The sequence below is a fragment of the Novosphingobium sp. CCH12-A3 genome, from assembly GCF_001556015.1.
Classification (GTDB): Bacteria; Pseudomonadota; Alphaproteobacteria; order Sphingomonadales; family Sphingomonadaceae; genus Novosphingobium; species Novosphingobium subterraneum.
Map to the genome: position 1 here is coordinate 1 of NZ_LSIA01000242.1, position 54,167 is coordinate 54,167.

At 64.2% G+C, this 54,167-nt stretch carries 64 protein-coding genes (1 of these 64 running past the window's edge); 47 read left to right on the forward strand and 17 right to left on the reverse strand.

Annotated features, from left to right (window positions below):
* A partial coding sequence (locus AX703_RS19700; protein WP_062346552.1) for an N-acetylmuramoyl-L-alanine amidase occupies positions 1-887 on the forward strand: 887 nt, incomplete at its 5' end.
* Positions 888-968: 81 nt separating this feature from the next.
* Here the strand turns inward: AX703_RS19700 and AX703_RS19705 are convergent.
* Positions 969-2,573 (reverse strand): phosphoenolpyruvate carboxykinase, encoded by a 1,605-nt coding sequence (locus AX703_RS19705; protein WP_062346555.1) that lies wholly within the window; start codon positions 2,571-2,573, stop codon positions 969-971.
* Positions 2,574-2,815: 242 nt separating this feature from the next.
* Between AX703_RS19705 and AX703_RS19710 the strand changes: the two genes are divergently transcribed.
* The 8 genes from AX703_RS19710 (at position 2,816) to AX703_RS19745 (ending at position 8,721) form a co-directional block, all read left to right on the forward strand.
* A complete protein-coding gene (locus AX703_RS19710; RefSeq protein WP_062346557.1) occupies positions 2,816-3,571 on the forward strand; it encodes a response regulator transcription factor in 756 nt (251 codons plus the stop codon).
* Positions 3,558-5,147 carry a stimulus-sensing domain-containing protein gene (locus AX703_RS19715; protein WP_062346560.1) on the forward strand — a complete coding sequence of 530 codons (1,590 nt, stop codon included), beginning with the start codon at positions 3,558-3,560 and terminating at the stop codon, positions 5,145-5,147. The genes AX703_RS19710 and AX703_RS19715 overlap by 14 nt, the downstream gene beginning before the upstream one ends.
* Positions 5,144-5,569, forward strand: coding sequence for an HPr kinase/phosphorylase (locus AX703_RS19720; protein ID WP_062346561.1), 426 nt, complete (start codon positions 5,144-5,146; stop codon positions 5,567-5,569). Before AX703_RS19715 ends, AX703_RS19720 begins: the two co-directional genes overlap by 4 nt.
* A gap of 63 nt (positions 5,570-5,632) precedes the next feature.
* Positions 5,633-6,565 (forward strand): RNase adapter RapZ, encoded by a 933-nt coding sequence (gene rapZ, locus AX703_RS19725; RefSeq protein ID WP_062346564.1) that lies wholly within the window; start codon positions 5,633-5,635, stop codon positions 6,563-6,565.
* Positions 6,566-6,716: 151 nt separating this feature from the next.
* A complete protein-coding gene (locus AX703_RS19730; protein ID WP_062346566.1) occupies positions 6,717-7,121 on the forward strand; it encodes a PTS sugar transporter subunit IIA in 405 nt (134 codons plus the stop codon).
* A 1-nt stretch (position 7,122) separates the two neighbouring features.
* Positions 7,123-7,419, forward strand: a complete 297-nt coding sequence (locus AX703_RS19735) for an HPr family phosphocarrier protein (RefSeq protein ID WP_039331581.1) — start codon at positions 7,123-7,125, stop codon at positions 7,417-7,419.
* A 38-nt stretch (positions 7,420-7,457) separates the two neighbouring features.
* Entirely contained in the window at positions 7,458-8,261 is an 804-nt protein-coding gene (locus tag AX703_RS19740; RefSeq protein ID WP_062346569.1) for an RNA methyltransferase, read from the forward strand.
* A 55-nt stretch (positions 8,262-8,316) separates the two neighbouring features.
* Positions 8,317-8,721: an META domain-containing protein gene (locus tag AX703_RS19745; RefSeq protein ID WP_062346571.1), complete on the forward strand. Its 405-nt coding sequence runs from the start codon at positions 8,317-8,319 to the stop codon at positions 8,719-8,721.
* On the opposite strand, the gene AX703_RS19750 is transcribed toward AX703_RS19745, so the two are convergent.
* Positions 8,722-9,345: a hypothetical protein gene (locus AX703_RS19750; protein WP_197423782.1), complete on the reverse strand. Its 624-nt coding sequence runs from the start codon at positions 9,343-9,345 to the stop codon at positions 8,722-8,724.
* Between the two features lie 146 nt (positions 9,346-9,491).
* Positions 9,492-10,973, reverse strand: a complete 1,482-nt coding sequence (gene rmuC, locus AX703_RS19755; protein ID WP_082734698.1) for a DNA recombination protein RmuC — start codon at positions 10,971-10,973, stop codon at positions 9,492-9,494.
* A 148-nt stretch (positions 10,974-11,121) separates the two neighbouring features.
* Here rmuC and AX703_RS19760 point away from each other — a divergent pair, with 148 nt between their 5' ends.
* Positions 11,122-11,532 carry a four-helix bundle copper-binding protein gene (locus tag AX703_RS19760; protein ID WP_062346577.1) on the forward strand — a complete coding sequence of 137 codons (411 nt, stop codon included), beginning with the start codon at positions 11,122-11,124 and terminating at the stop codon, positions 11,530-11,532.
* 15 nt (positions 11,533-11,547) lie between these two features.
* On the opposite strand, the gene def is transcribed toward AX703_RS19760, so the two are convergent.
* Together def and recR are read right to left on the reverse strand one after the other, a co-directional pair.
* Positions 11,548-12,114, reverse strand: a complete 567-nt coding sequence (gene def / locus AX703_RS19765; protein ID WP_062346579.1) for a peptide deformylase — start codon at positions 12,112-12,114, stop codon at positions 11,548-11,550.
* 65 nt (positions 12,115-12,179) lie between these two features.
* Positions 12,180-12,776 (reverse strand): recombination mediator RecR, encoded by a 597-nt coding sequence (gene recR / locus AX703_RS19770; protein WP_062346581.1) that lies wholly within the window; start codon positions 12,774-12,776, stop codon positions 12,180-12,182.
* Positions 12,777-12,828: 52 nt separating this feature from the next.
* Here recR and fmt point away from each other — a divergent pair, with 52 nt between their 5' ends.
* From fmt to AX703_RS19790, 4 genes are all read left to right on the forward strand, one after another.
* Positions 12,829-13,734 (forward strand): methionyl-tRNA formyltransferase, encoded by a 906-nt coding sequence (gene fmt, locus AX703_RS19775; protein WP_062346584.1) that lies wholly within the window; start codon positions 12,829-12,831, stop codon positions 13,732-13,734.
* Positions 13,731-14,483, forward strand: a complete 753-nt coding sequence (gene truA / locus AX703_RS19780; protein WP_062346585.1) for a tRNA pseudouridine(38-40) synthase TruA — start codon at positions 13,731-13,733, stop codon at positions 14,481-14,483. The genes fmt and truA overlap by 4 nt, the downstream gene beginning before the upstream one ends.
* A gap of 3 nt (positions 14,484-14,486) precedes the next feature.
* On the forward strand, positions 14,487-15,596 hold the full coding sequence (locus AX703_RS19785; RefSeq protein WP_062346587.1) for a zinc-binding dehydrogenase: 1,110 nt from the start codon (positions 14,487-14,489) through the stop codon (positions 15,594-15,596).
* 116 nt (positions 15,597-15,712) lie between these two features.
* Positions 15,713-18,085 carry a bifunctional diguanylate cyclase/phosphodiesterase gene (locus tag AX703_RS19790; protein ID WP_197423783.1) on the forward strand — a complete coding sequence of 791 codons (2,373 nt, stop codon included), beginning with the start codon at positions 15,713-15,715 and terminating at the stop codon, positions 18,083-18,085.
* A 23-nt stretch (positions 18,086-18,108) separates the two neighbouring features.
* On the opposite strand, the gene AX703_RS19795 is transcribed toward AX703_RS19790, so the two are convergent.
* Positions 18,109-19,089, reverse strand: a complete 981-nt coding sequence (locus AX703_RS19795) for an AAA family ATPase (protein ID WP_039331597.1) — start codon at positions 19,087-19,089, stop codon at positions 18,109-18,111.
* A gap of 79 nt (positions 19,090-19,168) precedes the next feature.
* On the opposite strand from AX703_RS19795, the gene AX703_RS19800 reads away from it, so the two are divergent.
* From AX703_RS19800 to AX703_RS19855, 12 genes are all read left to right on the forward strand, one after another.
* A complete protein-coding gene (locus AX703_RS19800) occupies positions 19,169-19,816 on the forward strand; it encodes a glutathione S-transferase family protein (RefSeq protein WP_062346591.1) in 648 nt (215 codons plus the stop codon).
* Between the two features lie 93 nt (positions 19,817-19,909).
* The gene (locus AX703_RS19805; RefSeq protein WP_231735635.1) at positions 19,910-20,548 is read left to right on the forward strand and encodes a TetR/AcrR family transcriptional regulator; all 639 of its coding nucleotides are present in this window, start codon (positions 19,910-19,912) and stop codon (positions 20,546-20,548) included.
* 6 nt (positions 20,549-20,554) lie between these two features.
* Positions 20,555-20,920 (forward strand): DUF1428 domain-containing protein, encoded by a 366-nt coding sequence (locus AX703_RS19810; RefSeq protein WP_062346596.1) that lies wholly within the window; start codon positions 20,555-20,557, stop codon positions 20,918-20,920.
* The gene (locus AX703_RS19815) at positions 20,917-21,705 is read left to right on the forward strand and encodes a VOC family protein (protein ID WP_082734699.1); all 789 of its coding nucleotides are present in this window, start codon (positions 20,917-20,919) and stop codon (positions 21,703-21,705) included. The genes AX703_RS19810 and AX703_RS19815 overlap by 4 nt, the downstream gene beginning before the upstream one ends.
* 2 nt (positions 21,706-21,707) lie before the next feature.
* The gene (locus tag AX703_RS19820) at positions 21,708-22,337 is read left to right on the forward strand and encodes a glutathione S-transferase family protein (protein WP_039331904.1); all 630 of its coding nucleotides are present in this window, start codon (positions 21,708-21,710) and stop codon (positions 22,335-22,337) included.
* On the forward strand, positions 22,334-22,822 hold the full coding sequence (locus AX703_RS19825) for a VOC family protein (RefSeq protein ID WP_062346598.1): 489 nt from the start codon (positions 22,334-22,336) through the stop codon (positions 22,820-22,822). Before AX703_RS19820 ends, AX703_RS19825 begins: the two co-directional genes overlap by 4 nt.
* Complete coding sequence (locus AX703_RS19830; protein WP_369821043.1) at positions 22,822-23,478, forward strand: glutathione S-transferase family protein; 657 nt, start codon at positions 22,822-22,824, stop codon at positions 23,476-23,478. The genes AX703_RS19825 and AX703_RS19830 overlap by 1 nt, the downstream gene beginning before the upstream one ends.
* Before the next feature lie 17 nt (positions 23,479-23,495).
* Positions 23,496-23,936: an SRPBCC family protein gene (locus tag AX703_RS19835; RefSeq protein ID WP_062346603.1), complete on the forward strand. Its 441-nt coding sequence runs from the start codon at positions 23,496-23,498 to the stop codon at positions 23,934-23,936.
* A 31-nt stretch (positions 23,937-23,967) separates the two neighbouring features.
* Positions 23,968-24,930 carry a cyclic nucleotide-binding domain-containing protein gene (locus tag AX703_RS19840; RefSeq protein WP_062346605.1) on the forward strand — a complete coding sequence of 321 codons (963 nt, stop codon included), beginning with the start codon at positions 23,968-23,970 and terminating at the stop codon, positions 24,928-24,930.
* On the forward strand, positions 24,930-25,844 hold the full coding sequence (locus AX703_RS19845; RefSeq protein WP_052241949.1) for a class II glutamine amidotransferase: 915 nt from the start codon (positions 24,930-24,932) through the stop codon (positions 25,842-25,844). Before AX703_RS19840 ends, AX703_RS19845 begins: the two co-directional genes overlap by 1 nt.
* Positions 25,845-25,888: 44 nt before the next feature.
* Positions 25,889-26,248: a hypothetical protein gene (locus AX703_RS19850; RefSeq protein ID WP_039331613.1), complete on the forward strand. Its 360-nt coding sequence runs from the start codon at positions 25,889-25,891 to the stop codon at positions 26,246-26,248.
* A gap of 112 nt (positions 26,249-26,360) precedes the next feature.
* Positions 26,361-26,570: a hypothetical protein gene (locus AX703_RS19855; protein ID WP_039331616.1), complete on the forward strand. Its 210-nt coding sequence runs from the start codon at positions 26,361-26,363 to the stop codon at positions 26,568-26,570.
* A 12-nt stretch (positions 26,571-26,582) separates the two neighbouring features.
* Here the strand turns inward: AX703_RS19855 and AX703_RS19860 are convergent, their stop codons facing one another.
* From AX703_RS19860 to AX703_RS19870, 3 genes are read right to left on the reverse strand one after another with little or no spacing between them, the layout of a single operon-like run.
* Entirely contained in the window at positions 26,583-27,326 is a 744-nt protein-coding gene (locus tag AX703_RS19860) for an SDR family oxidoreductase (protein ID WP_062346607.1), read from the reverse strand.
* 1 nt (position 27,327) lies between these two features.
* Complete coding sequence (locus AX703_RS19865; RefSeq protein ID WP_039331618.1) at positions 27,328-27,780, reverse strand: nuclear transport factor 2 family protein; 453 nt, start codon at positions 27,778-27,780, stop codon at positions 27,328-27,330.
* Between the two features lie 13 nt (positions 27,781-27,793).
* Complete coding sequence (locus tag AX703_RS19870; RefSeq protein ID WP_062346609.1) at positions 27,794-28,183, reverse strand: nuclear transport factor 2 family protein; 390 nt, start codon at positions 28,181-28,183, stop codon at positions 27,794-27,796.
* 89 nt (positions 28,184-28,272) lie between these two features.
* Between AX703_RS19870 and AX703_RS19875 the strand changes: the two genes are divergently transcribed.
* The 16 genes from AX703_RS19875 to AX703_RS19950 all read left to right on the forward strand — a co-directional run bounded on the left by AX703_RS19875 (position 28,273) and on the right by AX703_RS19950 (position 44,908).
* Positions 28,273-29,130: a hypothetical protein gene (locus AX703_RS19875; RefSeq protein WP_039331621.1), complete on the forward strand. Its 858-nt coding sequence runs from the start codon at positions 28,273-28,275 to the stop codon at positions 29,128-29,130.
* Positions 29,130-31,310, forward strand: a complete 2,181-nt coding sequence (locus AX703_RS19880) for a PQQ-dependent dehydrogenase, methanol/ethanol family (RefSeq protein ID WP_062346685.1) — start codon at positions 29,130-29,132, stop codon at positions 31,308-31,310. Before AX703_RS19875 ends, AX703_RS19880 begins: the two co-directional genes overlap by 1 nt.
* 8 nt (positions 31,311-31,318) lie before the next feature.
* Positions 31,319-31,816, forward strand: coding sequence for a DUF3237 domain-containing protein (locus AX703_RS19885; RefSeq protein WP_062346612.1), 498 nt, complete (start codon positions 31,319-31,321; stop codon positions 31,814-31,816).
* Positions 31,817-31,889: 73 nt separating this feature from the next.
* Positions 31,890-33,482 carry an FAD-binding oxidoreductase gene (locus AX703_RS19890; protein ID WP_039331623.1) on the forward strand — a complete coding sequence of 531 codons (1,593 nt, stop codon included), beginning with the start codon at positions 31,890-31,892 and terminating at the stop codon, positions 33,480-33,482.
* Positions 33,479-33,889 (forward strand): cytochrome c, encoded by a 411-nt coding sequence (locus AX703_RS19895; protein WP_062346615.1) that lies wholly within the window; start codon positions 33,479-33,481, stop codon positions 33,887-33,889. The genes AX703_RS19890 and AX703_RS19895 overlap by 4 nt, the downstream gene beginning before the upstream one ends.
* The gene (locus AX703_RS19900; RefSeq protein WP_062346617.1) at positions 33,889-34,257 is read left to right on the forward strand and encodes a twin-arginine translocation signal domain-containing protein; all 369 of its coding nucleotides are present in this window, start codon (positions 33,889-33,891) and stop codon (positions 34,255-34,257) included. The genes AX703_RS19895 and AX703_RS19900 overlap by 1 nt, the downstream gene beginning before the upstream one ends.
* Before the next feature lie 255 nt (positions 34,258-34,512).
* Positions 34,513-35,283, forward strand: a complete 771-nt coding sequence (locus AX703_RS19905) for a glutathione S-transferase family protein (protein ID WP_039331625.1) — start codon at positions 34,513-34,515, stop codon at positions 35,281-35,283.
* Positions 35,280-36,065, forward strand: coding sequence for a glutathione S-transferase family protein (locus AX703_RS19910; protein WP_062346619.1), 786 nt, complete (start codon positions 35,280-35,282; stop codon positions 36,063-36,065). The genes AX703_RS19905 and AX703_RS19910 overlap by 4 nt, the downstream gene beginning before the upstream one ends.
* 3 nt (positions 36,066-36,068) lie before the next feature.
* Positions 36,069-37,634 carry an AMP-binding protein gene (locus AX703_RS19915; RefSeq protein WP_039331627.1) on the forward strand — a complete coding sequence of 522 codons (1,566 nt, stop codon included), beginning with the start codon at positions 36,069-36,071 and terminating at the stop codon, positions 37,632-37,634.
* 57 nt (positions 37,635-37,691) lie between these two features.
* Positions 37,692-39,749 (forward strand): PQQ-dependent dehydrogenase, methanol/ethanol family, encoded by a 2,058-nt coding sequence (locus AX703_RS19920; RefSeq protein ID WP_231735636.1) that lies wholly within the window; start codon positions 37,692-37,694, stop codon positions 39,747-39,749.
* Between the two features lie 45 nt (positions 39,750-39,794).
* Positions 39,795-41,219 carry an aldehyde dehydrogenase family protein gene (locus AX703_RS19925; RefSeq protein ID WP_062346624.1) on the forward strand — a complete coding sequence of 475 codons (1,425 nt, stop codon included), beginning with the start codon at positions 39,795-39,797 and terminating at the stop codon, positions 41,217-41,219.
* 81 nt (positions 41,220-41,300) lie between these two features.
* The gene (locus AX703_RS19930) at positions 41,301-42,173 is read left to right on the forward strand and encodes an amidohydrolase family protein (protein ID WP_082734701.1); all 873 of its coding nucleotides are present in this window, start codon (positions 41,301-41,303) and stop codon (positions 42,171-42,173) included.
* Between the two features lie 9 nt (positions 42,174-42,182).
* The gene (locus tag AX703_RS19935; RefSeq protein WP_039331630.1) at positions 42,183-42,644 is read left to right on the forward strand and encodes a beta-lactamase hydrolase domain-containing protein; all 462 of its coding nucleotides are present in this window, start codon (positions 42,183-42,185) and stop codon (positions 42,642-42,644) included.
* Positions 42,641-43,390, forward strand: coding sequence for an SDR family NAD(P)-dependent oxidoreductase (locus tag AX703_RS19940; RefSeq protein WP_062346626.1), 750 nt, complete (start codon positions 42,641-42,643; stop codon positions 43,388-43,390). Before AX703_RS19935 ends, AX703_RS19940 begins: the two co-directional genes overlap by 4 nt.
* 4 nt (positions 43,391-43,394) lie before the next feature.
* Positions 43,395-44,171 (forward strand): glutathione S-transferase family protein, encoded by a 777-nt coding sequence (locus tag AX703_RS19945; RefSeq protein WP_052241956.1) that lies wholly within the window; start codon positions 43,395-43,397, stop codon positions 44,169-44,171.
* A complete protein-coding gene (locus AX703_RS19950; RefSeq protein WP_197423784.1) occupies positions 44,150-44,908 on the forward strand; it encodes an alpha/beta fold hydrolase in 759 nt (252 codons plus the stop codon). The genes AX703_RS19945 and AX703_RS19950 overlap by 22 nt, the downstream gene beginning before the upstream one ends.
* Here AX703_RS19950 and AX703_RS19955 read toward each other — a convergent pair.
* Together AX703_RS19955 and purU are read right to left on the reverse strand one after the other, a co-directional pair.
* The gene (locus AX703_RS19955; RefSeq protein ID WP_039331632.1) at positions 44,905-45,306 is read right to left on the reverse strand and encodes a glyoxalase/bleomycin resistance/extradiol dioxygenase family protein; all 402 of its coding nucleotides are present in this window, start codon (positions 45,304-45,306) and stop codon (positions 44,905-44,907) included. The two genes, AX703_RS19950 and AX703_RS19955, sit on opposite strands and share 4 nt — an antisense overlap.
* Before the next feature lie 76 nt (positions 45,307-45,382).
* Positions 45,383-46,237: a formyltetrahydrofolate deformylase gene (purU, locus tag AX703_RS19960; RefSeq protein ID WP_062346631.1), complete on the reverse strand. Its 855-nt coding sequence runs from the start codon at positions 46,235-46,237 to the stop codon at positions 45,383-45,385.
* A 138-nt stretch (positions 46,238-46,375) separates the two neighbouring features.
* Here purU and AX703_RS19965 point away from each other — a divergent pair, with 138 nt between their 5' ends.
* The 3 genes from AX703_RS19965 (at position 46,376) to AX703_RS19975 (ending at position 49,411) form a co-directional block, all read left to right on the forward strand.
* Positions 46,376-47,773, forward strand: coding sequence for an aminomethyltransferase family protein (locus AX703_RS19965; protein ID WP_062346633.1), 1,398 nt, complete (start codon positions 46,376-46,378; stop codon positions 47,771-47,773).
* A 74-nt stretch (positions 47,774-47,847) separates the two neighbouring features.
* On the forward strand, positions 47,848-48,738 hold the full coding sequence (locus AX703_RS19970) for a methylenetetrahydrofolate reductase (protein ID WP_062346635.1): 891 nt from the start codon (positions 47,848-47,850) through the stop codon (positions 48,736-48,738).
* Between the two features lie 4 nt (positions 48,739-48,742).
* Positions 48,743-49,411, forward strand: coding sequence for an alpha/beta fold hydrolase (locus AX703_RS19975; RefSeq protein ID WP_062346637.1), 669 nt, complete (start codon positions 48,743-48,745; stop codon positions 49,409-49,411).
* A gap of 7 nt (positions 49,412-49,418) precedes the next feature.
* Here AX703_RS19975 and AX703_RS19980 read toward each other — a convergent pair whose 3' ends face one another.
* From AX703_RS19980 to AX703_RS20005, 6 genes are read right to left on the reverse strand one after another with little or no spacing between them, the layout of a single operon-like run.
* Positions 49,419-50,042 (reverse strand): riboflavin synthase, encoded by a 624-nt coding sequence (locus tag AX703_RS19980; protein WP_039331642.1) that lies wholly within the window; start codon positions 50,040-50,042, stop codon positions 49,419-49,421.
* Positions 50,043-50,054: 12 nt separating this feature from the next.
* Entirely contained in the window at positions 50,055-51,026 is a 972-nt protein-coding gene (ribD, locus tag AX703_RS19985) for a bifunctional diaminohydroxyphosphoribosylaminopyrimidine deaminase/5-amino-6-(5-phosphoribosylamino)uracil reductase RibD (protein WP_062346639.1), read from the reverse strand.
* Complete coding sequence (locus AX703_RS19990) at positions 51,023-51,514, reverse strand: hypothetical protein (RefSeq protein ID WP_062346641.1); 492 nt, start codon at positions 51,512-51,514, stop codon at positions 51,023-51,025. Before AX703_RS19990 ends, ribD begins: the two co-directional genes overlap by 4 nt.
* Before the next feature lie 51 nt (positions 51,515-51,565).
* Positions 51,566-52,351, reverse strand: a complete 786-nt coding sequence (locus AX703_RS19995; protein WP_156452141.1) for a M48 family metallopeptidase — start codon at positions 52,349-52,351, stop codon at positions 51,566-51,568.
* Positions 52,344-52,787, reverse strand: a complete 444-nt coding sequence (locus AX703_RS20000; RefSeq protein ID WP_062346646.1) for a YcgN family cysteine cluster protein — start codon at positions 52,785-52,787, stop codon at positions 52,344-52,346. Before AX703_RS20000 ends, AX703_RS19995 begins: the two co-directional genes overlap by 8 nt.
* A gap of 7 nt (positions 52,788-52,794) precedes the next feature.
* Positions 52,795-53,406, reverse strand: coding sequence for an SCO family protein (locus tag AX703_RS20005; protein WP_039331648.1), 612 nt, complete (start codon positions 53,404-53,406; stop codon positions 52,795-52,797).
* Between the two features lie 79 nt (positions 53,407-53,485).
* Here AX703_RS20005 and AX703_RS20010 point away from each other — a divergent pair, with 79 nt between their 5' ends.
* Complete coding sequence (locus AX703_RS20010; RefSeq protein ID WP_082734703.1) at positions 53,486-54,100, forward strand: ankyrin repeat domain-containing protein; 615 nt, start codon at positions 53,486-53,488, stop codon at positions 54,098-54,100.
* A gap of 11 nt (positions 54,101-54,111) precedes the next feature.
* Positions 54,112-54,167, forward strand: partial view of a COQ9 family protein gene (locus tag AX703_RS20015; RefSeq protein ID WP_062346648.1) — the start only. It continues 595 nt past the right edge of the window; the window shows 56 of its 651 coding nt (coding positions 1-56); the start codon lies at positions 54,112-54,114; its stop codon lies off the right edge, out of view.

The window sequence follows — 54,167 nt, forward strand, 5'->3', positions numbered from 1 at the left end:
AAAGGTGCACGTACGGTTCGGGGAGGGGAAGCGCTTATGCGCTTCCTACTCCACTCATCAAGAACGGAATCCTCAACGACAACTCCAATCCCGTAAGACAGATCAGATCGCGCAACACCGGCGGCGCCTTTCCGGCACCGCCCGGAATCGTGGTAATTCACTTTACCGCAGGCGGATCTGCCGCCTCGTCGGCCAACTGGTTCGCTTCGCGGGAAAACACCAATTCATCGGCACACGTGGTCGTCGACCGGGATGGCTCGATCATCCAATGCGTCAACTTCAACGACGTGGCGTGGCATGCGGGCAAGTCGAGCTGGCGCGGTCTCGCCGGGCTGAACAAGCATTCCATCGGCATCGAGATCGCCAACTGGGGGGCGCTGCGGGGCGGCGCCAATGGCTGGTACAACGCGGCCGGGCAGAAGGTCGACAATGTGGTGATGGCGGTCCACCGCAACGGCAATCCCGATGGATCGCGCACGCCGATCGGCTGGGAGGCCTATCCGGCAGCGCAGTTCGAGGCCGTGGTCGCCCTCGTGCGGGCGCTGCGCGAAGTCTATCCGATTGCGGAGATCGTCGGGCATGACGACATCGCTCCGGTGCGCAAGTCCGATCCCGGCCCGGCGTTCGACATGGTCCGCTTCCGCCAGCGGGCATTGGGCGGGCGCGACCAGAACGGCGCGAACGTGGGCGTGGTCCGCTCGCCCGGCGGGCTCAACCTGCGCAGCGGTCCGGGCACGAACTTCGCCGTGGTCCAGTTGCTGGCTGACGGCAGCAAGGTCATGCCGATGGGCGTGAACGGATCGTGGATCGAGGTCACCACTCTCGATGCGGCGGGCAAGCCCAGCAAGACCGGTTGGGTGCACAGCCACTATCTTGATCTGGACTGAGGCCAGAAAGGAAGCGGGCGCCTGAAACGAAACGGGGCTCCCGAAGGAGCCCCGCAGCGTTTTCAGCAGTGGTACCTGCGATCAGGCGGTTACCGGCGCCGCATCGCGGACCGACTGGTCAACGTGTTCGGCGAACTGCTGGAAGTTGTCGACGAACTTGCGCACGAGTTCCTGCGCGGTCTTGTCGTATTCCTCGGCATCGGCCCATGCCCCGCGCGGATCGAGCAGCTTCGTGTCGACGCCCGGAACCTCGACCGGCACTTCGAAGCCGAAGTTCGGGTCCTTCTTGAAGTTGGCGTTGTTCAGGCTGCCATCGAGCGCGGCGTTGAGCAGGGCGCGGGTGGCCTTGATCGGCATGCGCTTGATGCCTTCCTGCGTGGCCTTGCCGCCCGACCAGCCGGTGTTGACCAGCCAGCACTTCACGCCGCCCTTGGCAATGCGTTCCTTGAGCAGGTTGCCATAGACCGACGGGTGGCGCGGCATGAACGGCGCGCCGAAGCAGGTGCTGAAGGTGGCTTCCGGCTCGGTCACGCCGATCTCGGTGCCGGCGACGCGGGCGGTGTAGCCCGAGAGGAAGTGATACATCGCCTGATCGGGCGTGAGGCGCGCGATCGGAGGCAGGACGCCATAGGCATCGGCGGTGAGGAAGATCAGGTTGGCCGGAACCGGGCCGAGGTTCTTCTCCGAGCAGTTCGGGATGAAGTCGATCGGGTAGGAACCGCGGCTGTTTTCGGCGAGGCGATTGTCGTCGAGGTCGATCGTGCGGGTGACGGGATCGATCACGACGTTTTCGAGCACGGTGCCGAAGCGCTTGGTGGTGGCGAAGATTTCCGGTTCGGCTTCGGCCGAGAGGCGGATCATCTTGGCGTAGCAGCCGCCTTCGAAGTTGAACACGGCGGTGTCGGACCAGCCATGCTCGTCATCGCCGATGAGCGTGCGCGAAGCATCGGCCGACAGCGTGGTCTTGCCGGTGCCGGACAGGCCGAAGAACACGGCAGTCTTGCCATCAGGACCGACGTTGGCCGAGCAGTGCATCGGCATGACGCCCTTGGTCGGCAGCAGGTAATTGAGGATGCCGAACACCGACTTCTTCATTTCACCCGCATAGGCGGTGCCGCCGATCAGGATAAGCTTCTCGGTGAAGTTGACCGCGATCACGGTTTCGCTGCGGCTGCCATGGCGTTCCGGATCAGCACGGAAGCTCGGCAGGTCGATGATGGTGTATTCCGGCACGAACGAGGCCAGCTCGTCAGTGGTCGGGCGCACCAGCAGGGTGCGGATGAAAAGGTTGTGCCAGGCGAATTCGTTGATGACGCGGACGTTGACGCGGTGTTCGGGCTGCGAGCCGCCGAACAGATCGGCCACGTAGAGGCGGTCCTTTTCGCCCAGGGCCTTGATGAAATCGGCCTTGAGCGCGGCGAAGTGCTCCGGCGTCATGGGCACGTTGGTCTTGCCCCACCACACGGTGTTCTCGGTCTCGGCGTCGCGGACGATGAACTTGTCCTTGGCGGATCGGCCGGTGTGCTTGCCGGTCTCGACCACGAGCGGACCATCGACGCAGAGCAGGCCTTCACCGTTGCGGACGGCGTGTTCGACCAGAGGCGCGGTGCCGAGGTTGGCGAACAGCTCTGCCGGTTCGGGATAGCCCTGGCTGGCGAGGGACACGTTCAGGCTGGTATCGGACACTTGGGGCCTCCCGTTGGTGGCGCTTTGGACAGAGATTTGCCCGCTTGCGCACGGATTGCGAATACGAATGCGCTGATTCTCGACCTGCGCATAGTCACCTGCGTTTGCTGCGTCAAATGACACGCGGCAACGAAGTTTTTTTGCGCATCAGGTTGCGTTCCATGCAACTGGAAATGCTGCAGTGCAGCGGCATTTGCGCTTGAAGTTGCAAGCTTTGCGTCGGCCCGGTATCGCTCGAAACCATGGCTACGCCGCAACCGCCTCGCGCCGAAAGTGCAGACCTGCCGCGCACGATCGCGCTTGTGGACGACGACCGCAATATCCTGACGACTGTTTCGATCGCACTGCAGACCGAGGGCTTCGCCACGCGGCTCTACAATGATGGTGACGCGGCCTTGAAGGCGCTGCTCGACAATCCGCCGGATCTGGCTGTGTGCGACATCAAGATGCCACGCATGGACGGGCTGGAGTTGCTGCGCCGCCTTCGCGAGAAGAGCGATCTGCCTGTCATCTTCCTGACGAGCAAGGACGACGAGGCCGACGAAGCGCTCGGCCTGTCGATGGGGGCCGACGATTATATCGCCAAACCGTTCAGCCAGCGATTGCTCGTAGCCCGAATTAAAGCGATTTTGCGGCGCAGCGAAATCGTGCGGCGCGAGGCGGCCGAACAGGAGGCGGACAGCGAACCCTTGCCCGAGCCGATCCGTCGCGGGCGACTGGTCATGGATCCGGCGCGCCATGCGGTGACCTGGGAGGGTGAAGCGGTTTCGCTTACGGTGACCGAGTTCCTGATCCTTGAAGCGCTGGCGATCAGGCCGGGTGTAGTGAAGACGCGCAACCAGCTCATGGATGCGGCCTATCACGATGACGTGTTCGTCGACGACCGCACGATCGACAGCCATATCAAGCGCCTGAGGCGCAAGTTCCGCGCGGTGGACGGCGAGTTCGGGGCGATCGAGACGCTCTACGGCGCCGGTTACAGTTTTGCCGAAGACTGACGGCAATGTTCAGCCGGGTTTGCGTCGGCGGCGCCTGCGGACGCTGTGGCGCATTCGCGGCGTCTCGCTGACCACCCGTATCCTGTTCGTCAACGTCATTGCCCTGGCGCTGCTTGCGGGCGGGTTCTTCTATCTCGACAGCTATCGGACCCAGCTGATCGAGGAGCGGTTCAAGCTGGCCCGGGCCGAGGCGGAGATCGCCGCCGATGCTCTGGACGGGGCGAAGATGGCGCAGCGCAAGGAATTGCTGGCGCGGATCGGCACGGATCAGGTGTTGCGCTTGCGCCTCTACGATCCTGAAAGCCAGTTGCTGGCCGACAGCTTCGCTCTGGCGCCCCCATCCTTCGCGCTGATCAATCCCGAGACCGAGCCCTGGTACCAGAAGGCGGCGCGACTGCTGGACCGGGGCGTGGACTTCATCGTCAACGCGCCGACAGTGGAGCGTTACAGCGATACCTCCGAGCGGCCGGCCGGGAGCTGGCCCGAGATCCAGGCGGCGCGGCAGTCGGAGCGGACGGAAGTGTACCTGCGCTATGCCCCCGACCGCACCCCCGTGATCACGGCGGCGACCCCGGTGGGTGACAAGGGCGAGGTGCTGCTGACCTTGCGCAATGCGCTCGACGTGACGCAATCGGTGCGTGATGCCCGCCAGACGCTGGTGATCATCATCGGCATCGCCCTGCTGCTGTCGGTCCAGCTCTCGCTGTTTCTCGCTCGCACCATCGTCCAGCCACTGCGGGCGCTGGTGCGAGCGGCCGTGCGCGTGCGGCTCGGGCGCGAGCGCGAGGTGGTGGTGCCGCGCCTGCCCGATCGTGGCGACGAGATCGGCCTTCTGGCGCGCGCGGTTTCGGACATGACCACGGCCTTGCGCCAGCGGATCGACGCCGTGGAAAGCTTTGCCGCCGACGTTGCACACGAGCTCAAGAACCCGCTCGCCTCGCTTTCCAGCGCGCTCGAGACGATGGAGCGGGTTGAGGAACCGGCACTGCGCCGCCAGCTTTCGGACATTGCCGCGCATGATGTGCAGCGGATCGACCGCCTGATTACCGAGATTGCGGACGCGAGCCGGATCGATGCGGAGCTGAGCCGCGCGATGTTTGTCGCGGTGGACCTCGCCTTGCTGGCCTCTCAGGTGGTGGGTGCGCGCGATGTGCGGGCCTGCGCCACCGTGCCGATCAGGATGGTGCGGCTGGACGGCGAGACGACCGTGCCGGGCGACGCCGCGCGGCTGGAGCGCGTGCTGGAGAACCTGCTCGACAACGCGGTCTCGTTCTCGCCGACGGGTGGCTGCGTCGACGTCAAGGTCTGGGGGGATGGGGACTGGGCGCATATTGCGGTAAGCGATCAGGGCCCGGGCGTGCCCATGGCGGAACGGGACAAGGTGTTCGAACGGTTCCATTCGGTGCGGCCGGCCGAAGAGGCGTTCGGCGCGCACAGCGGCCTTGGCCTTGCCATCGCACGGACGATTGCCGAGGCGCATGACGGGACGCTGACGATCCATGATCGGCCCGATGGCAAGGCCGGGGCCTACTTCCTGCTGAGCATTCCCCTCGCGGTCGAGGAGGAAGCGGAGTGAGCCGGGCAGTGCAACTGACCTGCGTGGCGATTGGCGGGAGGGGCCTGCTGATCGCTGGAGCGCCGGGGACGGGCAAGTCGAGTCTCGCCCTGGCGCTGATCGATCGCGGGGCAGTGCTGGTCGGCGACGATGGGGTGATGGTGGAGGCCAGGGAGGGGCGCCTGATCGTTGCCGCACATCCCAATACGGTCGGCAAGCTGGAAGTGCGCAACCTTGGCATTCTTGATTTTCCCGTCTCGGCGCCGGTCCCAGCTGCATTGCTCGTGCAACTGGACAGCACCGCACCGCGGTTCATCGAGCAGGCGCAAGCGTATGAAATGGAAGGGATAAGAATTCCTTGCGTGGCACTCTGGCCGGAGTCGCCTGTGTTGCCGCTGCGCGCGGAGCTGGCGCTTGCCCGCTATGGGTTGACGTTTTCCTGATTGGGGACAGGTCCATTTTGCGGACTTTCCAAGCGTGCGGCAAAGGCGCAAAGCGGGCTTCCGATGGCGCAAGACTCAAGCTCTCCAGGCTCCGGCCCTCAGCGCATTCTCCTCGTCACCGGCTTGCTCGGCGCGGGGAAGACGACCGCGCTGCGCACGCTGGAGGATCTGGGCTGGGAGGCGATCGACAACTTCCCGATCCGCCTGCTCGATCGCCTGCTCGAAACCGAACCGGGATCGGCGCGGATGGAATCGGGCGCGCCCATGGCGATCGGCTTCGATACCCGCACGCGGGGGTTCGATCCGGCCAGGACGATCCAGCTGGTCAAGAAGCTCTCGCAGCGCAAGGACATCGAAGTCACCACCCTGTTCCTCGATTGTGGCGGGGCTGAACTCGAGCGGCGCTACAACGAAACCCGCCGCCGCCACCCGATGAGCGAGGACAAGCCGGCCTCGACCGGGATCATGGCCGAGCGCGAACTGCTCGAGCCGCTGCGACGCTGGGCCGATGTGGTGATCTCGACCACCAGCTTCACCTCGAACGACCTGCAGCAGGCGATTCGCGACCAGTTCGGCGATGTGACCGCCTCTGCACCGACGCTGACGATCAGCAGCTTCGGCTTTTCGCGGGGCACGCCGCCGCTCGCTGATCTGGTGTTCGACATGCGGTTTCTTGCCAACCCGCACTGGGTGGACGAACTGCGGCCGCAGACCGGGCAGGACCCGGCGGTGGGGGACTATATCCGGCAGGACCCTGCTTTTGCCGAGGCTTTCCAACGGATTCGCGATCTGCTGCTGCTGCTGCTTCCGCGCTATCGCCAACAGGGCAAGGCATATGTCCACGTGGCATTTGGCTGTACCGGCGGCAAGCATCGCTCGGTGTTCATGGCCGAGCAGATCGCTTCAGCCTTGCGCGCGGAAGGATTTTCACCCACATTGCTGCATCGCAACCTCGCGTCGCGCGCGGCCGATCTGCTTGAAGGTCGGAAAGCTTGAGACAGCGGGGGATAACAAGGATGGGCGGGGCAGCACTGGAAGCCATGCGTTTTGATTCCCAGTCGTCTTGCGCGCCCTGCAATCCTGCCAAGCTCGCGTTCATCGCCAGCAGTGCAGATTGCCCGGCCGCACTTCGGAGCCTGCCCCTTTCATGATCGGTCTTATTCTGGTTACCCACGGCGCTCTCGCCGACGAGTTCATCCATGCGATGGAGCATGTCGTCGGCCGGCAAAGCGACGTGATCGGAGTGTGCATTGGTCCCAACGATGACATGGAGAAGCGCCGCAAGGAAATCGCCGACGCGATTCGGCGCGTCGATAGCGGCGGAGGCGTGATCATCCTGACCGATCTGTTCGGTGGAACGCCCTCGAATCTTGCAATCTCGCTGATGCAGGCGGGGCGCGTCGAAGTGATTGCCGGGATCAACCTGCCCATGCTGATCCGCCTCGCAAAGGCGCGCAATTGCATGGGTGTAAAGGAAGCGACAGCCGCCGCGCGCGATGCGGGGCGGAATTACATAACGATCGCTTCGGAATTCTTAGGGCAGGATGCATGAGATGGCTGAACAGGGTTACGTCACCCGGGAGACAGTAACGATCGTCAACCAGCGCGGTCTCCATGCACGGGCCAGCGCCAAGTTCGTCAACGCGGTGGCCAAGCTGCCCGCCGGGTTCGAGGTGACCGTGGCCAAGGACGGCACCGATGCCGCCGGGGCTTCCATCCTGGGGTTGATGATGCTGGGCGCGGCGAAGGGCGATACGGTGGATGTGAGCGTAGCTGGCCCTGAAGGCGAGGCAGACGCGATCCTGATGAAGCTGACCGGCCTGATCAAGGACGGCTTCGGCGAAGACTAACGGTTGCTGCGACCCGCTCAGTCGCGCATGGGGATGCCATGACGCGCAAGATCATCACCGGCTATTCCAACCCGACGGTAAAGTTCGTCCGCTCCCTGCGCGAGAAGAAGCACCGGCGGCGCGAGCGCAAGTTCCTGGCCGAGGGGCTGCGCCTGCTGACCGATGCGCGTGAGGGGGGGCGACTGCCGGAAATCCTGCTCATGGCGCAAGGGCGCGAAGGGCACCCTCTGCTTGACGAGCTTGAGGCGGATGTCGCCCGCGCCGGGGGCGAGGTGATCGAGCTGCCGCTGGACATCCTGGCCAAGGTGACCGGCAAGGAAAATCCGCAGGCCGTTGCAGGGGTGTTTGCCGAGTGGGACACTTCGATCAGTCTGATCGACCGCAATGCCGCGCCGATCTGGCTGGTTGCGCACGCCATGCGCGATCCCGGCAATCTCGGCACGATGCTACGGACGGCGGACGCGGTGGGGGCAGGCGGGCTGATCCTGATCGACGATTGCGTGGATCCGTTCTCGGTCGAAGCCGTGCGCGCCAGCATGGGCGCGATCTTTACCGAGCGGCTGGCGCAGGCGCGGTGGGACGAATTTCTCGGCTGGTTGCGTCAGGGCGAGGGACAGCTTGTGGCGGCAAGCTTGCGAGAGGCCGTGCCCTATCGCGGCGCGCCCTACGCCAGCCCATGCTTCGTGATGGTCGGCAATGAATCGCGTGGGCTGCCTGAAGATTACGAGATGGCCTGCGACTTGCGCGTGACCATGCCGATGAAGGGGCGCGCGGACAGCCTGAACGCGGCGGTGGCAGGGGCTGTGCTGGCCTACGAAGTACTTGCCAGCCTGCCTGAATAACCACGTACCAACCGGTTAATCGCACGCTCAGTCGCGCGGGAGCATGGGTAGCCTCATGCGCTCGACTCTCGCCTTTCTCGCGGTTTCGGCCTCGCTCCTGGCGGGTTGCGCCACTGCGCCTTCGGGTAGTGCGGGGCTGGCCGGTACGGCTTGGACGATCCTGCGCGTGGATGGGGCCGCGCCGGTTGCGCCCGAGAAGGCCACCTTGAAGTTCGAGGACGGGCGGCTGAGCGCAAGCGTCGGCTGCAACGGCATCGGCGGCGACTATCGCGTCGATGGGCAGAGGTTGGTCGCTGGCCCGCTCATGGCGACGCGGATGTTCTGCGAGGGTCCGGTGTGGCAACAGGAGGAGGCGGTCAACGCATTGTTATCTGCCGCACCCGAGATCGAGCGCCGCGGACGGACGATGCGGTTGGTGTCCGGCGGACATGCGCTCGACCTGGAGCTGACGACCGGCTGATCAATCCCCGGCGATGAAGGCGGTGATCTGCCACTGACCCTGCTTGGGTTCGGCAATCAGGCGATAGTCGAGCAGGCTGCGCAGCTTGGCCGTTTCGATGTAGCCTTTGGTTCCGTCATGCGTGGTAACGCGGATCGCTCTGGCTTCACTGTCGAAGTCCATCGGATCTATGCCGACAATGCTCCAGCCTGCTGGCGCCAAGGGTTTGCCGCCCGGTTTATCCCGCATGGGCGTGTCGTCGCCGAGCACCAGCATCGCACTGTAGCTGTCGATGTCTTCCGGCACGTTCCAGAAGACCCATGGCATGGCGGCCAGCCCGCCCTGCACGGCGCAGCCCAGCGGCAACATCGCTTCGAGTTCAAGCCACAGTTTCGTCTCGGGATCGTTGAGACGCTTGACCAGTTCGGCAGGCCCGCTGCCGCCCCCATAGTCCAGCGCGATATCGGGTGCCGCGAGCTTGGACATCGCTTGCGCGTCCCGTTTCAGGATCGCGGCCACCAAGGCCTTGTGAAACGCGGGCCAGCCTGGCTGCTTCAGGCATTCGTCCCGCGGCGCGTAGCGGGCTTCCTGCACCGTAGCAGGCGCAGGGGTGGCAGACTGGCTTGCTTCAGGTTCGGGCTCCACCACTGGCTCGGAGGCCGGCGGGGGCGCTGGCGGGGCCGGATAGGGTTCACTAGCGCTTGGCGACGCTTGAGGCTCGCTCCCGCTCCCGCACCCGGCCAGAGCCGCCAGTGCGGCAGTGGCGAAAAGGAGCCGGGCGAGCCTCTGTGTCATTCCGCAGCGACGTCTCCATCGTCGTTGGCAATCGCTGCGAGCGGCACCGGTTCTGCCTCAGCATAGCGCGGGGCGGCTTCGACAAGAGGCACTTCCTCAAGCTCGCGCTTGCCGATCTCGATGTGCTTGTCCTTCAGGCGGCGACCAGCCGACAGCACGTTGCGTTCGAAGCTGCCGACGAACTTGTTGTAGTTGCTCACTGCACTGTCCAGCCCGTTGCCGACGCGCTTGAGGTGTTCGGCGGCGACGGCAAGGCGATCGTAAAGCTCGCCGCCCATCTTACCGATCTCGCGCGCTTCGCGGGCCAGGCCGTCCTGCCGCCAGACTTGGGCCACGGTGCGGGCAATGGCGACGAGGTTGGTCGGGCTGGCCAGCAGAACGCGCCGTTCGAAGGCGAAATCCCATAGCGAGGGGTCACGCTCCAGCGCGGCGGCAATGAAGTGTTCGCCGGGAACGAACATCAGCACGTAGTCCGGCGCCTCTTCGAACTGCGACTGATAGGACTTGGCGCCCAGTGTCTGGATGTGGTTGCGCATCGACTGGACGTGGGCGTTCAACGCGATCTTCCGCGTATCGTCGTCCTCCGCCTCGAAGGCATCCTGATAGGCATTGAGCGAAACCTTGGCGTCGATCACCAGCAGCTTGTTTCCGGGAACGCGGACGATGGCATCCGGGCGCAGGCGGCCTTCGTCGGTATCGACCGAATGTTCCGTGATGAAATCGGTGTGTTCGGACAGGCCGCATTGTTCCAGCACGTTGCGCAACTGCAGTTCGCCCCAGCGCCCGCGAGTTTTCGGGCCATTGCGCAGCGAGTTGCCGAGTTGGGCGGCTGCGGCACGCACTGCTTCCTGCCCATCGCGCATCGACTGGATCAGACCGGTCAGCTGGCCAAACGAGTCCACGCGCTGCTTTTCGAGGCTCTGCACCTGTTCCTCATAACTGCGCAGCCGCTGGTCTACAGGGGCGAGCAGGGACTTGAGGCGTTCGGCGCTGGTCTTCTCGCTTTCCTCGAAACGGGCATGAGCACGGTTGAGAAAGGCTTCCTGCGCCTTTTCCAGCACCTTGTTGCCAGCATTCTCGAACTCCTTGCGCAGGGCCTCCTGCGCCTCGATCAGCAGGCGCTTCTGTTCGGCGAAGTTCTCGGCATCGGCCTTCATGCGCTCAAGCTCGGCGCGCAATGATTCGCGCTCGGCCCGGACCTGAGCAAGTTCGGCGCGGACCTGATCTGCATCGGCAGCGCGCTGGCGGGCGGCGGCGAGAGCAGGGGCCAGTTCATCGCGCTGGCGGCGAACATCCTGCAGTTCGGCAAGGCCGGATTCCAGTGCCTTGGCGCGCTCCACCGTGGCAGCGAGGTCGACCGTCATCGCCTTGACCGTGCCTTCGTGGGCCTTGGCCTCGGCATCGCGGCTGTCATGGCGGGACCAGCCGATACCAAGCCCGATCACAAGCGCTACGATGACGAAAAGGGCAGATTCCACGGAATTCTCCAACAGGAACGAAATGGGAACCTACCGTGACGCGCCAATTGGCGCAACCGATTCAGCCGGCGTGTTCCACAGGCAGGACGGGGCGCGGAACGGAAAGGAGCGCGACCCGCTAAGCCCTTGCGAACGAAGGAGAGCGCCCATGTCGATCGAGAAGATGATTTCGGAACACCCGCAGGTGGGTGACAACTACAACGCCACGCTGGGGTTGGCAGTGAAGCATGCGATGTATTGCTCCGCGATCTGCAATTCGTGCGCAGATGCCTGTCTCGCCGAAGCGATGGACATGGATCAGTGCATCCGCACCTGCCTGGATTGCTCTGATGTCTGCGCCGCGACGAGCCGCATTGCCACGCGCCGCACGGGATCCAACCGCGAGTTGATCCGGGCGCAGCTTGCCGTGTGCATCAAGGCCTGCGAGATTTGCGAGGCGGAGTGCGCGAAGCATGACCACGCCCATTGCCGCCGTTGCGCGCAGATGTGCCGCGAATGCGCCGACGATTGCCGCCGGGCACTCGAAGATCTGGATCGTGAGGTGCATGAGGCCGCGTAACGCGGCCTCATCAGGTCACGCCGCCTTGCGCAGCTTTTCCAGCTTTTTCAGCGCCATGTTGCGCTTGAGGCGCGAAAGGTGGTCTATGAACAGCACGCCTTCGAGATGATCCATCTCGTGCTGGAGGCAGGTGGCCATCAGGCCGTCCATTTCCTCCTCGTGCGTGTTTCCGTCGAGGTCCTGCCAGCGCGCGCGGATGCGGGCAGGGCGCTCGACCTCGGCGTAGATCTCGGGCACGGAGAGGCAGCCTTCCTGATAGAGGCTGTGCTCTTCAGATGGATCGAGGATCTCGGGGTTGATGAAGACCCGCGGTTCCTTCTTGGTCGGCTGGTGGTGATGGTGGTGGCCATCGTGGTCGCAGGCGACGGGTTCGGCATCGGGATCATCGGGCTGAAGGTCGATGACCAGCACGCGCAGTGGCACGCCCACCTGGATCGCGGCGAGGCCGATGCCGGGGGCATCGTACATCGTCTCGAACATGTCTTCGACCAGCGTCTTGAGCTCGTCGTCGAACTTTTCGACGGGGACGGAGACCTGCTTGAGGCGCGGGTCGGGGACTTCGATGATTTCACGGATGGCCATGGGGGGCAGATAAGGAATGTGGGCGGGAGTCGCAAGAACAGCGTTTCGATCAGTGTGATCGGCGATCAGGCCACCGGGCGCCTTGCCCGCAACGCTTGCGCCAAGGTACCTTCGTCGAGGTAGTCAAGCTCGCCGCCGACCGGCAGGCCGTGCGCCAGTTGCGTGACGCGCACGGGGGCGTCTTCGAGCCGCTCGGCGATGTAATGGGCGGTGGTCTGGCCTTCGAGCGTGGCGTTCATGGCGAGGACGACTTCGTCGATGCCGCCGTGGCCCACGCGGTCGAGCAGCTGGCCGATGGTCAGGTCTTCGGGGCGCACGCCTTCCAAGGCCGATAGCCTGCCGCCGAGCACGTGGTACTTGCCGGTGAACAGGCGGGCGCGGTCCAGCGCCCAGAGGTCGGCGACTTCCTCGACCACGCAAATGGAGCGCTGGTCACGGCGGGGATCGGTGCAGATGCCGCAGGGGTTGGCGGTATCGACATTGCCGCAGACCTCGCATTCGACCAGCAGTTCCTGCACCTGGGTCAGCGCGTTGAGCAACTGGGGCAGCGCGGTTTCGCGCCGTTTGATCAGCCACAGCACGGCGCGGCGGGCCGAGCGGGGGCCGAGCCCGGGGAGGCGCGCCAATGCGCCGGAAAGTGCCTCGATCTCTTGCGATGCCATGGCAGCACAGATAGGGCCGGAGCCGACAAACGGAAGGCCTTGCAGACAGCTTATGCGCATCATCTTCATGGGCACGCCCGATTTCGCGGTGCCGACGCTGGAAGCGCTGGTCGCTGCTGGGCACGAGGTGGTTGCCGTCTACAGCCAGCCGCCGCGTCCGGCGGGGCGGGGCAAGAAGCTCCAGCCGTCGCCGGTGCATCTGGCGGCGGAGGCGCATGGGATCGAGGTGCGCACGCCGGCTTCATTGAAAGGGGCCGAAGAGCAGACGGCGCTTGCCGCGCTGGGGGCCGATGTCGCGGTCGTGGCGGCCTATGGCCTGATCCTGCCGCAGGCGGTGCTGGACGCGCCGCGCCTGGGCTGCCTCAACGTCCACGGCTCGATCCTGCCGCGCTGGCGGGGGGCGGCGCCTGTGCAGCGGGCGATCCTTGCAGGTGACGATATGACCGGCGTGACCATCATGCAGATGGAGCGCGGACTGGATACCGGGCCGATGCTGGCCGAGGTTAAGACGCAGGTCGATGGCAAGACGGCGGGCGAACTGACTGCGGAGCTGGCCGCGAAGGGTGCCGCGCTGATGGTGCAGGTGCTCACTGATCTGGCTGCCTATCCGGCTGTGGTGCAGCCCGAGGCGGGTGTGACTTACGCCCACAAGATCGACAAGGCGGAGAGCCGGCTGGATTTCACGCGCGATGCGGTGGAGGTGGAACGGCAGGTACGGGCGTTTGCGCCGGTGCCCGGAGCGTTCTTCGAGCTTGAGGGCGAGCGGTATCGCATACTGGCGGCTGAAGTCGCTGATGCGCAGGGTGAGGCTGGCGTGACGCTTGATGACAGGCTCACCATCGCCTGCGGTTCGGGCGCGATCCGGCCTGTGCTGATCCAGAGGGCGGGGCGTCCGGCCATGGATGCGGCATCGCTTCTGCGCGGGCGGGCGATTGCGGCGGGGACCCGGCTCGGCTGATGCGGTTTGCGCTGACTCTCGAATGGAACGGCGGGCCCTATATGGGCTTCCAGCGCCAGTCGCACGGGCCGAGCGTGCAGCAGGCGGTGGAAGAGGCGGTCGAATCCGTCACGGGCGAGGCCGTGGTGCTCAACGCCGCAGGGCGGACAGATACCGGGGTTCATGCGCTGGGGATGCGAGCGCATTTCGATCTTTCGCGCGCGTTCGATCCGTTTCGCATGATGGAAGCACTCAATGCGCGGCTGCGCCTGGCGGAGCATCCGATCGCGGTGCTCGATTGCAGCCACGTGGCCGACGACTGGCATGCGCGCTTCTCTTGCATCGGCAGGTCGTACGAATATCGCATCATCAATCGCCGCGCGCCGCTGACGCTGGAACTGGGGCGGGCCTGGCGTATCGCCAAGCCGCTTGACGCTGCGGCGATGCACGCCGCGGCGCAGGCGCTGGTGGGCCATCACGATTTCACCACGTTCCGTTCGGTGCACTGCCAGTCGGCCAGCCCGTTGAAGACGCTCGACCGGCTGGACGTGCGGCGCGAGGGCGACCGGGTGATCATCGAGGCAGCGGCGCGCAGCTTCCTGCACCATCAGGTGCGCTCGATGGTGGGGTGCCTTGCGCTGGTGGGGCAGGGGCAGTGGCCGGTCGGCCAGGTGGCCGAAGCGCTGGCAGCAAAAGACCGTAGCAAATTAGGACTTAACGCGCCTGCCGAAGGTCTATACTTCGTCTCCGCAACATATCCCGGAGAGTGAAAAATGACCGATCTTCAAGGCCAGCGCATCGTCTCGCAGCTCGATCCCGACGGCACCCTGACCGTCAGCCTTGAAGACTTTACCCTGCCTGCGCCCGAGGGGCGGCAGGTGGTGATCCGCGTGGAAGCGACGCCGATCAATCCCTCGGACCTTGGTCTGCTGTTCGGCCCGGCAGATATCGAAAAGGCGGAGTTCTCGCCCGGCAGGATTGTGGCGAAGATGCCCGATCCTGCCGTCCGCGCGATGGCCGCGCGCCACGGCGCAGCCATGCCTGTGGGCAACGAAGGTGCGGGGACGGTGGTCGCAGCCGGCGACGCTCCGGAAGCGCAAGCGCTGCTCGGCAAGCGCGTGACCTGCTTCCCCGGCGGCATGTATGCGACGCTGGCCGTGGCCGATGCGGCGATGTGCCTTGAACTTCCTGAGGGCGTGACGGCGGAGCAGGGCGCTTCAGCCTTCGTCAATCCGCTGACCGCCTTGAGCTTCACCGAGACGATGCGCCACCTTGGGCACAACGCTCTGGTGCATACGGCCGCAGCTTCGAACCTGGGGCAGATGCTGGTGAAGATCTGCCAGGCTGACGGCATTCCACTGGTCAACATCGTGCGCAACGATGCGCAGGTGGCGATCCTGAAAGGGATCGGTGCCGAGCATGTCGTCGACAGTTCGAAGGCAACATTTCTTGACGACCTCGCTGCCGCGATCGGCGCAACGAAGGCGACGATGGCATTCGATGCAATCGGCGGCGGCAAGCTCGTCAGCCAGATCATGACGGTGATGGAGCAGGTCGCCAATTCGGGCGCGGCTTACAGCCGTTATGGCTCGAACAGCCCCAAGCACGCTTTCATCTACGGCGCGCTCGATCTTTCGCCGACGGTGCTGACCCGCAACTTCGGATTTTCGTGGGATGTCTCCGGCTGGCTGCTGACGCCATGGATGGGCAAGCTGGGTGCCGAAGTCGTCGAAAAGATGCGCCGCCGCGTGATGGCAGAACTTACCACGACATTTGCGAGCAGCTACAAGGCGCGCGTCACGCTGGATCAGGCGCTGACGAAGGAGGCCGCGCTGGAATACAATGCGCGGCGCACTGGCGAGAAATACCTGATCACGCCGTGACGCGGTAAACGTCCGACTGCGTAAGCCTACATAACTGGTGCACCAGCAATCCTGAACACGTGTTGTCCTATCCGGCAGGGATGGACGGGACCGCGAGCAGTGGAAGGCTGGAAAGGTTGAAGCTCTGGCTGCTCAAGCGGCCAGGCTCGCTGCTGCATCTGTTGCACTATGATATTGAACCTGGTGAGGTCGAATGGTTCGCCCGGCGCAAGCTCGAATACATCAATTCCCTGAGCGGCAACCTGTTCGAGGCGCTGCGCATGGCGCTGATGCTGGCGATATGCGCGCCCGGCCTGACCTGGCATTTCTATGTCGGTGCCGTGCTGCTGCTGGCCCAGATGCGCGTCGGCCTGACCGAACTGCGCCGAAAGGAAAGCAGCGGGCAGTACAAGCCATCGGAGATGGTCGAAATATGGGCCAAGGGCATCTGGCTGAGGGCCATATTCCTTGCCGCGTTTACCGCCTGCTGCATCATCGCCGTGCCGAGCGAGCGGATCGGGGCGCTGATCATCTACGTTCTGGTGCTGGCCCAACTTGAACTGCTGTTGCAGTTCACGATCCCGGTGGCGGGGATCATTTCCCAGACGATCTCGCTGGGACTGATGACCTTGGCGCTGCTGTTCCGGTCCGACTTGCGCGGGGAACTGATCGTGCCTGTCATGGGCCTGCAGCTGATCGCCCTGCACGTGATGCTGTTCAACCTGCACTACATGTTCGCTACGCGTATCCTGCGGACGCGGCGGCTGAAGGCCGCGGGCGAGACGATACAGGGCCTGCTCACTGCGTACGAGACCCATGCCAGCGACTGGATGCTCGAGACCGACGCCAGCGGAAATGTCGCGCTGCCGTCTGAACGATTGTGCACGGCCCTGGGGCGCGATGCGGCCGATCTTGAAGGCGTGAAGCTGGTCAACCTGCTCGTTGCAGGGCCGGAGACCGAGGCATTGCGTGAGGCGGCACGGAAGCTGAAGCCGTTCCATGACATGGTAGTCCCGATCGTGATCGAGGGGGACCTGCATTGGTGGTCGGTTACGGGCAATCCGCTTTACGAGGAGCTTCGTCATAGCGGCTTCCGTCTATTCGTTCGGGATGTGACTGATCGCTACACTGCCGAAAGCCAGGTGAGGTTCCTGGCGGACCATGACAGCCTGACCGTCCTGCCCAACCGGCACAACTTCCAGGCAAGGCTGGAGGCGGCGCTCGACGGCGTCGTTGCTGACAATCCTTTCGCCGTATTTTACGTCGATCTCGATCACTTCAAGGCGGTCAACGATACGCTCGGCCATCAGTTTGGCGACAGCGTGCTGGTCGAGGCGGCATGGCGGATCAAGTCGGCGCTGGGAGGACAAGGCTTCGTTGCCCGCTTGGGCGGGGACGAGTTCGCCTGCATCGTCGACGATTTCGATACCGTGGACGATCTGCGCGAGGTCGGCCGCGCGATAGTCGAAGCGATCAGCCAGCCAATGGAGATCGAACGCCGGACGGTGCGGATCGGAGCTAGCATCGGCATCGCGATTGCGCCCGAACACGGGGCCACGTCCGAGACTTTGCTGCGCAGCGCGGACCTAGCGCTTTACGAGGCCAAGTCACGTGGCCGAGGGTCAGCTATCGTGTACGACCCGGCGATGGAGGAGCTGAAGCAGGAGCGCGGCCGGCTTGAGCTGGATTTGCGCAGCGCATTGGCCAATGGCGAGTTCGAGCTTCACTACCAGCCTTTGCATGAGCTCGCGAGCGACCGCATTGCCGGGTTCGAAGCACTGCTGCGCTGGCGGCACCCTGAACGGGGCTTGATCCCGCCAGACGTGTTCATACCCATTGCCGAGCACACCGGCCTCATCGTGGCCCTTGGCGAATGGGTTCTGCGCGAGGCGCTGGCAGAGGCGGCCACCTGGCCTTCGGACATGACCGTGGCGGTCAACGTCTCTCCCGCACAGATGGCGGACTTCACTCTGCTCAAACAGGTGATCGCTGCACTTTCGGCGAGCGGCTTCGATCCGCACAGACTGGAGCTCGAGATTACCGAAACGATGCTGATGCAGGAGTGTGACGATCATCTGCAGCAACTGGAACGTCTGCACGCACTCGGCGTGCGCATCGCGCTCGATGACTTCGGGACGGGCTATTCATCGCTGAACTATTTGCGCAGTTTCCCGTTCGACAAGATCAAGATTGACCGCTGCTTCATCAGTGAACTCAACGCAGGCAGTGAAAGCAGTGCGATCATCGAGGCAGTGCTGGATCTGGCCAGCAAGCTGAACATGCAGACCATTGCCGAGGGCGTGGAATCCGAGGAGCAGCTTGCGAGCCTGCGGGCGCTGGGGTGCGAGCAGGTGCAAGGCTATCTGATCAGCAAGGCGATACCCGCGGAAGACCTGCCGATCAGCCGCCGGTTTGCTCGGCAAAAGCTTGAGGCCGCTGGCGCAATGCCGAGGCTGCCGGAGCTGAAGCTTGAGGATTGCCGGGTGGATCAGGAGGCCCGGCGGGCCTGAGCCCGCCGCAGCCGTCACCCGCTTCAGCCGCGGTGGGCAACGCTTTCGGGGAGGTCCTTGCCGAAAACGCGCTGGTAGTATTCGGCCACCAGCACGCGCTCGGTCTCGTCGCACTTGTTGAGGAACGAGAGGCGGAACGAAAAGCCGACATCGTTGAAGATCTGGCTGTTCTGCGCCCAGCTGATCACCGTGCGCGGGCTCATCACGGTCGAGATATCGCCGTTGATGAAGCCCTGACGGGTCAGGTTCGCAACGCGCACCATGTCGGCCACGACCTGCGGATTGAGATCGGGCACCTTCTTGCTGACGATCTCCACCTCGGTCGCATCGGGCAGATAGTTCAGCGCGACGACGAGGTTCCAGCGGTCCATCTGCCCCTGGTTGATCGCCTGCGTACCGTGATATAGACCCGAAGTGTCGCCAAGGCCCACCGTGTTGGCCGTGGCAAACAGGCGGAAATGCTTGTTCGGGCGGATCACGCGGTTCTGATCGAGCAGCGTGAGCTTGCCTTCGGTTTCGAGTACGCGCTGGATCACGAACATCACGTCCGGCCGGCCGGCGTCATACTCGTCGAAGACAAGCGCGGTGGGCGTCTGCAGCGCCCAAGGCAGCAGGCCTTCGCGGAATTCGGTGACCTGAAGGCCATCACGCAGCACGATGGCATCGCGGCCGACGAGGTCGATGCGGCTGATGTGCGCATCGAGGTTGATGCGGATGCACGGCCAGTTGAGGCGGGCTGCAACCTGTTCGATGTGAGTCGACTTGCCGGTGCCGTGATAGCCCTGCACCATCACGCGGCGGTTGTAGGCAAAGCCCGCAAGGATCGCCAGCGTGGTGTCCGGATCGAACACGTAGGTTTCATCGCGATCGGGCACGCGCTCATCGGCGCGGCTGAACGCGGGGACCTTCATGTCGATGTCGATGCCGAAGGTCTCGCGGACATCGATTTCGGTGTCGGGCGCGGCGAGCAGCGTCGTCGCGTGGCTGTTCGGAAGTTCGCTCATCGCTGCCTCGCCTATACGGGCGGGCGCGGCGCTGCAATAAGGTTTCACGGAACCTGTCCGTTAGAATGGGAGAATTTCGATGAAGCTCTACGGCGCGATGCTTTCGCCGTTCGTGCGAAAGGTGGCGGTTGTCCTTACGGAAAAGGGCATTTCCTTCGAACTCGCTCGGGGCGGGCCGGGCAGCAGCGATCCTGAGTTCCTTGCCTGCAGCCCCTTGGGCAAGATCCCGGCGATCGACGACGACGGCTTTCAACTCGCCGATTCGACCGCGATCGCGGTGTATCTTGAAGCACAATATCCCGAGCCGCGGCTGATCCCGGATGAAGCCAGGCTGCGGGGCAAGGCAGTGTTCTGGGACGAGTTCGCCGACACCGTGCTGGGCGCGTCCGGCCTGAAGATCCTGTTCAACCGCCTCGTCGGCCCGAAGCTGATCAAGACCGGTGGCGACGAGGCGATTGCCCTGCAAGGCGAGGCGGAACTGCCGCGCTGGCTGGATTGGCTGGAAACGGCTGTGCCTGATGAGGGCTGGCTGCTGGGCGAGAGCTTCAGCCTCGGCGACATTGCCGTCGCCTCGATGTTCCGCACGCTGGCCTATGTCGGCCACGGTGTCGACGCAGCCGCGCGGCCCAAGACGGCGGCGTGGTATGCCCGTGTCGCTGCGCGTCCGGCGTGGGCCGCCGTGGCGGCGCAGGAAGAGCCGATAGCGCAGCGCATCATGGCCATGTGACATCAAGGGTCCGGGAGGGCGTGCTGCGTCCTCCCGGAAACGCTTCATCGCTTTGCGCTTGCGACATACCAACTGGTTGGTATGTCTTCTTGGGTGATCCCGAATCGATCCTTTCGACCTCCGGCAGTGACCGCGAAGGACAAGCTGCTCGAAGCGGCGGTGAAGCTGATCCGATCGAACGGCTTTGCTGGCACTTCGGTCGATCAGCTTTGTGCCGAGGCCGGGGTGACGAAGGGTGCGTTCTTTCACCATTTCGCGTCCAAGGAAGCGCTTGGGGTGGCGGCGGCGGAGTACTGGTCGGCGAGCACTGGCGGGTTCTTCGCCGAGGCGCCCTTTCACGCTCTGCCCGGCCCGGTCGATCGGGTGCTGGGCTACATCGATCTGCGGATCGCGTTGATTGGCGGGCCGCCCGAGGCCTTCTCGTGCGTGGCGGGGACCTTGGTGCAGGAGGCGTTTCGGTCGAGCGCGGCAATTCGCGTCGCGGCCGAAGCCAGCATCATGGCAAATGCGAGGGCGCTCGAGGCGGATCTTGACGCAGCGGTGGCACAGTGCGGCGTAACAGGCACGACAGGGGCCAGCCTTGCGCGGCATGTCCAGGCAGTGATCCAGGGCGCGTTCGTCCTGGCCAAGACGCAGCCGGAGGACGCTGCCGCGGAATTGGCGCGAGAGCAACTGGCGCACCTGAGACGCTACTTCGCGATGTTGTTCGGGAGGGATACCGGAGAGGAGTAAAGGCCCATGTCCTATGTAGACGGGTTCGTGCTGGCGGTACCGACCGCCAATCGGGAAAGATACGAGGCAGTCGCCCGCAAGTTCGACGCCATGCTGGTCGAGCACGGAGCCTGGCGGGTGGTCGAGGCGTGGGGAGATGACGTGCCCCACGGCAAGCGCACCGATTTCCACCGCGCCACCGAAGCCACGAGCGACGAGACAATCGTGTTCAGCTGGGCGGAATGGCCTGACCGGCAAACCCGTGATGCGGCCCACGCCGCGATGGAGAAGCTCATGTCCGAAAGCGGCGAGCCGATGGACATGCCGTTCGACGGGGCGCGGATGATTACCGGCGGCTTCGCCACGCTGCTCGATCTGGGAGGGCGGGCGTGAGCCGCCCCGTTCCGTTCTGCTGGTACGAACTGATGACCGGCGATGCCGATGGCGCGGCGGAGTTCTATGGCGCTGTGGTGGGCTGGAGCTTCAGCGCGCCCGATCCGCAATCGCCGATCGACTATCGCATGATCCTGCGCAGCGATGGCGGCGGCAATGGCGGGGTGCTGCAATTGAGCGAGGCCATGCGACAGGGCGGAGCGCATCCGGCGTGGGTGCCCTATCTTGCCGTCGCCGATATCGACACAGCGCTATCGGCGATCGAGGCCGATGGCGGCCGTGCGCTGATGCCCCGGACCGATATTGACGAGGGCAGCTTTGCCATGGTCACCGACCCGCAAGGCGTGCCGTTCTACCTGATGCAGCCGCGCCCGCCCGCAAACCAACCGGGCGCCCAAAGCGACGCGTTCAAGGCCGATGGCGTGCAGCATGTGCGCTGGCACGATCTGGCCACGCCCGATCCCGCTGGCGCCAAGGCTTTCTACGGCCGGCATTTCGGCTTCGAGTTCAACAACGTGATGCCGATGGGTGAACTGGGCGAATACGCCTTCATCGACTTTGGCGCCCAGGCGCTGGGTGGCATCATGCCGCTTGTTGGCGGGCGCACGCCGGGCTGGCAGGTCTACTTCGGCGTTCCGTCTGCCCTGCAGGCCCGCGACGCCATTGTCCGGGCCGGCGGCATGATCCTGACCGAGCCGCATCAAGTGCCTGGCGGCGATTGGGTCGTCATCGCGCAGGACCCGCAGGGTGCGCAGTTTGGCGTGGTCGGTCCCAGGGGAGAATGAAGATGAGCAAGTTCACGTTCTACACGAACCCGATGTCGCGCGGCCAGATCGCACGCTGGGCACTGCACGAAGTTGGCGCGACTTATGACACCGTGCTGGTCGACTGGCAGGCCAAGCCGGAGGGCTTCCTTGCTGCCAACCCGATGGGCAAGGTGCCGACGATCGTGCACCACGCCGACGAAGGCGATCACGTGGTCACCGAATGCGCCGCGATCTGCCTGTACCTGGCGGAGGTCTTCCCGGAGGCCGCTCTGGGGCCGCAGGATCACGAACGCGCGGCTTATCTGCGCTGGACATTCTTTGCGGCTGGGCCAGTGGAGCAGGCGGTCACGGCGCGCAGCCTCGGCTTCGATCCAAAGGACCCACGGCAGCAAGGCATGGCCGGCTTTGGCAGCTATGATCGCACGGTCGATTCGCTTGCGCGGCACCTGGCTCAGAACGCCTATGTCTGTGGCGACCGGTTCACGATGGCGGACGTCTATGTCGGCAGCCACGTGGATTGGGGCGTCGGCTTCAAGTCTCTGCCCGAGCGGCCGGAGTTCCTGGCCTATCTCGATCGGGTGCGAGCGCGGCCGGCCTATGGCGAGGCGAAGGCGATTGATAGCGCACTGATCGCCGAGATGCAGTCGTGACCGTCCCTCCGCTCACCCTTTGCCTGTGGTACGATGGCGATGCCGAAGAGGCAGCAAACTTCTATGCCGCAACTTTCCCCGACAGCGAGGTCAGGTCGATCAATCGCGCGCCGACCGACTTCCCCGGCGGCTCCGCCGGCACCGTGCTCACGGTCGAGTTCACGGTCCTCGGCACGCCCTGCATGGGGCTGAATGGCGGGCCGCAGTTCCCGCATAGCGAGGCGTTCTCGTTCCAGGTGGCTACAGATTCGCAGGAGCAGACCGATCGCTACTGGAACGCCATCGTCGGCAATGGTGGTGCGGAAAGTGCCTGCGGCTGGTGCAAGGACAAGTGGGGCCTGAGCTGGCAGATTACCCCGCGGGTCCTGACCGAGGGAATGGCTCATTCCGACCCGGATGTTCGGGCGCGGGTCTTCTCTGCAATGATGACCATGCACAAGATCGATCATGCCACGATCGAGGCCGCCGCGCGAGGTGATGCCTGATGCTCGCGCTCTACGGCCATCCCTTCTCGTCCTACACATGGAAGGCGCTGATCGCGCTCTATGCCAATGGCACGCCGTTCACGTCCCACAGTCTCGATGGCGAGAACCCCGATCAGGCAGCCGCCCATGACCGGGTCCAGCAGGCCAGCCCGTTGGGCAAGTTTCCGCTGCTGGTGGATGGATCGCGCGAGGTGTTCGAAGCGACTTCGATCATCGAGTATCTTGCGCTTCACCATCCCGGTCCCGCGCCGCTTCTCCCTGCCGACGCAGACGAGGCGGTCTGGACGCGCATGATCGACCGGGTGTTCGACAATTACGTGATGAACGCGATGCAGGACAGTGTCGACGATGCGATCCGGCACGGAACCGTCTCGGCCGAAGTGCAGGGGCGCGTCGAGGAGCGAGTGACGCGCGCCTATCGCTGGATCGATGCGTGGCTGGCGGGCTATGCGATGTCTGCAACCATCAGCCTGATCGAATGCGCCGCTGCGCCCGCGCTGTTTTATGCCGATTGGGTGGTACCCATCCCCGATGACTGCGCACGCCTCCGGATCTGGCGCGCGCACCTTCTGGCATTGCCGCCGGTGGCGCGCTGCGTCGAGGACGCGCGTCGATTCCGGCATTACTTCCCCCTCGGCGCGCCCGATCGCGATTGAGCGGCAAGGAGACAGACATGCACGAGCTTTCGATCAACCGCTATATCGCGGCCAGCCCGGTCAAAGTCTGGGACGTCCTGGCCAACCGGCAGGAGGAATGGTGGTGTCCCAAACCTTGGCGCATCACCATGGTCGCGCAGGAACGTCGGCCCGGTGGTCGGTCTGCGATGGTCATGCATGGCCCGGATGGTGAGGAGATGCCGCAGGAGGGGATTTTCCTTGCCTGGGAAGAAGGCCGGCGATTCATCACGACCGATGCGGTTACGTCTGACTTCGAACCCTCCGGACCTTTCATGATCGGTATCTGGGAAGTGGCGCCGGAAGGTGATGGCACGCGCTACACTGCCAGCGCCCGGCACTGGACCGAGGAGGCGATGCAGAGCCACGCCGAGATGGGGTTCGAAGCGGGTTGGAATGCCTGTGCCGACCAATTGCAGGCGCTTGCCGAGGCCGATTGACGTAAAGGCGGGGCAGGCGCAATCTCTGTGGATGGGAGAGAGAGCGCAGGCACCGGCGCAGCTTGCCGGGCTCGATCGCGAGGCTTGGGAAGCACTGCTGGGCAATGCCTTGCCGTTCGCCGTTGGCGCAGGTGAAGTGCTGTTTCGGCAAGGCGATCATGCCGATGCACTCTACCTTGTCGAAGCGGGCCTGCTGGAGATCGCCGCGCGCATTCCGGGTGACGACAATGCGGTGATCTCGGCAATACGGCCCGGCGAGGTCGTGGGTGAGTTTGCCCTGCTTGACGATGGCCCCCGCTCGGCCCGGGTCAGGGCAGTGGAGGACACCCGCGGGCTGGTGGTATCCGGTCGCCGCTTCCGGGCGCTGCTGGCCGATGGCTCGGGCTGGGCCATGCAGCTCGGACACGCCTTGCGCCGCCTCGTGGCCGCGCGCACCCGGCAGACGTTCGAACGGATCGTGGCCGAAGGCCATTTCGATCCGCACGCGCTGCGGCAGTTGCATTCCGGGCCGGGGCCCAGCCCGTCGCGCTCCGATGCGGCTGTGCTGGCGCATGGCCTTGCGCGTCTTAAAGGCATCGGGGATATCGTGCAGGCGGGGGCACTGCTGGAAGCGCGGCGGGGCGCTACGGTGGCTGCTCCAGGGGACAGACAGGACGGTCTCTTTCTCGTCCTGCGCGGGGCAGTGCGCGCAGCGGTGCCGCGGGGCGCGATGGCAGAGCAGGTCTTCGTGTTCGGGCCCGGCTGCTTCGTCGGCCTGACCGGTCACAGCGATGGCGGGCCGCAGCCACTGCTGGTGACGGCGGCGGAACAGGCACAGCTTGTCCATCTTCCTGCCGTGACGCTTGCCGCGCTGGAAGCCGATGCGCCGCCGTGGCTGCCCGTGCTCCACGCAGCATTCGGGCGGCAACTGGTGCAGGACCAGCGCAAGGCCAACCGCCACCTCGGCCGCTCGTTGTCCTTGGCGCGTTTCAACCATGCCGGAGAACTGGGCTGATGTGCCGCATCCTGAGCTATCTCGGCACGCCGGTCCTGCTCGATGACCTGCTCTACGCGCCCGATTCCTCGCTGCTCAATCAGACGATCGGCGCGCAGATGCTGCAGATGCTTAACCTGGCAGGTTTCGGCATGGCGGCGTGGGACGAAGCAAGCCACGCACCGAACGTGCCGTTTCGTTATCGTACGACGCAGGTCGCGCTGTTCGATCGCAATCTCAAGGCGCTTGCCGGCAAGCTGCGTTCATCCGCGCTGCTCGCGCACATTCGCGGCGTGCCCTATAACTCCACGGTCCAGATCAACGAGCAGAACTGCCATCCCTTCCGCTTCGATGGCGTGCCGCTGTCCATGGCGCACAACGGCGATTTGGCAGGTTTCCGGGACATGCGCTTCGATCTTGCTCCGCACATCCGGCCGGAGTTTGCCAAGCAGATCCAGGGCTCCACCGACAGCGAATGGATCTATGCGCTGGTCGTCTCGGCCCTGCCTGATCCGGGCGGGATCAACGAGCCTGACGCCATCCTCGCCGCGATCCGCCATGCCTTGAGCGTGCTGCGTGAGGCCAGGGCGCGGCATGGGATCACGCGGTCAAGTTCGACCAACCTGATGTTCTGCGATGGCACCAATCTTGCCGCTGTCCGCTTTACTTTCGACTTCGGACACTTCGACGCGGGCGCGCTGCAGGGCAGTTCGGAGTATCTCTCGATGTGGTACACGTGCGGACGGGACTATGGCCTTCACGAAGGCGAGTGGAAGCTGATCGGCGGAGCCATCGATGCCGACAGCGTGATCGTGGCTTCAGAGCCGCTCACCCGCGACTTCGCGACATGGATCGAAGTGCCGGAGTATTCGGCGCTGCTGGTGCGGCGCGATGGGGCAAGGCGGCGGGCGGAGATTCACGCTCTGGAAGTCTGATCGGCACCTGATAGGCTTGTGCTCAGCAGTGAAGGGGAAACGTCATGAGCCTGTTCGATTCGATCCTTGGCCAGGTGGCCGGCAATGTCGATGTGAAGAACCTTGCGGCAAAGGTCGGCATCGATCCCGACACAGCCGAGAACGCGATTGCGGCGCTGGCTGCGGGGCACCAGTCGAAGGGCGACACGATCGAGACGGCGGCGGCCAACTCCGGCCTCGACGCCTCGAAACTGCAGGAGATCGTAGGCCACATCGGCGGCGAGGGCGCACTGGCCAGTTTTGCTTCGGCGCTTGGCCAGAATCCCGATGCGTTGAGCAAGGTTTCCGCCTTCCTCGACAGGGACGGCGACGGCAATCCGCTCGACGATCTTGCCGGTATGGCCAAGGGCCTGTTCAGTCGCTAACGCATTCTGATTGGCGGCACCGGCCCGCTCCCCCGGCCCGACTACCCGACAGTGTATCCTATGGGTGGTCGGGCCGGGGGAGCGGGCCGGTGCCGTATTCAAGGAATCCTGCATGCTTGATGCTGCGCTGTCCCTGATGATGCTGGCCGCGATCGCCCTTGTCGGCGGGGCTGTGTTCCTGTTCCGCCGGGGCGAACGCAAGCGGCCTGCGCTGATGCTGACGCTCGCCGGGATCATGGTGGTGAACCTGATCATCTGGACCCTGCCCGACCGCAGCGGCGCCACGCTGAAGGGCGCCGCCGAGGCGGGGCCCACGCAATAATCAGCCCAAGTGTCAGCCCAGCTCGATGCACCCGCCATCGACGCTGAGGTCTACACCGTTGATGAAGCTGGCCTCGGAACTGGCTAGGAACAGCACTGCGCGCGCCACTTCTTCCGAGGTCCCCATGCGCCCCAGGGGCACGACCGACGAGAGCATTTCGCGCATGCCTTGAATCTCCTCAGGGCTTGCATCGCGCTTGAAGATTTCGGTGTCGGTCGGGCCGGGGCTGACCATGTTTACGCGGATGCGCCGCGGCAGCAGTTCCTTGCCGACGATGCGCGCCATGGCCCGCAGGCCCGCCTTGGCTGCGGCATAGGCGACGTTGCCCGGCACAGCCGCGGTCGATCCGATCGAACCGGTAATGACGATGGCCCCGCCGTCGCGCATCAGCGGCAGCGCCTTCTGGATCGCGAAGAACGCCCCGCGCAGGTTGACGGTGTGGATCTGATCCCAGAACTCCGGGGTGACATCAGGCACCATGGCGAAGCCGCCGACCCCTGCGTTGACGAACAGCACGTCGATCCCGCCCAGTGCGTCCTCGATCTCGCCCAACGCCGCCTGGGTCTGGGCAAGGTCACCGATGTCCGAGCGGATGCACAGCGCGCTGAGTTCCTCGGCCACAGCCCGCAAGGTCTCGGCATTGCGCCCGGTGATGGCAAGCCTGGCGCCCTCGGCAGCGAACATCCGCGCGGCGGCAAGGCCGATGCCGGCATTGCCGCCGAGAATCGCCACGCACTTGTTGTCGAAGCGCTTCATCTCAGAACATCGTGTTGGTGTTGGCCGACGCTTCCGGCACGGGCGAGAGCACGTCCCAGTGTTCCATCACCTTGCAGCCTTCGACACGGAAGATATCGACCACCGCGAAGCCGCGCTTGGCTGCGGCATCACCGTTCTCCATCCAGCCGTGACTGTGGACCGCCACCAGGTTGCCGTCGGCGATGATGCGATGGATCGTGGTGCGCTGGCCGGGGTTTTCGGCGACGAATTTTTCGAGGAAGCCGATCGCGGCTTCCCGGCCGGTGGCGGCATAGGGGTTGTGCTGGATGTAACCGGGATCGACCCAGCGCTCGAACGAGGAGCGGACCTTCTTCTGGATGTAGAACTCGTCCATGAAGTTGCTGACCACCTGCTTCGGGGTCAGCTTGCATTCCGCCGCCTGCGCGGCATTGGCGGTGAGGGCAAGGGCAATTGCTGCGGTTACGAGGCGCATCGTTCTTCTCCCTTCAAAACATGCTGTTGGGGTTGACCGGCTGTGCCGGCACGTCCTGAATCACGTCCCAGTGCTCGACGATCATGCCGTTCGCCACCCGGAAGATATCCACCACGGCAAGCCCCGGATCGCCCGGCCAGCGCACCACGTGGGTGTGCGCGATGACATGATCGCCATCGACGAAGCTGCGGTGGATGGTCTGCACGGCATCGGGCGATTCGGCCCGCACGCGGTCAAGAAAGCCCTTCAGGGCTTCCACAGTCGGCTCGGCCAACGAGGAATGCTGGACGTATTCCGCTGCGATGTAGCGGTCGACTGCGCTGCTATCCATCGCGATCAGGACCTTGTGGTACATCTCCAGCACGAGGTCGTGGTTGGCCTGTTCCGCCTCTGTGCGCGCCATGCGCCTCTCCCCTTTATTTATAACAATTGGTAGAGTATGCCTTCAGCTGAGAAGGCCGTCAAAGCCTCAATGCAGTCCTGGGAGAGTCGATGACCCGCGCCGAGCTTTATGCCGTTCTTGACCGGTTCCTTGCCGCGTTGAACACGCGCGATCCCCATGCGCTGGATTGGGCACAGGGCGCGCATCATAGCGAGAACAACGTCATGCTGGAGATCGGCGATGGCGTGTGGGGCACGATCGACCGGCTGGGCGACTACCAGTTGCGCTTTGCCGACGTGAAGACGGGACAGGTCGGTTACTTCGGCACGGTGATCGAGCCTATCGAGGAATCGGCCTTCACCCTGCGCCTCGGCGTGAACGAAGCGGGCCAGATCGCCGAGTGCGAGATGCTGATCGTCCGCCAGTCCGACAGTGGCATCAAGTTCGAGAACTGCCGCTACTGGGACAAGCCGATCCTGCACCGCGAACCTGAAGAGCCGGTGTCCCGAGAGGAGATGGTGCGCCTTTCGAACGGCTACTTCGATACCCTTCAGCGCAACGACGGAACGATCCACACGAAGTTCCACCCCGATTGCAATCGCGTGGAAAACGGGGTCCAGACCACGCGCAATCCCGACTTCGCCAAGATCGTGCCGGTCTCGGCGCTGGGCTGCGAAGAGCAGTTCCGCATGGGCAATTATCGCTACGACGATGACTTGCGCGCCCGTCGCTTCCCGCTGGTGGATGAAGAGCGCGGGCTGGTGCTGGCGTTCGGTTTCATCGATCATTCCGGCCGCCTGCGCGAGTTCCAGTTGACCGATGGGCGCACGGTGAAAAGTCCGGTGTTGCGCCCGCACAGCTTTTACATCTCCGAACTGTTCAAGATCGACCATGGCATGATCGAACAGATCGAAGCGAACTTCATAACCGTGCCCTACCGCATGCCCAGTCCGTGGGACGCGCTGTGATGCGCCAGGTCCTCGCCAGTCTCTTTCTTGGTCTCGCCGCCTGCTCGCTGGGCGGCGCGACGACGCTGACCGAGGGGGCAGGACGGGAGTGGACCAGTCCCGGCGGGGACTCCGGCAAGACTCGCCATTCGCGGCTCACTGCGATCAATGCGCAGAACGTAGGCCAGTTGGGCCTCGCGTGGTCTGCCGAACTGGACACCTTCAGGGGGCAGGAAGCCACCCCGGTCGTGGTCGATGGCGTACTCTATACGTCAGGCACTGCAGGCCGCGCCTATGCTTTCGATGCGGCCACCGGCAAGCCGCTCTGGCGGTTCGAGCCAGAAGTCGACATGCAGGTCAACCGCACGGTCTGCTGTGACATGGTCAACCGTGGCGTCGCTGTGGCGCGGGGCAAGGTGTTTGTCGCTTCGCTTGATGGCTGGATGTACGCGCTCGATGCCCGGACCGGCGCGGTTGCGTGGAAGAGCGACTTCATCGAGAATCGCGCCAAAGGCGACAATTCAACCGGCGCTCCGGAAGTGGCTGGCGATGTCGTGGTCATCGGCATGGGTGGCGCCGAATATGACGTGCGCGGCTATGTCACCGCGCTGGATCTCGATACCGGCAAGCTGCGTTGGCGCTGGCACGTGGTGCCGCGCGATCCCAAGCTCGGCCCGCAGGAAACACCGGAACTCGAAGCCGCATTGAAGACATGGGACCCGAACAGCCGCTGGGACATCGGCGGCGGCGGTTCGCCGTGGGATGCGATCAACTACGATCCCGAGACCGGGCTGGTCCTCGTCGGCACCGGCAACGGCGGGCCTTACGCCACGTCGAAGCGCTCGCCCTCGGGCGGGGACAACCTCTACCTCGCCAGTCTCGTCGCGCTCGATCCGAAGACGGGGCGAATGAAGTGGCACTATCAGGAAACGCCCGGAGACAACTGGGACTTCACCGCTACCCAGCCGATGATCTTCACGCGCATGGACATCGATGGCGAGAACCGCCCGGTCGTGCTCCACGCGCCAAAGAACGGCTATCTCTACATCCTCGACCGACGTGACGGAAAGCTGCTGCGCGCCAATCCGATCGTGCGCACCAACTGGGCCAAGGGGATCGACCCCAAATCCGGGCGGCCGATCCTGGATCCCGAAGCGGCGGACTACACCACCGGCCCCAAGATCGTCTTTCCCGCCACCACCGGCGCGCGCAACTGGCATCCGGCCAGCTACGATCCCGCTACCGGTCTATACATCGGCGCGGTGCTCGACATGGGCAACCTCATCTTCATGACGCCGGGGGCCAAGCCGCTGAAGGCGCGCGGGCTCAACAACGATGCCGCGCTGATCTTCACTCCCGATGTGAAAGAGGCGCTGGCGGGCTTTCCGCCCGAGTTCGGCGATGCCGTGCGCAAGCTTCCGGCCTATCAGGAAGCGCTCAGGCAGCCTGCCACCGCGCAGATCCGCGCGATCGATCCGCTGACGGGCAAGACCGTCTGGTCTGCCGACACCGCAGGCTGGCAGGATCGCGGCGGCGTGCTGACCACAGCTACCGGCCTCACAATCTACGGTGGCGTCACCGGCAAGCTCTTCGTGCGGGAGACAAGGACGGGCAAGCTGCTCAAGGAAATCGACACCGGCACCCCGATCATGGCCGCGCCGATGACCTACGAGGTCGGCGGCGTGCAGTATGTCGCAGTCATGGCCGGGTGGGGTGGGGGCGGCTATCCTTTTGTTCCGCGCTATTCGGCCGCCTACACGCGCGGCAACATGAACCGGCTGCTGGTGTTCAGGCTGGGTGGCGGCAAGGTGCCGATGCCCGATCTGTTGCCACCGCTGGAAGTTGCGCCAGAAGCTCCGGCGCAGGCACCGGGCGTCACTGCGGCGACGATTGCCCGGGGGCAGGGGCTGTTCTTCGGCAACTGCGCCATCTGCCATGCCAACCAGCCGCGCTCGATCACGCCGGACCTGCGCCGGATGCAGCCGGGTACGCACGAGGCTTTCCGGCAGATCGTGCTCGAAGGGTTGCTGACGCCGAACGGGATGCCGCGCTGGGACGACATCCTCTCGCCCGGTGATGCCGATGCGATCCACGCCTACCTGATCGACCTGCAAGCCAAGACCCGCGCCGACGAGCAAGCCAAGCAGAAGGCCGGCAAGCCGCTCGACGGGCCGAGCCTGACGATCCTTTCGAACTACTGAGGCACCCCATGGACTTCTCTACGCTCGACACCCCCCGCCTCGAATTTGCCTTCGCCTGCCGCCTGCGCTTCACCCGTGTGCAGATGGTGCCCGACCTGCCTTCTGGCGGTATGCGAAGCGCGGTGTACGTCGACGACGGCGAGTTCGAGGGGCCGCTGCTCAAGGGCAGGGCAGTACCGAACTCCGGCGGCGATTATGCCTTCTTCCGCCCGGACGACACCGCCGTGTTCGATGCACGCTATGTGCTCGAAGTCGATGACGGCACGTTGATCTACATGCAGAACAAGGGCTTCCTGTGGGGCCGTGAGCCGGGGACGATGGACCGCCTCCGCGCCTGGGCCTTCGCCGGGGGCGAGCCCGTCCCGCATGCCGAATACTACCTGCGCGCGCAGCCCACCTTCGAGACAAGCAAGGGCAAGCACGATTGGCTGACGCGGCATGTGTTCATCGGCGTGGGCGAGCGCAAGCCGGACGGCAACTACGTCAAGTATTACGCGCTGACGTGAGGCTTGACGGCAAATCACAAGTGCTGCAAACAATAACAATTGTTAGAAAATAAGTGACGGGAGAGTCCACGCCTTGAAGCTGCACCTGCCCCCGCGCGTCAGTCCCAAGCAGTTCCAGGCGGCGATGACCGCCTTTGCCGGCGTGGTCGGCAAGGAATGGGTCATGGACTCCGACGCCGACCGCGACGCCTATGCCGATACCTATGCTCCCGGCAGCACCGAGGAGTGGCCCGCCTCGGCTGCCGTCGCGCCCGCCTCTGTCGATGAAGTGCGCGCCATCGTGCGGCTTGCCAACCAACACAAGACGCCGCTCTGGCCCGTCGCGCGCGGCAAGAACCTGGGTTATGGCACCGCCGCGCCGCGCCTGCCAGGCACGGTCGTGCTCGACCTTGGCCGCATGAACAAGGTGCTCGAACTCGACACCAAGCTAGCCTATTGTGTGGTCGAACCGGGCGTCGGCTTTTTCGATCTCTACGAGCATATCCAGCGCGAGAAGGCGCCGCTGTGGATGTCGGTGCCGGGCAATGCCTGGGGCTCGGTTTTGGGCAACGCGCTCGAACATGGCATCGGCTACACGCCCTATGGCCTGCATGCCCGCAACCTTTGCGGGATCGAGGCAGTGCTGCCCGATGGCGACCTTGTCCGCACCGGGATGGGCGCGATGAGCAACAACCCGGCCTGGCACCTCTTCCCGATGAGCTACGGGCCGACCTTCGACCTCGCCTTCACGCAGTCTAACCTCGGCGTGGTGACCAAGGCCGGCATCTGGCTGCAGCCCGCGCCCGAAAGCTCGCTTGAGATCGTGTGGGACATCCCCAAGGTCGAGGACATCGGCTGGGTGGTTGATACCATTGCGCCGCTCAAGATCTCGGGCCTGATCGACCAGAATGTGTTCATCCCTTCGTGGCTGGGCAAGATGGTTCTCAAGGGCCAGCGTCAGGACTTCTGGGACAAGCCCTCGGCCATCCCCGAATGGCGTGTGGAGGAACTGCTGAAGGAGCACAAGCTGGGCTACTGGCAAGTCGCGCTGCGCCTGTATGGCGAGGAAAGCGTGGTCAAGGCCAAGGCCGAAGTGGTCAAGGCGGCGATGAAGCGCAACCTGGCCGCCGCTCCGGAAGAACACTGGTGGCATCCTGGCGACTATATCCACGGCGTCGACACCACGATGGGCATTCCGTCGGCCGTGCCGCTGCAGATGTCCGACTGGATCGGCGGACGCGGGGCGCACATGGGCTTCTCGCCCGTTGTCCCGGCAACCGGCAAGCATGTGCTCGATCAGATGGCGCGCAGCCGCAAGATCATCGCTGATTTCGACGTCGACTTCTACGCCAGCTTCACCATCGGTGGGCGCTTTGCCAACAACGTCAACATGCTGATGTACGACCGCGACAACGCGGCTGAAGTCGTCAAGATGCGCAAGCTGTTCGATGCGCTGATCACCGAGACGGCAAAGGCGGGCTACGCCGAATACCGCACCCACCTCGGCTGGATGGACCCGGTCATGGAAACCTTCGATTTCAACAACCACGCGCTGCGCCGCTTCGGCGAGAAGGTGAAGAACGCGCTCGACCCCAACGGCATCATCGCGCCGGGCAAGCAGGGCATCTGGCCTGCCGCCTATTCCGATGCCCGTGGCAGGAGCAACGCCGGAGGTCACGGGGCATGAACCGCGCATCGCTCGTTTTCGTCGGCGCACTGGGCCTTGCCGCGACGGCCGTTCTTGCCGCGCCTCCGGGGCCGCCGCCCGGCCCCCCGCCGCCGTATCAGATGCGACCGGTTGCGCCGACCGGCGACAGGCTCAAGCCCGGTAGGGATGGCAAGGTGCTGTTCGAAGTGCACTGCGGCTATTGCCACCTGACCGGCGGCATGGGCACCAACCTGCTCACCAAGCAGCAGGTCATGGCGGGGAACTCGCCCGACAAGGGCCTGCTCGCCAATCGCACCGATCTTACTGCCGATTACGTCAAGACCGTGGTCCGCATGGGCAAGGGTGCCATGCCGCAGCAGACCAAGGTCGACCTTACCGATGCCGAGCTTGATGCCGTGGCGAAATACCTCGGGAAGGCAGGCTGATGCGCGTCTCACGCCGCTCGATGCTAAAGGGCAGTGCGCTGGCCGGAGCGGTCGCCGCAACGCCTGCGGTGGCAGCCATGGCGAGCCCCGTGCCGCTGGTGGTGTTCGACAGCCGCATTCCCGAATCCGCAGCCTTTGCTGCAGCAAAGGACACGCAGCGGGCGATCGACCTTGCTCTGGGTGCGGCTGATGTTGCGCGTGCGATCAAATTCCCGCAAGTCGTGACAGGGCTCACACGCTGGAGCGACTGGACTGCGCTAAGAGGGGTCATGGAGGCGCAGGGTCTGCGACTCTCGGAGGAGATTCGTGCTGCCGCTCCCCTCTCCGGTCGCACGCATCTTTTCCTCTGGACGATGACTGCGCGCTAGACAGTCCCGGCGCAAAGCCAGCAGTCTGCAAAAGGGGTGCGTTCCTGTCGGGACGTGCCCCTTTTAACGTGCGGTCAGCTTTCACTTGGTGAAAAATTCGAAATGGGCGTCTGCCCCACCCGCGTCTTATTCCCCAAAGCGTATTTCGACACCATGCGGGCTTGACCCGCGCTCCCGCGCAATTAGTATGTGTTACTAACAAATTCTGACACGCATCGGAATCAGGAGAGAGATGATGGAACCAGTGGGCAACGAATGGACGCGGTAACCCTTTATCACTGGGAACCCAACGCCAACTCGGGCAAGCCGATGCTGGCGCTGATGGAAAAAGGCGTGCCCTTTTCCAGCCATTACATCGACATGCTGCAGTTCGATCAGCACAAGCCGGAATACCTCGCGATCAATCCGCAGGGCACCATCCCGGCGATGACCCATAATGGTCTCGTGCTCACCGAGAGCACCGCGATCATGGAATACGTGAACGACCGGTTCGACGGGCCGGACCTCATGCCTTCGGATGCGCGTGATCGCTGGCGCGTGCGCTGGTGGATGAAGTTCATGGACCAGTGGCTTGGCCCCAGCTTCTCGATGATCGGGTGGAGCGTATTCGTCGGGCCCATGGTGCGCCAGCGTGATCCTGCCGAACTCGCAGCGGCGATCGAGCGCATTCCCCTGCCGGAACGCCGCGTCGCATGGCGCAAGGCAATCAATGGCGACTTTTCGGAAAGCGAGATGGCCGAGAGCCGTCGCCGCGTCGGTCTGGGCATCGCCAAGCTCGAAGAGGAACTGGGCAAGCGGCCCTATGTCGGCTCGCATGAGTACAGCCTGGCCGACATCAACATCTTCAACAGCACTTATTCGCTGCCGCTGTCGCAGCCAGATCTGGCGGGCAAGGACAAGACGCCGAATATCATGCGCTGGCTCAAGCGGGTCTATACGCGTGATGCGGTCAAGAGGACTTGGGCGATGGGCAAGACCGACCTTGCCAATCGCTATGGTCTGATCATGGCGGAGATCGAGGCATGAACGCGGTGCTCTACCACGGCGAGCCGAATGGCGCTTCACTGACCGTGCTTGCCGCTCTGGCGCAATCGGGACTCGACATCGAATGCCGCCCCATCGACCTGCTTGCCGGGGAGCGCCATGCGCTGCCTGGCATTGCCGATCCTGTTGCGCTCGACCTGTGCATTGAAGGCGAAGGGCCGGTGCTGGTCATCGATGGTGAGGCGATGACCGAATCCGTGTTCCTGGCACAGTATCTTGACGAGGCCGCGGGCGGGGCCGGGCTGCAGCCGATGGACGCCTATGCGCGCTGGGAAATGATGATGTGGTGCCGCCAGATCACCGAGCGCCTGTCCCCTGCAGCAGCGTTGCTCGGCAATCTTGCTTCCTCGCAGCATGCCATTGCAGCCATTCCGGCCGACGATTTCGCAACGCTGACAGCGCGCATCGTGTCGGACGATCTGCGCAACCGTTGGCAAGCGCTGAACGATGATTTGGTCGATGCCGCGCAAGTGGCCGACAGCGAGACCAAGATCGTCGCCGCCGTCGAGCGCTGCGAGAAGCAGCTGGCCGATGGCCGTGCATGGCTGATGGGCGGCTTTTCGATCGCCGATCTCGTCACCTATTCCTGGCTGGCCGGGATGCAGCTTCTGCGGCCGGATGCCTTCGCCGCTGCTCCCCTCACCACCGCTTGGCTCGCCCGCATGGCCGAGCAGAGCTGCGTAAAGGCGGCATTTGCCAGGTCGACCGTTTCCGAACCGCTCCGCGCCTGGGCGCCGGGGCCAGAAATCAATCGTTGGGGATAACCAATGCGCGCCATCGACTACTTTGACCGCGGCCACGATCGCGATCCACAGCGTCTCGCCATCGTCGATACCGAGACGGGTCTTAAGCTGACCTTCGCCGAAACCAAGGCCCTGTCCGAACGCATCGCTGCGGCTCTGCAGAAGGGCGGTTTCGAGAACCAGGACTGCCTCGGTCTCTATGGTCCGAACGATGGCATGCTGCTCGTCGTCCTGCTGGCGATGTGGCGCGCCAACGGCAAGTGGATCCCGGTCAACACGCGCAACGCCATCGACGCCAACGCGGCCTATATCAACTACGTGCGCCTGAAGTGGCTGGTCTATCATTCGTCCAAGGCCGACGAAGTACAGCAGCTCAAGAACCTCTGTCCGACGCTCCAGCACTTCGTCTGCCTCGACAAGCGCATGGGCGATGACCCGAGCCTCGAGGAATTCATGGCCGGTGTCAGCGAGGCCGATTTTGTCGAGCCCGAGATCGATGCCTTCGGCAACCTGATGGACATGGTCGGCATCTTTCCCACCGGCGGCACCACCGGCCCTTCGAAGGGCGCCAACGTAACCAACCTCGGCTGGGGCACGATGATCGAGACCGCTGCCGATGGCATGGGCGGCCGCACCGACTCCCCGGTCGCGCTCGTTTCAGCGCCGATCACGCACGCTGCTGGCCCGATCGCGCTTTCGACGCTGAGCCTCGGCGCAACGCAGGTGATCCTGCCCGGTTTCGACGCCGAGCGCGTGCTGCGCACGATTGCGGAGTACAAGGTTACCCACATGTACCTGCCGCCGACGGCGCTGTACCAGCTGCTCGCCTCGCCGGAACTGGGCGATCATGACTACTCCAGCTTGCGCATCTTCATCCTCGTCGGCTCGCCCTGCAGCCCGGAAAAGCTGCGCCAGGCAGTGGAGGTGTTCGGACCGGCGATGTGCCAGTCCTACGGTCAGGTCGAATGCCCCATGATCGTGGCGTGGTTCCCGCCCGAGGACGTCGCGAAGTTCGCCACTTCCGCACCGGAAAAGCTCGCCGCCTGCGGCAAGCCCACCCGCTCGATCAAGGTCGCGCTGCTCGACGATGATGGCAAGGAGGTGCCGCTGGGCGAGGCGGGCGAAATCTGCGTGCGCGGCGCGCTGGTCACGCATTCCTACTTCGAAAAGCCTGAGGAAACCGCCGAAATCCGCAAGTTCGGCTGGCATCACACCGGTGATGTCGGCAAGTTCGACAAGGACGGCTACCTCTACATCGTCGACCGCAAGAAGGACATGGTGGTTTCCGGCGGCTTCAACGTGTTCACCGCCGAAGTCGAAGCTGCCGTGACAGAACTGGCAGCAGTGCGCGAGGCCTGCGTATTCGGCATTCCGCACGAGAAGTGGGGCGAGCAGGTCCATGCGGTGGTCGTGGCCGAGGGCATTACCGAGGCAGAAATCATCGCCTATGCCAAGGATCGCCTCGGCGGGGTCAAGGCGCCGAAATCTGTCACGTTTATCGACTCGATTCCGCGCACTGCTGCGGGCAAGATGGACAAGAAGGCGCTGCGGGTTCCCTATTGGGGTAACGCCGATCGTATGGTCAACTGATCCGGAAAACGGACAGTCGGGAGAGAGCTGCATATGCGTTTGAAGGTCTTAAGCCTGATGGCCGCACTGCTGCCGCTGGCAGCGTGCAACATCAAGAGTGATGGCGACACGGTCGCTGTCGCTTCCGCAGGCGTCACCGATGCGATGATCGCGCAAGTGCCCGAAGGCGAATGGCTGAGCTATGGGCGCGATTATGGTGAACAGCGCTTCTCCCCGCTGACCCAGGTCAACGACAGCAACGTCGGACAGCTTGGCCTTGCATGGTTCCATGATCTTGAAACGGCGCGCGGGCAGGAGGCCACGCCGCTGATGCACGACGGCACGCTCTACATCTCGACCGCATGGTCGATGGTGAAGGCGTTCGATGCCAGGACCGGGGCGCTCAAATGGTCCTACGATCCCGAAGTGCCGCGCGAAACGCTCGTCCGGGCCTGCTGCGATGCGGTCAATCGCGGTGTTGCGCTTTACGGAGACAAGGTGTTCGTCGGCACGCTGGACGGACGCCTCGTTGCGCTGGATCAGAAGACCGGCAAGGTTGCCTGGTCGAAGGTCGTCGTGCCCAACCAGCAGGACTATACCATCACTGGCGCGCCGCGCGTGGTGAAGGGCAAGGTCCTGATCGGCAGCGGCGGTTCGGAGTACAAGGCGCGCGGCTACATCGCTGCCTATGACGTGAACACCGGCAACGAGGTGTGGAAGTTCCACACCGTTCCCGGCAACCCCGCCGACGGCTTCGAGAACAAGGCCATGGAAAACGCCGCCAAGACCTGGGCTGGCGAATGGTGGAAGCTGGGCGGCGGCGGAACCGTGTGGGATGCGATCACCTATGATCCCACAACCAACCTCGTCCTGTTCGGCACCGGCAACGCCGAGCCGTGGAACCCCGCTGCGTCCGGTCGTGAGGGCGACAGCCTCTACACCTCGTCGATCGTCGCGGTAAATGCCGACACCGGTGAATATGCCTGGCACTTCCAGGAAACCCCGGAAGACCGCTGGGATTTCGACTCCGCCCAGCAGATCACTCTGGCGGACCTGAACATCGGGGGCCAGCAGCGCCATGTCGTGCTGCATGCCCCGAAGAACGGCCATGTCTACGTGCTTGATGCCAAGACCGGCCAGTTCATCTCGGCAACGCCTTTCGTACCGGTCAACTGGGCGACGGGCATCGATCCCAACACAGGCAAGGCGACAGTCAATCCGGCCGCCCGGTACGAAAAGGGCGCGCCATTCGTCAGCCTGCCAGGCGCTGTGGGTGCCCACTCGTGGCAGCCGCAGAGCTTCAGCCCGAAGACCGGCCTGCTCTACCTGCCGGTCAACAACGCCGCATTCCCCTACGCCGCGGCGAAGGACTGGAAGGCCACCGACATCGGCTTCCAGACTGGCCTCGATGGTTATGTCACTGCAATGCCGGCCGATGCCAAGGCCCGCTCCGCCGCGATGAGCGCAACCACCGGCACGCTCGTCGCTTGGGACCCGGTCGCCAAGAAGGCTGCGTGGAAGGTCGAACTGCCCAGCCCGTCAAACGGTGGCATTCTCTCGACCGCCGGCAATCTCGTCTTCCAGGGCACTGCAGGCGGCGATTTCGTCGCCTATAGCGCCGACAAGGGCAAGCAGCTCTGGTCGTTCCCGGCGCAGAGCGGCATCATTGCTGCGCCCATGACTTATGCGATCGACGGCGAACAGTATGTCGCCGTGATGGTCGGCTGGGGCGGCGTGTGGGACGTTGCCACTGGCGTCCTTGCCCACAAGGCCAAGAAGCAGCGCAACATCAGCCGCCTCGTCGTGTTCAAGCTCGGCGGGAAGGCCAAGATGGTCCTCGACCCGCCGCCGTTCACCGGCACGCCGGAACAGGTCAAGGCTGGTGGCGAACTCTACGGTCGTTACTGCAACGTCTGCCATGGCGATGCGGCGGTTGCCGGCGGTGTGAACCCGGACCTGCGCCACTCTGCTGCGCTCAACGCTCCCGAAGCCATCCGATCGGTTGTCATAGACGGCGCGCTGCAGCACAACGGCATGGTGTCGTTCAAATCGGCGCTCAGGCCAGAGGATGCAGACAACATCCGCCAGTACCTCATCAAGCGCGCCAACGAGGACAAGGCTCTGGAAGCGCGCTGACAAGAATGCTATATCTTATAGCAATCATAACGAGTGGAGAGATTCATGACGCATCTTTATCCCAACCTGATCAATGGCGAGCTGGTCACGACCGCAGAGTCGCTTGAAGTCGTGAACCCCGCGAACGAGCAGGTCATCGGGCGGGTCCCCGCCTGTGGTGCCGAAGAACTGGACCGCGCTGTGGCTGCTGCCCGCGCTGCCTTCAAGACCTGGTCGAAGACCCCGGTTGACGATCGGCGTGCCGTGATCCGCAACATGGCGGCGGCGATCGAGGCCAATTTCGATGAGCTGTACCGCCTGCTCACCAGCGAACAGGGCAAGCCGCATCATCAGGCGCAGGGCGAGATCCACGCTTGCGCCGGCATCATCAGCGCCCAGTCCACGCTGACGCTGGAAGAGACGATCAACGAAGATAGCGACACCCGCCTGAGCCGCACGCGCCGCGTGCCGGTCGGCGTCGTCGCCGGCATCGTGCCATGGAACTTCCCGCTGCTGATGGCCGTCCAGAAGATTGCGCCCGCGATCCTCACCGGCTGCACCATCGTGCTCAAGCCTTCGCCGTTCACGCCGCTGACCACGCTCAAGTTCGCCGAACTGATCAAGGACATCGTGCCGGCTGGTGTCGTTAACATCATTACCGGCGAAGACGCGCTCGGCCCGATGATGACCTCGCACCCGGACATCGACAAGATCACCTTCACCGGCTCGACCGCAACCGGCAAGCGCATCATGGAAGGCGCCTCGAAGGACCTCAAGCGCATCACGCTGGAACTGGGCGGCAACGACGCTTCGATCGTCCTGCCCGATGCCGACGTCGAAAAGGTTGCCGAGCAGCTCTTCTGGTCGAGCTTCACCAATGCCGGCCAGATCTGCGTGGCCGCCAAGCGCGTCTACATCCACGAGGACATCTACGACGACCTGTCGAAGGCCATCGCCGAATACGCCAAGACCGTGAAGGTCGGCGACGGCTCGGAGCAGGGCACCGGCGTCGGCCCCATCCAGAACAAGAAGCAGTTCGAGCGTGTCTGCGAACTCATTCAGGACGCCAAGGACAACGGCTACAAGTTCCTCGTCGGCGGCGATGTCGATCCTTCCGGCTCTGGCTACTACGTGCCGATCACGATCCTCGACAACCCGCCCGAGGATGCGCGCATCGTGGCTGAGGAGCAGTTCGGCCCGGTCATGCCGCTGATGAAGTTCTCCAGCGACGACGAAGTCATCGCCCGCGCCAACAATTCGGAATATGGCCTTGCCGGCGCTGTCTGGACCAAGGACACCGAACGCGGCGTGAAGATCGCCGAGCAGCTTGAAACCGGCACGGTTTGGATCAACGAGTTCCTTCACCTTTCGCCCTTTGCGCCGTTCGGCGGACACAAGCAGTCCGGCTTTGGTGCGGAATATGGCATCGAGGGCCTGAAGGAGTTCACCTACAGCCAGGTGATCACGGTCAAGAAGGACGCGCTGGTCTGATCCGCGCCTGAATATCGAGCGTAGCCCTGTCGTTTCGCGGCAGGGCTGCCTTGATGCTTGCAAAATTGAAGGAAAAGAGCGGTGCCCATCGACATTTCGAAGATCAAGGCGATCGACGTCCACGTCCATGCCGAGGTCTCGTGCCACGATCCGGAAGATCCCGTCATGGGCCAGTTCTTCGACGCCGCTTCGGCTTACTTCAAGGCCCCGCGCGAGCGGCCAAAGATGCCCGAGATCGTCGAGATCTATCGCGAGCAGCAGATCGCCTTCTGCATGTTCACGGTCGATGCCGAATGCGGCATGGGTGCCAAGCGCGTGTCGAACTACGAAGTTGCCGAAATGGCGGCCAAGAACGACGACATCTGCATCGCCTTCGCCTCGATCGATCCGCACAAGGGCAAGTACGGCGCGCGCGAAGCCCGCGATCTGATCGAGAACTTTGGCGTGAAGGGCTTCAAGTTCCACGGCATTGCCCAGAACTGCCACCCGGCCGACCGCGTTGGCTATCCGATATACGAAGTCATTGCCGAGTATGGCCTGCCCGCGATTTTCCACACCGGCCATTCCGGCATGGGCACGGGGATGCGCGGCGGTGGCGGCATGCGTCTCAAGTACGGCCAGCCGATGCTGGTCGATGATGTCGCGGTCGATTTTCCCGACATGAAGATCATCCTCGCCCACCCGTCGTGGCCATGGGTGGATGAAAGCCTGTCCATGGCTTTGCACAAGGACAACGTGTTCATCGACCTGTCGGGCTGGAGCCCTAAGTATTTTGCGCCGCAGATCATCCAGTACGCCAATACGCAGCTCAGGAAGAAGATGCTGTTCGGTTCGGACTTCCCGCTGATCCACCCTCAGAAGTGGATCGATGCGGCGCTGAAGGTCGGCTTCAAGGAAGAGGTCATGCCGGGCATCATGAAGGACAACGCCGCGCGCCTGCTGGGGCTGGCCTGAGCCTGCCTGATGGCCGATCCTGACGACATCCGCGGCTGGCAGAGGCTTGATGCGGAAATTACCACGTCGGGCCGGATCGAGGACAAGGACGTCATGCGCCTCGCCGATCTGGGCGTAGCGCATGTCGTCAATCTCGCGCTGGAGACTCATCCCGAAGCGCTGGCCGGGGAAGGGGACAAGCTTGCCGCGCAAGGCATTGCCTATACCCACATCCCCGTTCCGTTCGACGCACCGGGCGAGGACCACTTCGCCGCTTTCGTGAAGGCGGTGGAGGAAGGACCCAGGCCGGTCCACGTCCATTGCATCATGAACTGGCGCGTCTCGGCGTTCTTCTACCGCTACAACCGCGACCGTCGCGGCCTTGCGGAGCCCGTCGCGCGCGCGCTGATGGAACGGCAATGGTCTCCCGAAGGCCATGACAGCAAGGAAGCCCGCGTCTGGGCGGAATTCATCGCAAGGACCCCCGAGTGATCGATCTTTCGGGCAAGCACATCGTCATCACTGGCGCCTCTACCGGCATCGGGCGCGCGACTGCGACCATCTGCACGCAGGCGGGCGCACGCGTTACACTGATCGCCCGCCGCGCCGATCTGCTCGAACAGGCTGCGCGCGACCTTGGCGGCAGCACCGCCTTCGCTGCGGCCGACGTTGCAGACAAGGCCGCGCTGCATGACGCGCTCGATCATGCCATCGCTGCCAATGGCCCGATCGATGGCATGTTTCTGAACGCCGGCATCGGCGGCATGTTTGCTCCCGTCGAGCAATATACCGACGAGATGTTCGACGCCGTGATGGCGGTGAACCTCAAGGGCGTGCTCTGGGCGATCCAGCACGTGCTGCCCGCGATGAAGGAACGCCGGCAAGGCGCGATCCTCGTCACCGGTAGCCTCGCCAGCGAGCGCGGGTTGCCGATGAATGCGGGCTACGTCGCCAGCAAGCACGCCGTGCTCGGCCTTTCGCGCGCGGTCGCCAACGAAGTGGCCGAGTTCGGCGTGCGCTGCAATTGCATCGTGCCCGGGCTGATCGAGACGCCGATGCTCGATGGCCTGCCCGCCGAAGCCGCCTCGCAGATGGCCAAGGCAGTGCCGCAAGGCCGCACCGGCCAGCCCGAGGAGCTGGCCAAGGTCGCCGCATTCCTTCTGTCCGATGCCGCCAGCCACGTCACCGCCCAAAGCTGGGCGGTAGACGGTGGCATGCTCGGCACCATGCGAGTCTGATCCGATGGCCCTGAAATACTACCACGCCGAACCGCTGGCGAACTCGCTCAAGTCGATGGTCCCGCTCAAGGAGAAGGGGCTCGCCTACGAGAGCATCTACGTTGATCTGCACAAGTTCGAACAGCACCAGCCGTGGTTCACCGCGATCAATCCCGAGGGACAGGTGCCCGTTCTCGATCATGACGGCACGATCATCACCCACACCACGGTAATCAACGAATACCTCGAGGATGCCTTCCCTCACGCGCAGCCCGCCGACGCTCCATTGCGTCCGCACGATCCGGTTGGCGCGGCGCGGATGCGCTATTGGAACAAGTTCGTCGACGAGCACGTGATGAACTTCGTCTCGATGCACGGCTGGCACCGCATGGTCGGGGTCATCGCGCGCAACATCGAGAACGGCGATTTCGAGAAGCTGCTCGAAAACATACCGCTGCCCGATCAGCGCAAGAAGTGGGCTACGGCTCGCTCAGGTTTCTCGGAGGCGGACCTCGCCAACGCCACCGCCAAGATCGAATATGCCCTTGCCAAAGTCGAGGCACAGCTTGGGCAGACAAAGTGGTTGGCAGGGAGCACGTACACCCTTGCAGACATCAACTTTTATTCGCACTGCGGCATGATGGTCGAGCGTATGTTCCCCGAGATGGAAGTGGCGAGCCGCTTCCCACGCCTGTGCGAATGGCGCGACCGCGTCACCGCACGTCCCGCAGTCGCCGAAGCCCTGAAGAGCGAGGACCGCACCGCGCCGGGCCTGCGGACATGGTCGGGGCACGTTCGCTGATGGCCGGTTTTGTCCTGATACACGGTTCCTGGCACGGCGGCTGGTGTTTTGATCCTGTCGCCGAGATCCTGCGCGCGCGTGGGCATACGGTCGTGGCGCCGACGCTGCCTGGCATGGGCGGCACGGCCGGGGAAATGGCGGCGGTCACGCTCGATGGCTGGGGCGAATTTGCTGCGCAGCATTGCCGGGACCTGATGGCACAGGGCGTCGGCCCGGTAGTGCTTGCCGGACACTCGCGCGGTGGCCTTGTCGTGTCGACCGCGGCAGAGCGTGATCCAGCTGCAATGGATGCCATCGTCTATATCTGCGCGATGATGCTTCCCGCTGGCATGAGCCGCGCCGAATTCAAGGAACTCGAAGGCCCCAACCCTGCCTTCGATGCGATCATCTCCAAGGTCCACGATGGCGTCGCCACGGTTATCGATGCTGCGAATGCTGCACCGGTCTTTGCGCAAGTCTCCCCGCCTGACCTTGTCGATGCGGCGATGGGAAGGCTCATGGCCGAACCACACGCTCCTCGTTCCGAGAAGATCGCTATCACCCCCGAGCGCTGGGGCAGTCTGCCGCGCACCTACATCGAATGCACGCTCGACCGCACGATCCCGATCGAAAGCCAGCGCCGCATGATCGCGATGTCGCCTGGCGCGAACGTGGTCACGCTTGAGGCTGATCACAGTCCCTACCTGTCGAAACCGCAGGAACTGGCTGACGCGCTGGAAGCAGCGTTGCCGGCCTAATCGGCGAAGAAGTTCAGCTCCAGCAGCACGTTGTTCGGGTCTGCGGTAAAGATCTGCCGCAGCCCGATGGCTTCGACCACGTTGGTCTGGCAGTCGAGCCCCAGTGCGGCCACGCGCGCCAGCACATCGTCGTAGCCTGAGCAATTGAGCGCAACGTGATGGATCGCGCCGGTGAGCGAACCGGGCTGCACTTCGCGGTCATAGGCGCGCGGGCAATCGACGGCATTGATGTGCACGATGGCCTTGCCGCCTGCATCGTACATCCACTGCGCGTTTTGCGGGGTGAGGGGGGGCGGACCATCGCGCCGTTCCAACCCTAGCAGCGCCTTGTAGAACTCGGCTGTCTCGTCGAGTCGGTCGGTAATGATGTTGACGTGATCGAGCGCGTTGACGTGCATTGATTCTCTCCCGCAGCAAAACGGCGGCCGGAGCATGGTGCCCCCGCCGCCGTCCAATCTCAACCTTTGAAACCGCTCAGCTCTTGAACACGACAGTCTTGTTGCCGTTGACGAGAGCCCGATCCTCGAGGTGCAGGCGCACTGCTTCCGCCAGCACGCGGCGTTCCACATCGCGGCCCTTGCGCACGAGGTCTTCGGGGCTGTCGGCGTGAGTCACGGTCTCGACGTCCTGGTGGATGATCGGACCTTCGTCGAGATCTGCGGTAACGTAGTGACCGGTCGCACCGATCATCTTCACGCCGCGGGCGTGCGCCTGGTGATAGGGCTTGGCGCCCTTGAAGCTCGGCAGGAACGAGTGATGGATATTGATGCAGCGGCCCGAAAGGAATGAGGCGAGATCGTCCGACAGGATCTGCATGTAGCGCGCTAGCACCACCAGTTCTGCGCCGGTCTCGGTGACGATGCGCTTGACCTCGGCCTCCTGCTGCGGCTTGGTCTCTTTGGTGATCGGCAGGTGATGGTATGGCACATTGCCGATCAGCGAGATGTTCAGCGCTTCCTTGGGATGGTTGCCAAGGATCGCGACGACTTCCATCGGCAATTCACCGATGCGCGTGCGGTACAGCAGGTCGCCAAGGCAGTGGTCGAACTTGCTGACCATCAGGACGACCTTCCGCTTCACGGCCGTGTCGCGCATGTTCCATTCCATGCCGTAGTCTTCGGCAACCGGCGCAAAGGCCGTGCGGAAGGCTTCGATCCCGGTTTCGCCTGGATCGAACACGACTCGCATGAAGAACTTGCCGCTCAGCGAATCATCGAATTGCTGCGCCTCCCGGATGTTTCCGCCCGCTTCATAGAGGTTGCCCGTGACGCGGGCGACGATGCCCGGCTTGTCCTCGCATGACAGCGTCAAAATCAGCGATGCGCTCATCAAAATCTCTCCCGTCCTAGTCGCGTTAGGGGTGGCGCTCATTGGGCGCAACATTTCCCATTGCGAATCTCGAGGGAGATTGTATGTGTTGCATACAAGTTTTTCAACCCTGCCATTTTCAAGTCGGGAGAGTTTCACATGGCAAAGAACCTCGAAGAGGTAATCCAGCAAGGCGGCAATATCGTCGAAATGCTGCGCAACTCGCAGCTCGGTGCCTACGTCTATCCGGTCGTCGCTCCGGAATTCTCGAACTGGCGTTCGGAGCAGTGGGCATGGCAGCACAGCGCCGTGCTGTTCGACCAGTCGCACCACATGGTGAACCTGTACATTCGCGGCAAGGACGCACTGAAGCTGCTGTCCGACACCATGATCAACAGCCCCAAGGGCTGGTCGGTCAACAAGGCCAAGCAGTACGTCCCCACCACGCCTTACGGCCATGTCATCGGTGACGGCATCATCTTCTGGGAAGAAGAAGAATCGTTCACCTACGTCGGCCGCGCCCCGGCTTCGAACTGGCTGCGCTACCACGCTGCCACCGGCGGCTACGATTGCGAGATCGAGCTGGACGACCGTTCGCCGATGCGTCCGATGGGCAAGCCCGTCACCCGCAAGGAATGGCGTTTCCAGATCCAAGGGCCGAACGCCTGGGCCGTGATCGAGAAGCTGCACGGCGGCCCGCTCGAACAGCTCAAGTTCTTCAACATGAGCACGATGAACATCGCCGGCAAGACCGTGCGCACGCTGCGCCACGGCATGTCGGGCGCGCCGGGCCTCGAAATCTGGGGTCCCTATGCCGAGCAGGAAGAGATCCGCGCCGCGATCCTCGAAGCCGGCAAGGAATTCGGCCTGATCGCTTGCGGCAGCCGCGCCTATCCTTCGAACACCCTTGAATCGGGCTGGATCCCGTCGCCGCTTCCCGCCATCTACACCGGCGAAAAGCTCAAGGGCTTCCGCGAGTGGCTGGCAGCTGACAGCTACGAAGCGACCGGCTCGATCGGCGGTTCGTTCGTCTCCGACAACATCGAGGACTACTACCTCAACCCGTGGGAGCTGGGTTACGGCAACTTCGTCAAGTTCGACCATGATTTCCATGGCCGTGAGGCGCTGGAAGCCCTGAACCCGGCCGAGCAGCGCAAGAAGGTGACGCTCGCCTGGAACCCCGAGGACATGGCCAAGATCATGGCCTCGCTGTTCAACCCCGATGGCGAACAGTACAAGTTCTTCGATACCCCGCTCGCGAACTACGCCTCGTCGAACTACGACCGCGTCGTCGATGCTGGTGGCAAGACCGTCGGCTTCTCGATGTTCACCGGCTACTCGTACAACGAGAAGCAGGCGCTCAGCCTCGCCACGATCGATCCGGAAATCCCGGTCGGCACCGAACTGCGCGTGGTGTGGGGTGAAGAGAACGGCGGTACCCGCAAGACCACCGTCGAGCCGCACAAGCAGATCGAGGTCCGTGCGATCGTCTCGCCGGTCCCCTACAGCCGCGTCGCTCGCGAAAACTACGCGGAAGGCTGGCGTACTGCTCGCTGAGCCAACCAACCGTATTGCCCGGACCGCCACAATGGCGGCCGGGCATTCGGCCTGAACAAGAGAGGATCCCGAACATGGCAAAGGCATCGATCATCCATCCCAACTGGGACAAGACGCCCGACGGGATCACCGATGGTTTCAGCCTCGAGATGACCGCGAAGGACGAAGCCTCGCTGCGCGATGCCGCCCCGCTCATCCCGGCAGAAACCCCCATCGCCGTTACCTTCCTGCCCGGGGAAGACGTCGGCGCCCGCGTTGCCGCGACGATTGCGGTGCGCGAACTCGGCTTCGAGCCGATGCCCCATTTTTCCGCCCGCCGGATCACGTCCGAGGACGACTTCGAAGGCTACCTGCGCGCCGTGGTGGAAAAGGCCGGTGTGACGCGCTGCTTCATCGTCGCCGGCGATCCGCCCGAGCCCGTCGGCCCATATTTCGACACGTCCGCCCTGATCGCGACCGGCGCCTTCGAGCGTTCGGGCATCAAGGCCATCGGTATTGGCGGCCACCCGGAAGGGCACCCCAACATGACCGAGGCCGAATGCTGGGCGGTCCTCGAGAAGAAGGTGGCGGAAATCACCGCGCGCGGCATGGCCCCGCTGATCGTCACCCAGTTCGGCTTCGATCCCGATGCCTTCCTCGCCTGGCTGAAGGAACTGCGCGCACGTGGCATCGACGCTCCGGTGCGCATCGGCGTGCCTGGGCCTGCCGGGATCAAGCGCCTGCTGGCGTTTGCCGCGCGCTGCGGCGTCGGCGCGTCGACCTCGGTGCTCAAGAAGTACGGGATCTCGGTCACGAACCTGCTCGGCACGGCCGGGCCGGACAAGCTGGTCGACGCCTTCGCCCGTGGCCTCGGGTCCGAGCACGGCAAGGTGCGCCTGCACTTCTACCCATTCGGTGGCCTGACCAAGACCCTCGAATGGATTCACGGTTACAACAAGAAGCACGGCATCGGCCAGGGGGCCTGAGCCGGTGACCGACTTTGTGCTGGTGCACGGCGCTTGGGGCGGCAGCTTCGCGTGGGACCGCCTCAAGGCCGATCTCGAAGCTGCCGGACACCGTGTCCTCGCCGCTGATCTTACCGGTCTCGGTCGCCGCAAGGCCGAGTTCCACCCCGGCATTACGCTGACCACGCACATCGACGACGTGTGCGACCAGATCGCCAAGGCCGGTCTCGACCGCTTCGTGCTGGTCGGCCATTCCTGGGGCGGCATGGTCATCACCGGCGTCGCCACGCGCCTCGGCGCGCGCATCGACGCCCTCGTCTATGTCGACGCCTTCCTGCCGCAGGACGGGCAATCGCTGTGGGACCTGACCGGGCCGTGGGAGCACGATCACTACATCGGCAGCCAGAAGCACAAGCCCGGCGCCGTTTCCCCGCTACCCGGCCTTGAAAGCCCGGTCCTGTCCGATCATCCTCTGCTTACGCTGGTCGAAGCCGTGCGCTTCACCGGCGAGGAAGCGAAGATTCCCCGCCACGTCTACATTTTCGCCAATGGCTGGAGCCCGTCACCCTTCGGCAAGTTTGCCGAGGCGGTGCAGGATGATCCGGCCTGGGAGTACCACGAGGCCGAAGCCAGCCACAACGTCATGGGTGACCAGCCCGACCAACTGCTCCAGATCGTACTCGGCTGCGCCTGAATCGGGCTCAACCCTGCTGCGCCAGGCTCTGCATCCGCTTGAGATAGCGCGCCAATACGTCGATCTCGAGGTTTACCTTCGATCCCGGCTTCAGCGCGCCCATCGTCGTGACTTGCGCGGTGTGGGGGATGATGTTCAGCGCGAACTGGCAAGATCCGTCGGGCTGGTCCGCCACTTCGTTGACGGTCAAGGACACGCCATTGACCGTGATGGACCCCTTCGCCGCGATGTATGGCGCCAGTTCCTGCGGCGCCGAAATCCAGAACTTGAGCGAGGCGCCATCGGGGCGGATGCTGACGACCTCGCCCACGGCGTCGACATGCCCGGTCACGATGTGCCCGCCAAGTTCATCGCCCAGCTTCAGCGCCGGTTCGAGGTTGAGCGGCGCGCCCACAGTCCACTGCTCCGCTGCAGTGCGGCTCACCGTTTCGCCCGAAACGTCCACCGCGAACCAGCCTTCGCCAGCCACGCCTCCCTTGTCCACCACGGTCAGGCAAACGCCCGAGCAGGCGATCGAGGCGCCGATGGCGATCTTCACTGGGTCCATCGCGCACGAGATCGTGATATGGCGGTCCCCCTTGTCTTCGACGGCGAGGATGTTGCCGATTTCCGTGACGATCCCGGTGAACATAAGAAATCTCCTTCAGCGGACCCGCTCGTAGACGTCGAGCGCATCGCTGCCAAGCGTCCGCCGGTCCACATTGCGCCAGCGTCCGTGCGCGTCAGCGAGCGAGCCGAGGCCGATGTTGCCGATGCAGGGCAAACCTGCGCCAACGATGATCGGGGCGCGATAGATCAGCAGCCGGTCTACCATGTCGGCGGCGATGAATGCGGCTGCCGCCTGCGCTCCGCCTTCGACGAACAGGTACTGCACATCCCCGAAAGCTTGCGGCGCGGTGATATCTGCAACCGCCGTCCAGCCTTCAGGCGCCGTGCCGCGCGTCAGTACCATGCGCTGCGGGCTGCGGTGCTCGAGCCCCGGCAGGCGCACGTCGAGCCTCGGCGTGTCGGCGCGCAAGGTGCCGCCGCCGACAAGGATCGCGTCGGCCCGTGCCCTCTCGACATGGCAATGCGCGCGCGCTTCGGGGCCGGTGATCCATTGGCTCGATCCGTCGACGAGGGCTATTTTGCCGTCCAGCGAAGTTGCGAGCTTCAGAGTGACATGTGGTCGTCCTTGCGCCGACCGTGTCAGGTATCCGGCCAGAGACTCCCGTGCCGCCGGGGCGGGCAGAGCGTCTGTTGCAATACCTGCTTCACGTAGCGCGGCGATCCCGCTGCCTGCCGTGCGCGGGTCTGGATCTTCAACGCCGATCACCACGCGCGCAAGGCCGCTGCCCAGCACCAGCGATGTGCACGAAGGGCCGCGCGCACTGGCATGGGCGCAAGGTTCCAGGGTGACATAAAGCGTCGCACCGTTCGCGGCCTCACCGGCCATGGCCAGAGCCTCGGCTTCGGCATGAGGCCGGCCACCTGCCTGCGTCCAGCCACGGCCTACCATCAGGCCGTGCTTGACGATCACCGCTCCGACTGCCGGATTGGGCCTGCTCAATGGACGCCCACGCGCCGCGAGCGCCGCGGCGGCATCGAGCCAGCGCAGGTCCTCAGCCCTGGTCATGGTTTCTCGGTCTGTGCGTTCTTCATTTCGGCATCATAGACAGGATTGTCGACCAGATGCTTGTCCAGCACTTCCCTGCGCGCGGCCTCGACCTTCTTGCGGTAGGCCTCGCGTTCGGCCTTGCCTTCCTCGTAGGCAAGCTTGGTTTCAACCCCGGTGGCGTCGCCCACCGCCTTGTACATCTGGCGGATGCGCTCCTGCCGCGCCTCCTCCTCGGCTTCCTCTGCCTTGGCCTTGGCGGTCGCTGCCTTGTTTTCGGCGAGGATCTCGGCGTCGCTGCGGTTCTCGAGAAAGCTCGGGAAATAGATGATCTCGGGCGGACGGGGCAGCGCCGTGCCGCCTTCCATCGCCATCGCGGTGAACAACGTCCCCGTCACCGCCGCTGCCATCACCAGTCCGACACGGCGATAATCGCTGGGCGCAGTAAAGACCTGCCAGAAATCGACGATGGCCCGGCGCGGGGATACGTTGCGGAAGAAGGCTCTCATGCCCGCCTAGATAGGCGCTGGCGCACGCTTTCGCTACCCATCGGCAGGCATTCAGCCAAATGGCACATACAGCGACCGGCCGTGCCGCTTGAGCCAGCGGTTCGCCGCCTGGATATCCCCTTCAAAAAGCTGTTCGAGATGAGCGTGGAAGGCGGGGCTATGATCGAAATGCTTCATGTGCGCCACTTCGTGGGCCACGACCGAACGCCGCACGAAATCCGGCGCCATGATCAGCCGCCAGTTCATCCGGATCGACCCGTCTGCCGCGCAGCTGCCCCAGCGCCGCTGCGCGCGCGATAGCGACAGGCGTGGGACGGCTTCTCCGGCGCGGGCGCAGTAATGGGCGAGGTCATCAGCGCAGAAAGCGAGCGCCTCGGCCTCGAGCCAACGCTGCAGCCGCGCAGCCAGCCCCTCGACGGGCCCCCCGACGATCAGGCGTCCATCCGCGATCACCGGCTTGCGTCGGGCCCGCTCCGACCATTCGATCTGCAAGGTCTCGCCCCGCCAGGGCACCGTGGCATCGGGCGCGATAGCGCGTGTCTCTGGCATCCGCGCCAGTTGCCCCGCCAGCCAGTCGGCCCGGTCGCGAGCAAAAGCCTCGGCATCGCCGACGCGACCCCATGCCGGGATCGAAACACGCGCCTCGCTGCCGTCGGGCGCGAGCCGTAGCGTCATCCGCCGGGCATGGCCGAGCTTGCGGATCACCAGCGGCAGTTCGCGTCCTTCGACCATCAGCGTCCGGCGCTCCACGGCACGCGGGGCCAAAGTTCCGCGAGAGGGGGTCTGCTTGGCCTTGGTGTCGGCCCGCCGCAACCAGTCGAGCACGCCCCTAGCCATCGAAATGGTCCGATGGCACGATATGGTCCTCGATCGGCCCGGCCAGCGTTTCGCTCACCGCCTTGCCAACGACCGACTGTCCAGCGCGATGCACGGCCTCGCGATCACCAGAAATCAGATAATGCCACTCAGGCAGCGGCTGGTTCTCGGCCCGCAAGCGATAGGCACAGGTATCGGGCAACCACGGCAATTCTCGCGCCAGCTTCGGCGTCAGGCGCAGGCAATCGGGGACATAGGCGCGGCGATGCTTGTAGTCGCTGCACCGCGCGGTCCTGAGGTCCAGCAGCTTGCAGGCAACATTGGTATGGACCACCTCGCCGGTGTCTTCGTCCTCCAGCTTGTGCAGGCAGCACTTGCCGCAGCCGTCGCACAGCGCTTCCCACTGCTCGCGGCTGAGTGTTGCCACTGGCCGTTCCCAGAAGCGGTCGTCGCTCATTCCGGCGTCAACTCACCCACTTGGCGAGTTCGGCGGCCACGGCCTTTCCGTCCTGTTCGGCGGGCAACAACGCGATGGCAGAACCGTCCGGGCCCATCAGATAGGCTGCGCGGCTGTGGTCCATCAGGTAGGCGTCGGGCTTGCCCTCGTCGCGCCTTTGATAGAACACCGCCCACTTCCTTGCGACGTCGGCGATCTGTGCCGGCGTGCCCGTGAGCCCGACCACGTTCTTGCCGAAGTTCGCGGCATACTTGCCCACGACATGCGCGGTATCGCGCTCGGGATCGATGGTGATGAAGATCGGCACGATCGGCTTGGCGTCGGGGTGTTCCTTGGCGAACAGGCGAAGGCCCTGTGCGATGTTCTGCATGTCGAGCGGGCAGACATCCGGACAGAAGGTGTAACCGAAATAGACGATGCGATACTTGCCCGCAAAGTCGCTCCACTTCACGGCCTGCCCGTCCTTGCCCGTCAACGTGAAGTCGCCGCCAATCGCGGCGCCTTCAAGAGGCGGTTGTTCGGCAGGGGTCATGTTGCATCCGCCAAGCGCGAAAGTGCAGGTTGCGGCAAGCGCGGCGAGTGTCGATCTGAAAGCGAGGGCCATGGCGCGCCGGTTCATGCTCTGCTAACCGTGTCCTTGCAAGAGGCGAGTCCGCAAGGCCGTAAATGGCTGATGGGGCACGCAACAGGAGGTTCGAATGCTGTCGAAGATGCGCAGGCCGCTTACCGCGCTGGCCATGCTGCTGGCCGCCGCCACGGCAATTCCGGCACAGGCCCAGTTTTCCGACAGCTACAAGTTCCTCGAAGCCGTCCGCAAGAAGGAAGGCGACAAGGTGACCGAGGCTCTGAACGAGCCCGGCACGCAGATCATCAACACCAAGGACTATACCACCGGACAGACCGCGCTTCACATTGTCGTGGCCCGGCGTGATCTTGTCTGGGTGCAATTCCTGATCGGCAAGGGCGCCAACGTGAACGCGCGCGACAATCGCGGCGTGACCCCGCTGGTAGCCGCGTCAGAAATGGGCTTCCTCGAAGGCGTCGATGAACTGATCAAATCGGGCGCGCGCATCGATGAGGCGAACAACACGGGCGAGACCCCGCTCATCAGCGCCGTCCACCGCAAGGACCTGGCGCTGGTGCGAATGCTGATCAAGGCTGGCGCCAACCCCGATCGCCCAGACAATTCGGGCCGTTCTGCGCGCGATTATGCTGCGCTCGACAAGGGCAGTCCGGTGCTGGGCGAACTGGAAAGGGCTTCGAAAGAAGCAAAGTCCGCCGCGCCCAAGAAGACCTACGGCCCCTCGTTCTGACGGGTACTGACATGACCGACGAAACCCTGGATGCCCTGCGCCTTCGCCTGGCGCCCGCCATCGCCGA

Excerpts from the sequence above, each read along its gene's own strand:
- AX703_RS19710 (WP_062346557.1), top strand. The coding sequence starts at position 2,816 with ATGGCTACGCCGCAACCGCCTCGCGCCGAAAGTGCAGACCTGCCGCGC.
- rapZ (WP_062346564.1), top strand. The coding sequence starts at position 5,633 with ATGGCGCAAGACTCAAGCTCTCCAGGCTCCGGCCCTCAGCGCATTCTC.
- AX703_RS19730 (WP_062346566.1), top strand. The coding sequence starts at position 6,717 with ATGATCGGTCTTATTCTGGTTACCCACGGCGCTCTCGCCGACGAGTTC.
- AX703_RS19735 (WP_039331581.1), top strand. The coding sequence starts at position 7,123 with ATGGCTGAACAGGGTTACGTCACCCGGGAGACAGTAACGATCGTCAAC.
- AX703_RS19740 (WP_062346569.1), top strand. The coding sequence starts at position 7,458 with ATGACGCGCAAGATCATCACCGGCTATTCCAACCCGACGGTAAAGTTC.
- AX703_RS19745 (WP_062346571.1), top strand. The coding sequence starts at position 8,317 with ATGCGCTCGACTCTCGCCTTTCTCGCGGTTTCGGCCTCGCTCCTGGCG.
- AX703_RS19760 (WP_062346577.1), top strand. The coding sequence starts at position 11,122 with ATGTCGATCGAGAAGATGATTTCGGAACACCCGCAGGTGGGTGACAAC.
- def (WP_062346579.1), bottom strand. The coding sequence starts at position 12,114 with ATGGCCATCCGTGAAATCATCGAAGTCCCCGACCCGCGCCTCAAGCAG.
- recR (WP_062346581.1), bottom strand. The coding sequence starts at position 12,776 with ATGGCATCGCAAGAGATCGAGGCACTTTCCGGCGCATTGGCGCGCCTC.
- fmt (WP_062346584.1), top strand. The coding sequence starts at position 12,829 with ATGCGCATCATCTTCATGGGCACGCCCGATTTCGCGGTGCCGACGCTG.
- AX703_RS19785 (WP_062346587.1), top strand. The coding sequence starts at position 14,487 with ATGACCGATCTTCAAGGCCAGCGCATCGTCTCGCAGCTCGATCCCGAC.
- AX703_RS19795 (WP_039331597.1), bottom strand. The coding sequence starts at position 19,089 with ATGAGCGAACTTCCGAACAGCCACGCGACGACGCTGCTCGCCGCGCCC.
- AX703_RS19800 (WP_062346591.1), top strand. The coding sequence starts at position 19,169 with ATGAAGCTCTACGGCGCGATGCTTTCGCCGTTCGTGCGAAAGGTGGCG.
- AX703_RS19810 (WP_062346596.1), top strand. The coding sequence starts at position 20,555 with ATGTCCTATGTAGACGGGTTCGTGCTGGCGGTACCGACCGCCAATCGG.
- AX703_RS19820 (WP_039331904.1), top strand. The coding sequence starts at position 21,708 with ATGAGCAAGTTCACGTTCTACACGAACCCGATGTCGCGCGGCCAGATC.
- AX703_RS19830 (WP_369821043.1), top strand. The coding sequence starts at position 22,822 with ATGCTCGCGCTCTACGGCCATCCCTTCTCGTCCTACACATGGAAGGCG.
- AX703_RS19835 (WP_062346603.1), top strand. The coding sequence starts at position 23,496 with ATGCACGAGCTTTCGATCAACCGCTATATCGCGGCCAGCCCGGTCAAA.
- AX703_RS19840 (WP_062346605.1), top strand. The coding sequence starts at position 23,968 with ATGGGAGAGAGAGCGCAGGCACCGGCGCAGCTTGCCGGGCTCGATCGC.
- AX703_RS19845 (WP_052241949.1), top strand. The coding sequence starts at position 24,930 with ATGTGCCGCATCCTGAGCTATCTCGGCACGCCGGTCCTGCTCGATGAC.
- AX703_RS19850 (WP_039331613.1), top strand. The coding sequence starts at position 25,889 with ATGAGCCTGTTCGATTCGATCCTTGGCCAGGTGGCCGGCAATGTCGAT.
- AX703_RS19855 (WP_039331616.1), top strand. The coding sequence starts at position 26,361 with ATGCTTGATGCTGCGCTGTCCCTGATGATGCTGGCCGCGATCGCCCTT.
- AX703_RS19860 (WP_062346607.1), bottom strand. The coding sequence starts at position 27,326 with ATGAAGCGCTTCGACAACAAGTGCGTGGCGATTCTCGGCGGCAATGCC.
- AX703_RS19865 (WP_039331618.1), bottom strand. The coding sequence starts at position 27,780 with ATGCGCCTCGTAACCGCAGCAATTGCCCTTGCCCTCACCGCCAATGCC.
- AX703_RS19870 (WP_062346609.1), bottom strand. The coding sequence starts at position 28,183 with ATGGCGCGCACAGAGGCGGAACAGGCCAACCACGACCTCGTGCTGGAG.
- AX703_RS19875 (WP_039331621.1), top strand. The coding sequence starts at position 28,273 with ATGACCCGCGCCGAGCTTTATGCCGTTCTTGACCGGTTCCTTGCCGCG.
- AX703_RS19880 (WP_062346685.1), top strand. The coding sequence starts at position 29,130 with ATGCGCCAGGTCCTCGCCAGTCTCTTTCTTGGTCTCGCCGCCTGCTCG.
- AX703_RS19885 (WP_062346612.1), top strand. The coding sequence starts at position 31,319 with ATGGACTTCTCTACGCTCGACACCCCCCGCCTCGAATTTGCCTTCGCC.
- AX703_RS19895 (WP_062346615.1), top strand. The coding sequence starts at position 33,479 with ATGAACCGCGCATCGCTCGTTTTCGTCGGCGCACTGGGCCTTGCCGCG.
- AX703_RS19900 (WP_062346617.1), top strand. The coding sequence starts at position 33,889 with ATGCGCGTCTCACGCCGCTCGATGCTAAAGGGCAGTGCGCTGGCCGGA.
- AX703_RS19905 (WP_039331625.1), top strand. The coding sequence starts at position 34,513 with ATGGACGCGGTAACCCTTTATCACTGGGAACCCAACGCCAACTCGGGC.
- AX703_RS19910 (WP_062346619.1), top strand. The coding sequence starts at position 35,280 with ATGAACGCGGTGCTCTACCACGGCGAGCCGAATGGCGCTTCACTGACC.
- AX703_RS19915 (WP_039331627.1), top strand. The coding sequence starts at position 36,069 with ATGCGCGCCATCGACTACTTTGACCGCGGCCACGATCGCGATCCACAG.
- AX703_RS19920 (WP_231735636.1), top strand. The coding sequence starts at position 37,692 with ATGGCCGCACTGCTGCCGCTGGCAGCGTGCAACATCAAGAGTGATGGC.
- AX703_RS19925 (WP_062346624.1), top strand. The coding sequence starts at position 39,795 with ATGACGCATCTTTATCCCAACCTGATCAATGGCGAGCTGGTCACGACC.
- AX703_RS19935 (WP_039331630.1), top strand. The coding sequence starts at position 42,183 with ATGGCCGATCCTGACGACATCCGCGGCTGGCAGAGGCTTGATGCGGAA.
- AX703_RS19945 (WP_052241956.1), top strand. The coding sequence starts at position 43,395 with ATGGCCCTGAAATACTACCACGCCGAACCGCTGGCGAACTCGCTCAAG.
- AX703_RS19950 (WP_197423784.1), top strand. The coding sequence starts at position 44,150 with ATGGTCGGGGCACGTTCGCTGATGGCCGGTTTTGTCCTGATACACGGT.
- AX703_RS19955 (WP_039331632.1), bottom strand. The coding sequence starts at position 45,306 with ATGCACGTCAACGCGCTCGATCACGTCAACATCATTACCGACCGACTC.
- purU (WP_062346631.1), bottom strand. The coding sequence starts at position 46,237 with ATGAGCGCATCGCTGATTTTGACGCTGTCATGCGAGGACAAGCCGGGC.
- AX703_RS19965 (WP_062346633.1), top strand. The coding sequence starts at position 46,376 with ATGGCAAAGAACCTCGAAGAGGTAATCCAGCAAGGCGGCAATATCGTC.
- AX703_RS19970 (WP_062346635.1), top strand. The coding sequence starts at position 47,848 with ATGGCAAAGGCATCGATCATCCATCCCAACTGGGACAAGACGCCCGAC.
- AX703_RS19980 (WP_039331642.1), bottom strand. The coding sequence starts at position 50,042 with ATGTTCACCGGGATCGTCACGGAAATCGGCAACATCCTCGCCGTCGAA.
- ribD (WP_062346639.1), bottom strand. The coding sequence starts at position 51,026 with ATGACCAGGGCTGAGGACCTGCGCTGGCTCGATGCCGCCGCGGCGCTC.
- AX703_RS19990 (WP_062346641.1), bottom strand. The coding sequence starts at position 51,514 with ATGAGAGCCTTCTTCCGCAACGTATCCCCGCGCCGGGCCATCGTCGAT.
- AX703_RS19995 (WP_156452141.1), bottom strand. The coding sequence starts at position 52,351 with ATGGCTAGGGGCGTGCTCGACTGGTTGCGGCGGGCCGACACCAAGGCC.
- AX703_RS20000 (WP_062346646.1), bottom strand. The coding sequence starts at position 52,787 with ATGAGCGACGACCGCTTCTGGGAACGGCCAGTGGCAACACTCAGCCGC.
- AX703_RS20005 (WP_039331648.1), bottom strand. The coding sequence starts at position 53,406 with ATGAACCGGCGCGCCATGGCCCTCGCTTTCAGATCGACACTCGCCGCG.
- AX703_RS20010 (WP_082734703.1), top strand. The coding sequence starts at position 53,486 with ATGCTGTCGAAGATGCGCAGGCCGCTTACCGCGCTGGCCATGCTGCTG.